Below are 43491 nucleotides of genomic sequence, written 5' to 3'. Positions count from 1 at the left end.
TGGACGAGTTTTGTTACAAGCTCAACAGAAGATACTTCGGTCAAAAACTCTTTGACAGACTCATCATTGCTTCGATTTAATCATACTGGCAAGATTGCGGATATACATATTAAATTTTTAAAAATTGCTTTAATTGCTATGTGATTTTTTTGAGTTGATTTCTTTAGATTTGATCAAAACGATTAATTCAATGAAGTTTAACAAAATTTTCTTTGGCATTTGGGCTCTGTTATTTGTTTTGTTTGCTTATTGGCAGATTAATGATCCAGATCCTGAGGTTTGGGTAAGTATTTATGCCGTGGCAGTGATTTTTTGCTTGCTTGGCGTAAGAGGTATTTTCCCAAAGATACCTCTCACCTTGGTGGTAATACTTTGTCTATTGGGTGCTATTTACTTTTTCCCCGGAGGTGTAGGGGACTGGGTTTCTCAGGAATGGGCTCAAAAAGATCTTACCATGAAAACCCAACAAATGGAAGAAAACCGAGAGACCTTTGGCCTATTGATTATCGCTGTCGTATTAAGCCCTGCGCTCTGGAAAGCATGGAAAGTATAAAGGGACCTTATCTTTCATTTGAGTTCAATAGTAAAATAAATACCTAAACTATCATCTTTCAAACCCAAAAAAAACATGAAAAAAATACTATCAAGTATATTTTTGCTCTTTCTGACACTTTCTGGTTTTGCGCAACAAAACTCTGATATGAAGTCCCGCTATTTTGAAGTACGGAAATACTACGCAAATGAAGGCAAGCTTCAGGATTTGTTGAATCGCTTTGAAAACCACACCATGAAGCTTTTTGAAAAGGCAGGAATGGAAAATATTGCCTATTTCGTTCCCGTGGATAACACCGATAATTCGATGACTTATATCTTGGGCTATCCTGATGAAAAGTCAAGAGATCAGATGTGGGAGTCTTTTATGAATGACCCAGAATGGAAAAAGGCTTACGAAGCATCTCGTGTAAATGGCCCACTAGTCAAAAGTATTGATCAGACTTTTATGGTACTTGCTCCTAATCTCAATGATAATCCCAAGCCTATGCCAAGTGGAGTGATTCAGATGCGGACTTATACTTTATTTGAGGGGAAAGTGCCAAATATCCAAGCTAGATTCCGAGATCATACTCAGGCCCTATTTGAAAAGCAAGGATTGAGAAATTATCCTTATTGGATGACTGTGCCGAAGGATGGTTCTCAACCAAAGTTGCTGTACCTTCTTGGAGCAAAAGATCAAGCAAGTTTTGATGCAGGATTTCAGGCCTTCCTAAAAGACCCAGAATGGATCAAAGCCCGCGATGCCTCTGAGGCCTCAGGTAAAATCGTAGAGAAAGTCGATGCAGTCATGTTTAAAACATTGCCATTTTCTCCTTTAAAGTAGGAATCGAAATTTCACCCTTCTTTGGGCTCAACAAAAAAAGGCCAATTCCAGATCTGGAATTGGCCTTTTTTGATTTTAATTAGCAGATATTACTTAGGCATGAAAGTAATTCCAACAAGGATAAATGTGCCAGGGTCGCCACCATTTTTAGTCTTACTGGTCACATATACAGTATGCAATTTACCATCTAAAGTTCCCGTCACCGGAAGTACAAATGGTTTTATTGAAGTGCCAGTACCATCTGGTTTGAACTCTCCTTGAACAAATGTTCCTTCAGCTACTTTTGGTCCTGTAGGACTATCGAGATGCACTTCAAAGATCATTTCTTCTGACATCACATCTCTAGTTCCAGTGATTAGCATAATTGAAGAGATATCAGTAAGATCGACATTCTTAATCGCAAAATGGGCTTCTGTTTTTGGAACCATCAAGAGATTTCTTCCACCAAAACTCATTGAAGTATAGTCCTTCAAATTGACCGCATTCCCTAAATCAACCGAATTGTTCATGAGGTACACACTTGTTGAGCCAGAAAGCGGCTTGATTCCTTCTCCACCTTGATCGGTGTATGAGGCTGTCAAGACCAGGGTTCCTGATGGTGATGGAGCTTTACCCATTGTTGGATTAATAGATCCAGATGCTGGTAGAGTAGGCTTGGCCACTGTCTGATCAAGAGAAAGAATGTAGCTGATAAGAGCACTTAGTTCTGATCCTTTTATGTTAGGATTAGCAGGCATCACTGTCTCTCCCCAAACTCCTCCGCCACCATTCATGATTTTAGTAGTTAGATAAGGGATGTCTTTTTCAGTGTATTTCTTAGCCACATCGGTATATGCTGGCCCAATGGAGGTCTCAGCTTCTTTATGGCAAGTCTTACAAGTCAATGAAGAGACTAAGGATTTACCAACCATAGCGTCTGTCATGATCTTATGTCCCATGTCCGCTTCAGCCATATCAACACCTTCACGGTAATCGGCGGAGACGTAAAGTGTACTCAGATCTTTTCCAGCATCTGGATGGTCCTCATCCGATACGGATATTTCGTATGCTACTTGCTTGCCAGGAAAATAGAATGATTTGTTTCCTTTGATTTCAATTGCAACTTCCGGAGCAACATTTCCTACATAAACGCTCTCTATTCCACTGGTTCCTGACAAACCTGCAGGATCTGCGGCAGTTACTTTTACTTCATATTCTCCGATTTGATCAAATGTGTAAGTCAGAGACGGCTCAGTTGTCGTTTCAGTTTTTCCATTTCCAAGATCCCAAGTGAATGACAAAGCGTCTTTTTCGGGGTCTGTTGCGGTTGCTTTGAAATTTACCTTCAATGGTGCTTTGCCTGAGGTTTTGTCAGCGACGATTTCTGTTACAGAGGGAGCACGGTTTCCACCATTAAAGTCTATTCGAGAAAGCCCGGAGTCAGGGTTTTTGCTAAACCAGCCATTACCATATTCGAGAATGTACATTCTACCATCAGGACCCATTTCCATATCGATGAGCGCATTGAATTTGGTGTTTGGCATAAATGGCTCCATCTTATCAAAGTCACCTGATTCGGTCATAGTCACTGCCTTGATCCAACCTCGAATCCAATCGTAGATGAAAACTTTTCCAGCGTAATAATCCGGGAATTTGGTGTCTGCAGTATAAAGATCAGGATAGTAAACCGGCCCTGCCATGGCATTCCGGCCCCCTGTTCCTACTGCAGGAAACTCTGGAGACTCAGCATACGGATACCAGATAAATGCAGGTTGAGCTGCTGGAAGTTCTTTTAAACCCGTATTGCTTGGAGAATTGTTAATTGGTTTTGCCGGATCGAAAGCCATTCCCGGTGTTCCGGTTTCAAAATCAAAATCGTGATAAGGATAATTATCTCCTACAAAATATGGCCAGCCAAAGTTACCTGCCTGACGAGCTTGATTAACTTCATCATAGCCTCTTGGACCACGAGTATCCATGCTGTCAAGGCGTGCATCAGGTCCTACTTCGCCCCAATAAACCCAGCCTTTTTTCTGATCTACAGAGATTCGATATGGATTTCTATTTCCCTGAACAAAGATTTCAGCTCGTGCTTTCTCTGTTCCTTTAGGATAGAGATTGCCTTCTGGGATATCGTAGCTACCGTCAGGATTTACTTTGATTCGAAGGATTTTACCTCGTAGATCATTTGAATTCCCTGAAGATCGTCTTGCATCCCACTGCTCTCTACCTGGTCTGCCATCCAATGGTGCGTAACCATTGAGTATGTATTTGGAATCATTTTGGTTGAAAGGAGTAGAGTTGTCACCAGTAGAAAGGAATAGATTTCCATCTTTGTCAAAAGCGATTGATCCACCTGTGTGGCAGCAAATATCCCGTTGAGAATCTACATCCAAGATGACTACTTCTGAAGCCATATCCCAAGTATTATTTTTGAAAGTAAAGCGAGAAAGTCGATTTACCCACTTGTCACCAGTTGGTGCATAATAAACGAAGACATAATTGTTTTCCGCGAAATTCGGATCTTTCTGGATTCCCATCAGACCCTCTTCAGCATTGACACCTTTAACTTCAGTCTTCCAATACACGTCAAGTTTGGCGACTTCTTTCAGTTCTTCTGTCTCGCTATCAAATAACAAAATCTCTCCTCTTCGCTGAGCAACCAAGATGTCAAGATTTGGGAGAATTGTCATTTCGGTAGGTTCGGTGAATTCACCTATTGTCAGTGCTGTCTTGGTAAATCGATTTTCTTCCGGGACATGCTTTGTTTTGGCTTTTGAGTAATCTAATTCGAGATTATCTCCAATTGCGTATTGAATTCCAGCCATCAAGTGCTTCAGAAATAATTCCTCTGTAAATGACTCATTGGTATGGCCACCACCAGTATAGAAGGCTCGACCTCCATCATAATCATGGTACCATGCGATAGGGTGTTCGCCCATATCCAATCCGCCTTTGTAGGAATTCTCATCCAAAGTCAATAAAACCTTGACCTCCGGATTCATTTTCTTGTAGCTGTACCACTCGTCTGTTCGGTCCCAAGGACTTGGAAGGAAGGATGTAGATGAATTGGATTTATCTACTACAGTGATGGAACCAGGTTGCACGTTTGGGTTAGGATCGTTGATGCCCGGGTGATCAGCAAAATAACCACCTACCAGACGATTGTACCATCCCCATTCGTATTCGGTATCTGCCGCGGCATGAATGCCAACAAATCCTCCGCCTGCCTGTATGTAGCGCTCAAATTCAGCTTCCTGATAATTGTTGAGTACATCTGCGGTAGTGCTTAGGAAAATCACTGCAGAGTATTGCTTTAGATTTTCTTCGTTAAATAGTTCTGAGTTTGTAGTAGTATCAACTGCAAATCCATTTTCTGCACCCAGTTTTTGGATGGCCGCGATTCCCGCAGGAATCGATTGGTGATAATATCCTGCTGTTTTGCTGAAAACCAAAACTTTTGGATCTCCAGAGCGCTTGTTTTGACAGCTCCAAAGTCCCGCTATGGTAATCAGAAGAAGCAGGGTTAAGCTTCTTAGGTTTTTTGGGAAATTCATAGGTTTAATATTTTTCGGAAAATAGGGAATTAAAAGAAACATCTTTCGAGTTAACTGAAATTCGGAGTAATTGATTGCTAAACGGTCAATTATTTCTTTTCGATACAATAGATTTTATTTTTAAAAAGAGGTTGAATCAGAGTGGATTACAGAGGCTCCGTCCGAAAGCTCGACTTCGATGAAATCCGGGATTATTCCAAATTGCTTTTGATAGCTATTTTGAATCTGGATTTTAAAGTCGACTAAGAATTTTTTATCTATAAGATTTAGAGTACAGCCACCGAAACCACCTCCCATCATTCGGGAACCTAAAATATAAGGCAAACTTTGGGCTTTAGCAGCCAAAAAGTCCAATTCTGCGCAACTTACCTCAAAATCCGTGGACAAGCTTTCATGAGAGGAGTTCATCAGTTGGCCGAAGTTCGCAAGATCTCCCTTAAGAAGGGATTCTGCTGCTTCAGATACGCGGTGATTTTCAGATATTACATGCTTGGCTTTGGGAAAAAGCTTTTGTGGAAGAATTTTTTCAATCTTTTCCAAATCAGAAATATCGATATCCCGGAGTGTCTTGATTTCAGGAAATTCACTCTTTAGAATATTGACACTATCCTCGCATGCCAATCCCCTTTTGTTGTAAGCAGAATCTGTCAAACTATGCTTGACCTTACTATTAACCAAAACCAATCCAAAATGACCTAAATTAATTGGAATTTCCTCATGTGAATTACTTCTGCAGTCGAGTAGGAGTGCATGTGACTTTTTGCCGAAGGCCGAAGCATAAGGATCCATGATTCCGCAATTGACTCCTGCATAGAGATGCTCCGATTTCTGGGCATATAGCACCAGTGATTTTTTAGATACTTGATAGTTAAATAAAGAAGTTATCGCGGTCCCTATTGCGATGGAAAGTGCGGCAGAAGAGGAAAGCCCAGCACCTACCGGAATAGTACCTCCGATGACCATATCAAAGCTTTGTGGTGCAAAGCCTGCCTGCTTCAATTGGCTCAACATTCCCATTACATAATTTACCCAATGACCTTTTTGGGGAGAAATCGAATCTAGAGAAAAAGTGTATTCCTCGTCAAAATCAAGGGAATATAGCCTACAGTACCCTTTTTGATTTCTACCAATTGCTACAAAAATCCCTTGTTCCACGGCTGCTGGAAAGACAAGTCCTTCTTGATAATCTGTGTGTTCTCCTATTAGATTGATTCTGCCCGGGGCGAAAGCGATCAATGGTCTTTGAGAAAAAAGATCTTGAAAAACCTCTAGAATCCGTTCTGTCATATCTAAAGTAAAGCTGTAGACTGACGCGGAACTAAAGTTGTTTCTAATACGATGGAGATGGGGTCGTCAGATGTCAAGCCATCCAACTGATCAAGCAAGTGACTTACAGCTAATTTACCCATTTCATAGCCAGGCTGGGACACTGTAGTTAAAGGTGGTTCTACTACAGCAGAAGTTGGGTTGTTGGTAAATCCTGCCAATGCCATGTCTTGAGGGATTTTAATCCCCTTACTTTTCCAATAGGTTAACACATCCACAGCTAGTGGGTCGATCATGCAGAACACGCCGTCTGGCCTTGGATTCATTTCAATGATTTCTTGAGCTACTTTCAAATTTCCTTCAAGAGTCAGATCAGTCACCTTGATTAATGCATCTTTTTCTTTGATTCCAAATTCAGCTAATGCTTTCAAATACCCTTCTTTGCGCTTTTTGGAAATGTATAAATCTTCGGGTCCTGAAATGTACATGATTCGCTTTCGGCCAGTTTCAAGAAGGTGTTTAGTTACCTGATAAGCTCCTCCAGTGTCATTGAATGTTATTTTTGAAACAGGCATTTCCTCATGCACCCGATCGAAAAGTACGAATGGAATCTCCCTGCTATATAATTCATCCAAATGCTCGAAATGATTGGTTTCCCGACTAAGGGAAATCAAAAGTGCATCTACTTGTGTGGCAACCAATGTTTTGATATTCGCCTTTTCTTGCTCAATGGATTCATTGGATTGGCAGATCATGACATTGTAGCCACGCTTATTTGCATAATCTTGTATTCCACTAATACAGGAGGCAAAAAAGTGTGAAGTGATTTCCGGTACGATTACACCAAGGGTTTTGGTCCGGCTGATTCGAAGACTTTGAGCAAGCAGGTTAGGCTGATAATTCATCTCCTTGGCCATCTCCACAATCCTCCTCTTAGTCTCCGGATGGAGTTCTGGAGAATCCTTTAATGCTCTGGAAATGGTTGAAACGGAAACTCCCAATTTCTTGGCTATTTCCTTCATCGTTATCTGATGCCCTTTTTTCATGATAGAATCATTTACAAATCGAGGGAATTATTGAATATTCAAAAACTGCAATCATATTCTATTGTTCAGATTGCAATAAACATTGAAAATTCTATTATTCCTGATAAATAGTAAATAAAACAGTTTCTCCCACCGCTTGCAAGGTTCGTCTGTCTATTACCTCCATATTATCTTGATGTGTATGGTGATAATGGCCAAATCCATAATCCGGAGAAAACTCAATAATATCAATCATTGGGATGCCTGCATTTGCATTCACGAAAACGTGATCGTCAAGAATTTCCGGAGAATCCCGATTGACAAAAAAATCTCCTTGGCCTATTTGTGCAGCATTATCCCAAACCTTTTTCAGAATGCCGGAAGCATATTGCCGGGAGTAACCTTCCCGAAAGAATCGAGCTCCTTTTGCACCCACTAAGTCCACCAAAATCCCATAATAAGCAGAATAATTTGGGACATGCTTGTTTTTGGACCAATATTGTGATCCCAAGCACCACCAGATTTGGGAATTGTCTCGAGTCGAAGCTTGCTCAGGCTCTCCATCATCTTCCCCATCAAAGAGAATAATATCAATGCCTACATCAGGCTTCAAGCCCTGCGATGCGATCGTTCGGGCGATTTCAAGTAATACACCGACACCAGACGCGCCATCATTTGCTCCATCGATAGGTTCATCTAACCGTTCGGTGTCTTTATCAGCAATTCTTCTACTGTCCCAATGGGCCGCCAACAGGATTCTCTTTGTTGCTTGAGGATTATAGGAAGCGATAATATTGCTGAGGTCCCAAGTCAGACCATCATATGTTTTTGATTCAAAATCTTGAGTTTGAACGCTAAAACTATATTCTTCTAATTTTTCGATAAGCCAAGCTTTGGTTGCGGCATGAGCTGGAGTTTCGGGAACTCTTGGCCCAAAGTCCACTTGTTTTTGGATAAAGGCATAAGCAGAATCCGGATTGAATTTCGGATACGGTTTGGCAACTGGGGGGTCAATTACCGACTCAGCTTTTTTCTCAGGCGAGCTACAAGCTATTGCCAAAAGCAAAAGCCCAAGGATCCAAATTCTATTCTTCATATGCCCAGTCAATTTTATCTTTCATGTCTTTGACTACAAATCCCAAGTCCTTTAATCCAGCTCGAATCTCATCTACTTTCGCATAATCACGAGCAGTTTTCGCCTCGCTGTAAAGTTTCAGCATCAGGCCAATCATGCCATTTTGCGAATCGGATTTTTCTTCTGTCAGTCCTAAAATATCTTCAACAAACTGGATATAGGTCCCTACTAACTTGTCGAAAACTTCCTTTCCGAAAACTCCGGCAGAAAGCTGTCCAGTATATATTGAATTTATTTTCTTTAGTAAATTGAATAAATGTCCAATCGCCTGAGCAGTATTGAAATCATCGTCCATGGCGCGAAAAGCTGCCACAATGCTGGTTTCTACTTGCTTCACTTGCTCCTCATCTTTCACTGCATCCGCTTCATCGAAAAAAAGCATTTTAGCGATTCGAAGTCCATTGATCAGTTTTTTATAACCTTTTTGCGCAGCTTGAAGTGCATCATTGGAAAAATCCAAGGTAGAGCGATAATGGGCCGTCAGAATAAAATAACGAATAGTCATTGGACTATAAGCCTGCTCCAACAATTTATGATTTCCGGTAAATAGCTCCTGCAAGGTGATGAAGTTACCCAATGATTTCCCCATCTTCTGACCATTGATGGTGATCATATTATTATGCATCCAATAGTTAGCTGGATCTTTATGATTGCAGGCATTACCCTGAGCAATCTCACATTCATGATGTGGAAACATCAAGTCCATTCCACCACCGTGAATATCGAATTGAGTTCCAAGGTATTTTGAACTCATAGCGGTACACTCCAAGTGCCAACCTGGAAAACCTACTCCCCAAGGGGAATTCCATTTCATCAGATGCTCCGGGGCCGCATTCTTCCAGAGGGCAAAATCCACAGGATTGCGCTTCTCGCTTTGACCGTCCAGATCACGACTTCCGCTCATCAACTCATCGATCACTCGACCGGAAAGTCTCCCATAAGGTGTGATCTCGTTGTATTTCAGCGTGTCGAAATACACCGAACCATTGACTACATAAGCCAAACCTTCCTTCAGAATAGCTTCCACCAATTCTATTTGCTCGGGAATGTGTCCTGTCGCACGAGGTTCAATATTTGGTTTCCAAGTATTCAATAATGCCATATCCCGATGGTAGGAATCGGTGTATTGCTGTGCAATCTCCATCGGTTCCAATTGCTCAAGCTTTGCTTTTTTTGCAATTTTATCTTCTCCTTCATCAGCATCTCCCTGCAAGTGACCTACATCGGTGATGTTTCGGACGTATCGAACTTTATAGCCCAAGTAAGTAAGGTAGCGGTTTACTGTGTCAAAAGTGATGGCAGGTCGTGCATGACCAAGGTGGGCATCTCCATAGACAGTAGGTCCGCAGACATACAGACCTACGAATGGCGGTTTGATAGCTTTAAAATCTTCTTTCGATCTGGAAAGAGTGTTGTATAGTTTGAGTTGGTGTGATTTCATAGGATGTATGAAGTACGAATACAGAAAATCAAGTACGAATTTTATCCGGATTTGATTCGGACTGCAAAATAGTGGATTCGAGCGGGTAAATGAAAGGTGAGTTTGGAAGAGCGGTGTTTTTTGAAAGAAACCACTATTCATTAAATGAAAAAAGGCCTTTGAGATTAATTAAATCACAAAGGCCTTACTTCTAAAAACCCATGGTTTGTCAAAGATTAATGTTTGAAATGACGAACTCCTGTCATTACCATCGCCATGCCATGCGCATCGCAATAGTCAATGCTGTCCTGATCTTTGATAGATCCGCCAGGCTGAACTACAGCTGTAATTCCTGCATCGCCTGCAATCTCCACACAATCCGGGAATGGGAAGAAGGCATCCGATGCCATTACTGCACCATTCAAATCAAAGCCAAAAGCCTTAGCTTTTTCGATTGCCTGGCGAAGTGCGTCCACTCTCGAAGTTTGACCTACTCCGCTAGAAAAAAGCTGATTGGAATTGGAAAGTATGATGGTATTTGATTTGGTGTGTTTGCAGATTTTTGCTGCGAAAACTAAAGCGTCTTGTTCTTCTTCAGTTGGTGCCTTTTTGGTCGCAACGGTGAAATCTGCTTTTGTTTCTGTTGCCAAATCCTTATCCTGCTCGATCACACCATTCAAAAGTGTTTTCATCATTTTGGTACCAGGAAGTTCCATTTTCTGCACCAAAAGGATTCGATTTTTCTTTTTCATCAATACTTCTAAAGCTTCATCCGTAAATGCCGGAGCGATCAAAACTTCAAAGAAAAGCGAATGCATTTCTTCAGCAGCATCTTTATCCACAGTCTGGTTGGTCACCAATACTCCTCCAAAAGCGGAAGTGGTATCAGCTGCGAAAGCTTTTTGATAAGCTTCTTTTACAGTAGGAGCTAATGCTACTCCACAAGCATTGGTATGTTTCAAGATTGCAAAGGCAGTTTCTCCTTTGAATTCTGCGATTAGATTAACGGCAGCATCCACATCGACCAAGTTGTTGTAAGAAAGTTCCTTGCCATTCAACTGATCAAAAAGTGCATCCATATCTCCATAGAAATGCGCTGATTGGTGTGGGTTTTCTCCATATCTCAACGCTTTTGCTTTGGTTTCAGACACTTTCAGGGCGGGGATATTTTCAGTTTGGTTGAAGTAATTGAAAATATGAGTGTCGTAATTTGAAGAAACCTGGAAAGCCTGAGCTGCAAAATACCTGCGATCTTCCAATGTAGTTTGGCCATCCTGGGCAGTTAGTTTTGCTTCCAATTCAGTGTATTGATCTTTGGAGGCAATAATAGTTACGTCTTTGAAATTCTTCGCTGCTGCTCGGATCAAAGAAATTCCTCCAATGTCAATTTTCTCAATAATATCTGCTTCAGAAGCTCCAGATGCAACGGTTTCTTCAAAAGGATACAAGTCCACGATGACCAAATCAATAGCTGGAATTTCAAACTCTGCAGCCTGTGCGAGATCGCCTTCATTTTCTCTTCGATATAAAATGCCTCCGAAAACTTTTGGATGTAGGGTCTTCACTCGACCGCCAAAAATTGAAGGGTAGCTTGTCAAGTCTTCGACACGGATTACCTCTGCACCTTGCTCCTCGATGAATTTCTGAGTGCCTCCAGTGGAATATATTTTAACACCATGCTTCTTAAGCAAGGCGATGATTGGTTCGAGATTGTCCTTGTAAAAGACCGAAATTAGGGCTGATTCTATTTTTTTGAGCGCCATTGGAGAATGGTTTGGTTTGAAAACTTAGGAAAGCGCAAAGGTAGGAAAAAACCTTGGAAGGGAACTCCCCAATCCTGGATGCAATTGATGAATTCAATAAATAAACAAGTTTCTGAAAAGTAGGGATTTCATCCATTTCCGAAAGAGATGTTCATTTCTCTATTGAGTTTTGTAATTCTGATTTAAACTCACTTGACACTAATTTTGGGGTAAAAGTAGAAGAGTGAATGATTGGGAGGTCTTTAGAGGCTTCGTTGGTAGATCAATAAAAAATAGTCAAATTCAAATTCGAAATCATGCGGCTTTAAGGTTCTAAAACTGCATTTTGGAATTTGAAAAGCTTGTCGCCAAACTTTAATAAATCGAATGATCACTATAGAATATTTGCCTTTTATCTTTTTCATTGTTGCATTGTTTTACAGTTCGGTGGGTTTTGGCGGAGGATCAAGTTATTTGGCAATTATGAGTTTGTTTTTGACCGATTTCTATGAAATACGTTCAACTGCTTTGGTTTTGAATATTTGTGTAGTCACGATTGGCACCCTGATTTTTGTGCGGAACAAAATATTTGACTTCAAGCTCTTTTGGCCATTTCTTGTTTCAAGTATTCCATTGGCTTATTTCGGAGCTCAGCTGAAGCTTTCACAAGAACTTTTCTTTATGATTTTAGGGGCATCATTGATTCTCTCTGGGATTACGATGATGCTCAGATATATTCAGGCGAAACTTGATTCCAAAGAATTTGGATTGGTTAAAAAACTGAGTTTAGGAGGGGGAGTTGGGTTTTTGGCTGGAGTTTCAGGTATTGGTGGGGGTATTTTTCTAAGTCCTACTTTGAATCTTTTGAATTGGGCTAATCCAAGAACTGTCGCTTCCTTAGCCTCTGTTTTTATTCTAGTCAACTCGATATCTGGGCTGGTAGGATTGGCAGTTGCCGATACACTTCAATTGGACTCGAATCTAATTTGGAAATTGATGCTGGCAGTGGTCTTAGGAGGAAGTATTGGATCTTATTTGTCCAGTAAGAAATTTAACCTGAGATTTCTAGGAGGGCTTACCGCCGTATTGGTGATTTATGTTGGACTGAGGTTAGTCCTCATGCATGGGTTTGGGATAAATATTTAGGTTTAGTTTTTTTAGACCAAACCAAGAATAGGAATTTAAAAGACCTTTAAGGAAAATACTCCAAGAAAGCCCTTTTTCACTAAAGCAAACTCTCAATCACTTCCGGAAAATAGCGATGCTCGAGTGCATGAACTTTGCTTGCAATATCGTCAGGAGTGTCAGACGTTTCTACAAAAGTCGCTGCTTGAAAGATGATTTTCCCTTCGTCGTAGTTTTCGTTGACAAGATGAATTGTTATTCCTGTTTCTTTGTCCCCAGCTGCCCTAACTGCTTCATGCACATGAGCTCCGTACATTCCCTTACCACCATATTTTGGAAGAAGTGCAGGGTGAATATTCACCATTCGATCTGGAAATGCTCTGATAAGTTCTGCGGGTATCTTTAAAAGGAATCCTGCCAAGATTACCCAATCTATCTTTTCAGCTTGGAGTTTTTCAAGCAAAAAACCTTCTTCCAGCTCTTTTTTAGAAAAAGTAAAAGTAGGAACCTCAAATTTCTTCGCTCGCTCCAACACAAATGCATCTGCCTTGTTGGAAGCGACTAAGGCAATTTGGGCTTTCGCAGAGTTTTGGAAATACTCCATGATTTTTTCTGCATTACTACCGCTTCCGGAGGCGAGGATGGCTAGACGTTTCAATTTGGGTGTTATTTATTTGAGTCTAAAATTAAACGATTCTAAAGGGGAGATCAAAAAAACGTTTATGATTTACGAGATTTTAAGTAGTCCAACAGATTGTTTTCTGATTTTGAAAGTTTTGAATTTAAGATTCTTTTCCTGGGATAGTGAAGCTTATAAAAGGTAAATTTTTAGCCTTCTTCATGAAAAAGAACTGATGAAAACCCAATTCTTTTTTAGCAAATTAAAGCCTAGGAATAAAGCTTTTCCTAAAAGCAATCTATTGCTTAAAGACTTCCATTATACCTAGGTTTTCAGATACGGTGCGTTTTAGCTACTATCTTGATCAGTATTTCAATTTTTCGTTCTTATCCCATACTCCCCAGAAAGCACCAACATCTCCTTCGTTGCCTACTTTCCAAGATTCGTCGAACGAAGAGAAATAAAACAGCTCAATGTTTTCCTCCTTGGACCATTGCTGGGCATTGATGAAATACTTGATAGCATTTTCAGTAGAGGGTTCTGCGCCGCGCAAATTCGATCCTTGGTCCGGCCAGCCTGTTTCGGTGATAATTACCTGCTTGCCTTTGCCCGCCTCTGTAGCGATTCTGAACATTTCTTTCATGTAGAGTAGGGAGTGCTCAAGTGGACAACCTTCCCAAAAAGGATAGCAATTGGCGAGAATTACATCACATGCATCGGCGACAGCGGGATGATCTTGAAATTCATAATAAGCATCTACATAGCCAACCGGTACATCCAGTTTGATTTTACTTTTTACTTCATGAATGTATTCAAGAAGTTCTGACTCGGTAAGATCTCCCCGGTATAATACTTCATTGCCTACAGCAGCAATATCAACTAGTCCTTGATTCACTAATTCAATCAAATTAGCGACTTCTTTACGGTTGGTCTCCGGATCATCCCCTAGCCAAGCACCGACCATGGTCTTGATACCTAGTTCTCTTGCGACTTTTGGAATGAGCTCATTCCCTTCGGTAGTAGAAAATGACCGAATCCATTTGGTATGGGGCTTCAAGACCTCCAATCTTTTCCGAATTTGTTCCTCGGTAAGCTGATCACCTGGTTTTTGGCCTTCCAAATATGGGCTAGCACAAAAACCATGGACACCACTGTTCAATTGTTGTTTTAAAGTTTCTTTCAAATCGGCTAAAGACTTTTCTGTTAAGTCTGAGGAAGCGAGTGAAAGAAGTCGCTCTTGTCTAAATGATGGCATGAAATAGTTTTTAATTAAGGGGCTTAAATTACAATTCGACTCGGCTCGCTACAAGTCATTTCTTTATCTTTTTTAATTGCTGTTAATTAGCTACTTGCACTGATGAGAATGGTTTGAATAGCTTGGGGACTTATGGAAATCAATTGTTTTTCTTCTCCAAGCTTCAATTCAAAGACTTTTTTTACCATGTCTTGGTTTAAAATAACCACTGCGATGGATTGGTCAGGGTTTTTAGCTGCGGTAACCAATAAGGAGTCGTTTTCTTTTTCTGCGCCAATTACTTTGGCTCCGGGTCTGATGTATTTGCTAAAATGGACTAAGGTATAGTAAATCGGGGTATAATAGACTTCATCCGAAGCAGGGTCTACGATTACTGGCGCGATACACCAGTTTTTAAACCAATTTGGTCCCCCTTGTCGATCCAGAACTAAATTCCAATCAATCCATCCATCCACCCAGTTATTTAAGCAGCCAATGATGTCTCTAGCATATCGGTAGGTAGGGACATATTTTGGGTGTAAATATTTTTGATCATCAGGAGCCCAATCCCATCCCCAGTCTGTAGCCTCTTTGCTCCAATACCAAGCATCGTCTTTCCACTTAGGGACTTCTGCATCTATACAGGCTTCGGTTTGGATCAGATATTTGTCAGGCGCTATTGCATGCGCATAGTTCAGAGCTTCTGGGAAAACCTCATAAGTACTCTCATACCAGTGAATAGCTGTTCCAGCAAAATATTTTGAGGATTCCTTGTTGGCAAACATGACTTCGACCCAATCTTTGAGACCAGCTCTATTTTGATCGTAGCCAAATATTTTCACTGATTCTTGACCGGATTTTTCGAGCATGGGGCCTAGATGATACTGTACAAATTCAGTCATCTCTTCGGGTGAATAATGCATGCTCTCCCAATTATTGCCATTACCATGGGGTTCATTTTCAACTGTTATTCCCCAGATTGAAATACCCTCAGCTAGGTAAGCAGCTAGGTATTTTGAGAAAAACAAAGCCCAAGTGGGATAGTATTCTTTTAGCAATTTTCCACCAACCCAATCTTGGTTATCCTTCATCCAAGGCGGAGCAGTCCAAGGCGAGGAAATGAGTTTAAATCCATCGCAGGAAATAGTCATAGCGTCCTTGATCAATGGAATGAGTATTTCTCGGTCCTTGTCAATTGAAAAATTCTCCAACTTGGTGTCTCCTGGTACTGGTGCATAGGAATACTGGCTCAAGGAGAAATCACAGGAATTGATATGCGTTCGCGTCAATGAATACTTGGCTCCAGAATCACCAAAATAGGCTTCAAGTATTTCTCTTCGCTTTTGTGTGCTTAATTGGCTTAAGACGTAAGCGGAAGATTCGGTAAATGATCCACCAAAACCTGTGATTGACTGAAACTCCTTGGAAGGATGGAGCTCTATCAAAGAACTTTCTCCACTAAGGTCAAAATCCTGTAGTTTCTGGAGTTTTTTTCCGTCAGCGGATGTTTCAATTATTTCAATCTTCAAGTGAATTGGTTTAGTAGTTGCTGCAGGTTTGCTAATCGAAATTAAAGTAAGAATGGAGAGCTAATTCTAAAATATTTCAAATTAGGTGATCGATTTCAAATGATGATTTGAGGGAGGAATCATCGCTTCTTTTAGGACTAGTTTCTCATTTCCATCATAGGATTTGGAAATTGGATTACCATCTCGAGTCAATCCTTCGAACATTCCTTGGTCTACTTTTTCCCAAAGGGCATACTTGGCTTTTCCTTCGACAGTGATTAATCCAAAGTGATTTTCTGATCCAACCGGATTTGATGCATCTTTCCAAGGCTCGTCAAACGCTTCAAAATAAAAGCAGGAAATACCATTTTCATTGGACCATTTCCGAATAGATTCATAGTAAAGTTTTTCTTTATACTCATCACAGGCTTTGGCGCCATCTGGTCCGTAAAACCCATCAGAAGTCGTTGCCCATCCTGTCTCCCCGATGTGAATAGGCTTCCCAGGTGCATTATGCTGGACATAAGCTTTGACTCGTTCATATTGATCGGTAGCAAAGCTAACTGCACGCTTCATGGCTAAGGAAAGTATTTCTTCTTTAGGTAATTTCTTTTCCTCAGGAGTAACACCCCAAAAGAAAGGATTGTAATGGGTGTTGTGCATCGGGTAGGTGTGCATCGATACAAAATCAACCGCCTGGATGAGTTGCTCTAGTTCCGGTACATGATACATTGGGTCACCACCACCCCAGGAAGAGAAATCATCCGATGAGGTAATCCAAAGTTCTTTTGGGAGCTCGTTTTTGGCTTTGAGTTTCTGGAGGTGCAAAACCCACTTGAGGATGACTCCAGGTTGTACATAATAGGATTCGGCCCACTTTACCATCGCTTCGTTACCGACGGCGATCACCTTGATTATTGTTGGAAACTCCTTTGCAAGGGCGATTGCACGATTGATTTCGGCTTCGTTTTGCTCACTTTCTTGGTGATGATCTGGAGTTAATCCCGTCCAAGCATTCTTGCAATCAATCCAGGCACCTAACATCACATACATTTCAAAATCAGGCTGCTCCCGTTTCAATTCTGAAATTGCCTTCACTACGTTGGGTGCATGGGGAAGTTGTACGTTATAGGTTCGTACTATCCGAATGCCCATGGCATAAAGAATTTTTAAATCCTCCTTAAGCTGAGCAATAGTTGGCTGGTTGTTTCTTGTGGTGTCTCGATAGCCTCCAAAAGAAATGGCGAGGTAATCAGAATTCCCTAAGATATCTTTAGCGGTCATGGTTTGATAGTTGGTTTAATGGCAGCTCTTACAATAATATTATAATTTTCTTTTTCCTGCTTGTGTTCCAGTAAGAATTCGACGGATGGCCACTAACCTTTGAGTAAATCCTTCTGTTGGAAACTCCAAGAAAGCCTAAGTATTTAATTATAATTTCTTGAGTCTTTTCCAAGATAAGTCAATTTCTCAAGCCTCTATACTAAGCTTCACAACTGAAGCTCTAGCCTCTCGGCTATTGCATAATATAGTTATTGTTCAAGTCCTATTTATCTGAGTTCGTTAAATGGGGAAAAAACTTGGGGATATGAAAGGTCAAGTCAAACTCTCAATTATTTCGGCGTATTATTGATATTCTAGATTATGTACATTAGCAGCAATATCTTCTTGATTGTCTGGTTCTTCATGGAAGTTGCCTTTTAAAAGATGAATTATAGGGATTGATTTCTTAGAAATTATTCTTTGTTTCTTGCTGTGCGGCCGCGCCGCTGAAAGAATAAATAGAATCTTCCGACATGGAAATTACTCAATCTTATTCGCCTCAAACTCCCTACTTTCTCACCTGACCATTTCCTCGAACGATCCATTTGTAGCTGGTAAGTTCTTTCAGCCCCATCGGACCTCGGGCATGTAGTTTTTGGGTACTGATTCCGATTTCTGCTCCTAGTCCAAACTGATTTCCATCGGTAAAAGCTGTCGAAGCATTGACATAGACTGCAGCAGCATCCACCTCCAAGAGAAATCGATCCATAGTTTCTGGGCTTTCAGTGACAATGGCTTCGGAATGTTGCGAGGAATATTTGCTAATGTGATCTAAGGCTTCGTCCAGATTAGCTACTGTTTTGATAGCTAATTTTAAACTGAGAAACTCCGTCCCAAAGTGGGTTTCATCTGCTTGTTTGATTTTTGGATTTTTGTTTAATGCCTTAAAGGCGAGTTCATCCGCAAAAATCTCGACTTGTAGTTCCAACAAAGGAGCGACTAATTTATTCAGATTTTTCAGTTGGCTCTTGTGAATAATCAGACAATCCAAAGAATTGCAGACGCTTGGTCTTCGAGTTTTCGAATTCAGAATTATTGCTTTTGCTTTCTCCACATCTGCGCTTTCATCCACATAAGTATGGACGATTCCCGCACCGGTTTCAATTACCGGTACTTTTGCATGTTCTCTAACGAAATTGATCAGCCGCTGCGAACCCCGTGGGATAATTACATCTACGAAACCAACTGCCTCAAGTAAGGCTTTGGTAGCGGATCGATCCGCAGGGAGGAGTTGAAAAGCTGATGTAGGAATTTCATGATTTTCCAAAACTTCATGAATCAAGCTCATAATGGCACGATTCGAAGAGTCTGCGTCTGAGCCGCCTTTCAGAATTAATCCATTTCCTGACTTGATGGCTATCGCAAATACATCAAAAGTGACATTGGGCCGGGATTCATAGATGATCCCAATTACCCCCAATGGTACCGAGATTTTTTGTATTGAAAGTCCATTTCCCAAAACCTGCTCTTCCAGAATATGTTGAAGCGGCGACGGTAAATTGCTTACCTGGATTAATTCAGATGAAATACTTTGGATTCGCTCTGAAGAAAGTAAAAGCCGATCGTACATTGGATTTTGCATATCCATCCGTGCAAGATCTTTTTTGTTTTCAGTGATCAAAAAATCACTTTTGGAGATAGTCAGAGCTGCCAAATCATTTAAGACAGCATTTATTTTGGAGTTAGAAAGCCCAATCAGCTTTCGGCTGGCTTTTTTTACGCCTTCAAAAATCTGTTGATACTCATTCATGATCGAAAAGATAGAGGTAATCGTAATGAATTAGTGCTTTTTGATTTTTTAGTCCCAATCGCTCTTGGGCGAGTTTTGAATTGTACTCTGCTCGACCTAATCCGATTTTGTTTCCATTTTCATCTTTAATCAATAAGATATCACCTTTGGAAAATTCGCCTTCCAAACTTGAAATTCCAATTGGAAGTAGACTCCGAATAACTTCTGAAGTAAGTGAAGCTTTCGCTCCAGCATTGACGGTAAGTTCGCCTTTGTAATAGGAAGCTCCGTGAGCCAGCCATTTTTTGGTGCTATGTGTTGATTTTTTGGCTTCAAATTGTGTGCATTTGATTTTACCTTCTGCAAATTCTTCCAAAATATTATCCCGTTTACCATTGGCGATGTAAACTTGAATCCCCAAATCTGCTGATTTTTTGGCCATTGCATATTTGGTCAGCATGCCGCCTCTACCAAATGAGGATTTCGATGCGGAAATGTATTTGGAGATTTCCGGCATGGAAGAAGAGACTTTTTCGATCAATTTCGATGCTGGGTCGGTAGGGTTTCCGGTATAGATCCCGTCCACATTGGTAAGCAAGATCAGTGTATCTGCATCGATCATGGCTGCAGTCAGGCCAGCCAGTTCATCGTTGTCGGTAAACATCAATTCGGTGATGGTAACGGTGTCATTTTCATTGATGATCGGGAGGATTCCCTGAGCTAGCAAAGCCTGCACACAATTTTTCATATTCAGGAAATGCTTTCGATCCCGAAAATCTTCCTTGGTGACTAAAATCTGAGCGATTTGGATTCCTTGCTTTTCAAAGCGCTGTTGGTATTCGTTGATTAATCGAATTTGTCCGGTGGAGGCCCAAATTTGTTTTTTGAAAACAGGGTTTAGCTTTTCTGGAAGTGGAATCGCCTGTCTCCCAAAAGCTACTGCACCGGAACTTACAAGGACTACTTTCTTTCCCTGACTCATTAGATTTTGGATCTGTAAGACCAATTTCTTAATCCTTATGAGATCGGGAAGTCCGTTTTCCTGTGTTAGTACATTAGAGCCGATTTTGATTACAATGACTTTTCTTTCTTGCATTCTTTAGAAAATTTGTATCAAAATACTCGTTTTATTGCGAATTTTGTCAAAAAATTAGGGATTACGATTAACGAGCTCCCCGAAGTTCTAGACACTTTTTCATTATTTTAAAGTCCCTTTTGATAAAAAGTCCAGTGCTTAAATTAGGACTTACAGTTCCTCTGGGTCTTGTAAATCGTCATTCATAAATCTTATATCACAAATCACAAAAATCCCATACTCATTGTCCCAACAAGCATAAGGATTTTAGCGAAAAGGCTTAATTGAGTGAAATGATCTTTTCTATCCGCCTCGTAGATCTTATACATGAAGTACATAAAAAATATGCCTAAACCTCCAAAATAGTAGAAAAGGTGTGGTTTGTTGATTTCAAAAGTGATAATGATGATCGCTGAAACAAAACAGATAGCGACTAGAAAAATGACATCTTTAGTTTTTCGGAAGCCAATCACAATCGGTAAAGTCCGACACCCATGTTTCCGATCGCCAGGACGATCTTCGATGTCTTTGATGATCTCACGAATTAAGTTTAAGAAAAAGGCGAAAATAGCATAAGTCAACACCAAAAGTTCTGATTTTTGATAATAAAAGACTACCAAATAAATTGCTAATCCTGTCAAAAATGCGACAGTTAGGTTACCAATAAAGGGTTCCCGCTTCAATCGGTTACTATATAGCCAAAGTAAAAATGCAGCAGCAAAATTGATCAAACCGATCCTAGGCGCTATTGCAAAGCCTAATCCAACTCCGGTGAAATTCAGAATAGAATGAAGAAAAATCACCATTCGACGTTTGATTCCTTTCCCTACTACTACTTCATGGGGGCGATTCACATAGTCGATTTTGACATCGTAGTAGTCATTAATCATATACCCTGCAGCAGTGATGATTATGGTCGAAAATACTAAGAGGTACAGCTTAGGGTCTTGAAAAACCGGAAGCCCCTGATTAGTTGTTCCTATCAAAAAATAAGCAGACATGAGCTGCGCAAAGCCTACCATCAACAAATTGATAGGCCTGCTGATTCGAAAAAGTCCCCGGAAAGAGATTATGCGTTCCATGCTTATTTTCAGAAACTCAAAAATAGCTCAAATGATTTGTAAAGCTGATTTTTTATCTATTTATCAATCAGAAAAATCGATTCCGTAATCCCTGGTACAAAAAAAAACAGAAATGCTTATCTTACTTCCATCAACCCAATAACCCTAAATTAATGGATAAGAATCAAATTAATTCCAGGCGCGATTTTATCGCAAAATCCGGATCTCTCCTTGCGGGATCATTTATGGTACACCCAATCGCTGAAGCGCTTACTTTTTGGGATAAACCGGATCAGAAAATGAGACTTGCTTTGATCGGAACAGGAGTGAGAGGCTGTTCTATGTTTGGGCGTGATGTGATGCGGGTTTATAAAGATCAAGTGGAATTTGTAGGCTTGAGTGATAAAAATGAGGGAAGATTGCGCTATGGAAAAGAATACATAGGTGCAGATTGTCCGCTGTTTGCTGATGCTGATGAAATGCTTGCCAAAACCAAACCAGATGTGTTGATAGTAACTACGATGGATTCTACACATCACGAGTTTATCATCAAAGGTTTGAACGCAGGAATCAATGTGATCTCAGAAAAGCCAATGACAACCGACGAATTCAAATGCCAGGCAATTTTGGATGCAGAACGTAAATCTGGAAAGCGGTTGATCGTGACTTTCAATTACCGTTATTCACCGCATCGTCAAAAACTATATGAATTACTTCGGGCAGGAGAAATAGGTGATTTAACTTCTGTTGATTTTCATTGGTACCTAGATACTTCTCATGGCGCTGATTACTTCCGAAGATGGCATGGCTACAAGGAAAAAGGAGGAACGCTTTTAGTCCACAAATCCACCCACCATTTCGATTTGTTGAATTGGTGGATCGATTCGGATCCCGAAGAGGTTTTTGCCTACGGGAAATTGGAATTTTATGGAAAAAATGGGTCTTTCCGTGGTACTACTTGTAGAGGATGTGTGCATGCTGATAAATGCGATTTTCACTGGGATATTACCAGGAGTGAGCATCTGATGAAGCTGTATGTGGAGAATGAGAAATACGATGGATACCATCGAGATGGCTGTGTCTTCCGTGAGGATATCAATATCTACGATAAGATGGCCGTTCAGATTAAATACAAAAATGATGTTCAGGTCAGTTATTCTCTGACGACATACTCTCCTTACGAGGGGTATAGAATTGCTTTTAACGGAACCAAAGGTAGGCTCGAGGCTTGGATTAAAGAGCGCCAGCCTTGGGATGAAAAAGCGGAGGATGAAATTCACTTAACCAAAAATTTTGGGGAAAGAGAAACAATCATTATTCCTCATGGTGGAGGCGGACATGGTGGCGGAGATACTAGGCTAAAAGATAAGCTTTTCAAGGATCCAACAATGGCTGATCCATGGCGTCAATCCGCCGGAAGTCGTGATGGCGCTATGTCAATCTTGGTAGGTATCGCGGCTCGAAATAGTATTGAGACTGGAAAACCAATCAAAGTTCAAGACTTGACCGATATTCCACTAAAGACGAGTGGGCGAGGGGCTTGAGATTTATGATTTAGGAAGTGAGACATAAAATTTAAGGCCGGTTTAAGTTAAACCCTTTGTTTTAGCTTTCCGGCTTTTACTTATATCTGACAGATGCCTGTCTTTCGCGGTTCACACTTAATTGCAACACATCAGGTCTTGAATAGTGTCCAACTGCATCAAAGTTTTGACGCTCCTCTAGGACACGGTTAAAGTCTAGTGTTTCAATCAAAAGTCCTTCATGATCAGCAACAGGTTCCAAAATCCACTTACCATCTGGTCCAGCAATACAGCTGCCTCCATTTGCTAAAATTTCCGGGCAGTTTTTTAAGATCACATCCAGATGAGGTGTATCTGATGGGAAATCACTTTTTCGCATCAAACTGGAAACTGAGATTGAAAATGATCTGCTTTCCTGGGCAATCATACGAGTGATGTTCTCAGTATTTCGAACAGCTCCCGGCCATACTGCGATATGGAGATTTTCCCCCAGGCCGTAGAGCGCAGTTCGCGCAAGTGGCATCCAGTTTTCCCAACAGTTCAACCCACCTACTGTAAATTCCTTGAGTGGGTGAACTTGAAGTCCATTTCCATCTCCTTGAGCCCAAGTCAGGCGTTCATCATAGGTTGGTTGGAGTTTGCGATGGACGGATTTTATTTCACCGGTATTGTCTATGTAGACGAGCGAACAATAAATGCTATGACCACCCCTGTCGATTGGACGCTCAATTATCCCAAGATAAATCGCAATCTGATTTGCCTTTGCCAATTCACATATTCGCTTTAAATCACCGGATTCTACGCTGATTGCATTCCGTAGGTAATGGGCATGAATTTCTTTTTGAATTGTATTGTCCCAATCTGATGCTTCGGTGATAGAAAGCCACCAAGGATAGCCCGGTACCAGTCCTTCTCCCAAAATGATTAATTCACAACCTTTAGAAGCTGCTTCTTCGATCGATGACGCTACTTTTTCAAGGGTTTTGACTTTATTCAGCCAAACTGGAGCTATTTGAGCTAGTGCGACTTTGAGGAGGTGATTGGGCATTTTGAAAGATTTTTTAATAAAGGAAAAGTAGGGTAAAATCAATTCTTATTCAAGAGTAAGTATCATGTCTGGAAACCGTATCCTTCAAACAAAAAAAAGCGAATCTGATGAGATTCGCATTTTCAGAAAACTAAACCAACTTGATAAACTAATTAATGATTGTTTCTGGCTCCAATTCTACCAACGCCACTGCGCCATGGATAGCAGTTTCATCCAATTCCGAAAGTAAGATTTCTAACCGATCTAAAACCGTAGCATAGCCAAATGTGGAAAGCGTTTGATTTAGAGATTTTTTAAAAAGGGGATAAGTTTTTCGAATAGACCCTCCCAATACTATAGCCTCCGGAGCCAATGCATATAATATATGTTTTATTAATTCTCCTAAATGGTGCCCATATTCATCGAATGCCCTAAGTGCTCTCTCATCTCCAGCTAAAGCTAACTTTGCTAGCGCCTTTGGTCTAGATTGGTAATATTTTGCAAAAAACTTTCCGCTGCAATAGTGCTCAAAGTCATAGTCTAGGTAAGGTGCGCTGCACCATTCGCCAGCCGCTGAATTCACTCCGCTATACACATGTCCATTGATCACAATTCCACCACCAACCCCTGTGCCAAGCGTAATCCCAACCAAATTTTTGAATTTTCTACCTACACCAAATTTGTGGACCCCTAAAGCGAAACAGTTTGCATCATTGTTAATGAAAATAGGTTTTTGATAGCGATTGGATAAGAATTTTTTGAGTTCCACATGCTGGAAAGCAGGAATGTTTGAAAGTCCTAAAACAATCCCTTCTTCTACATTCACTAGGCCAGGAATTCCTATTCCTATTCCCATGATCTCATAAGCGGAATATGAATCAATAAACTGTGCAATAGTCTCCAGTATATATTCCTTGCTTTCTTGAGCCGGAGTAGAAATAGACCGGATATCATGTAGATGTCCATTGACCAATACACCGCCTTTGATGCCGGTGCCTCCGATGTCTAATCCTAAAATGGCCTTTTCCATTTTTTACAATTTTGGGTTAATAGGTTAATCGAAAAATCAGAAGGTCGTCGATTTAGGGACAACCCTCTGATTCAAATGGTTAAAATTTCAGGGAATGTGTTTTAAAGCATTCCTTCTATTGATTTTTCAAGTTCTCTGGCTGTGGCCAAAAACTCTTCAACATTCATGTCCCGGAAGAAAATTAATCCGTGGCTTGATCTCACTTTTGCTCGCTCATGAAGGTAAAAGTAATTTTTACCTAGCAGGAGTTGAATTGCATCCAGTTGATTTACCCAAGTTCGCTTTGCAACAGTACTAAACTTTCCATTATGTGCATAGCTTGGGAAAGATGCATTTACTTGACTTAAATAACAATTAGCAAATGAGTCTTCCATCACTGACATGTCACCAAGAGAAACGGGAACGATCACATTGACTTCATGTGGCTCAAACTTAAACCACACGTTTCGATATCCAATGATCCGAAGTTTGCTAATATCCTTTTCCTCGCCCCACTTTTTTACTGCTGCGGCAGTGGCTTGAAGCACTTTATAATGGGTGTCCGGACCACTTCCCTCAGGATCGAGTGTTAAACTAATCTTTGTAGGGTTAACTTTTCTAAACATTTCCACGATCGGTTCCACATCACGGGTTTTGTCTGGCTGCTCAGTGAAAATATCTCCAGTGTAGAATCCTAGTCTTAAGTGATGGACATTCTTTACTTGCACTCCAAAGTGCGCCCAAACCAATTCTTCTTCAAACTCTCGGATCATTCCTTTCAGTTTTTGGATTTTGGATGGGTTTTTCTCTCCGTCGTAGCTATTTCTTAATACGCTGATCACTTCATTGATCGTCTCACGAAGTTGCGTTTTGTTTTTGATCTCATAGATGGTTACCAAAGCCCGAACTACACGGTGACAGAGACCTCGCTCTCTTTCGAAGGCATTTTCAGAAGCTACATTAGTGAGGAAATGGTAGACGTCCTTGTCTGTTTTCAAACTATATCCAACCTGGAAAAAATCTTCGAAGTGTACCATCTGGATTTTTCCTTCATCCAGAAGCTTTTTGGTGAATTGAAGTGTGTCAATCACAAAAGTATTGGTCACGGCAGTAAAGCCTGATGTCAATACTGAGAAATGAGCTTCATTGCTCGGTTCGTGGAGCTGATTGGTAATGTGCGGGAGGATCCCCAAAGAAATATCATCATGGTGAGGCCCTGTGTGTAGGAGTACCTCATCAGTTTCTTGCTCCAGCCCTTTTGCAAGCTTGTTTTCGATACTTTTCATCACCTGATTGACTGTGTCCTCTGACAAGTCAGGAATCAGACGGGTGTATTTGTCGGCTTTTAGGTCCGAAAGTTTCAGCCTATGGCCATATTTCTTGAGTTTTTTACATAGGTCGATTACAGATCGTTCGGTTTTCTCCCAGGTCCATTCCCCTCTTTCATAATAGGAATCCATGGAGTCAGTGAGTTTTACGCCGGCTCCTTTAGTAAGGTAGAATCTGCCATTTTTCAATTTTTGAAGAACTGTTGCTGGATAGACATTGGTCATCTTGGTCTCAAGAGAATCTTTGACGATACCCGCTTTTGCTTCTCCTGCGGCGATAATTATTCCAACCGCCTCTGGATTGTAAACAATTGTATCTAAACCGATCGTGATGACTAATCTATTGGCAGAAACTTCGATTCCTCCTAGATCTCCTGCAGCAACAGCTTGAGTTTCAAAGTTAGTTTCAGTTAACCTTGTTACTGAGAAAATATGGGAACCTCTCGTATTGAAAGCGATATGACCATCGGGACCTATTCCACCTAAAAAGAATCCGATTCCTCCAGCATCCCGAATCCGCTGCTCATAGTCTCCACACCATTGATCAATCAGGTAGATGGATTCTTGTTGAAGTTTTTCCAGTTCATTTTGTGGATCTCGAAACCGAAGCGAAAGATCGACCTTCAGATCAGGAAAGACCTTGCTGAAGTGTAACCCATTGGCTAAAGGAATCTCATCCGAATTAATAAGAATTGCTTTCTCTCTTGATAATCCGAATCCGTCGATGTAGAATTTATTAACGTAGTCGAAAAAACTATTTTTCTGTGAGGAAGAAATAGGGTAAAATTCATCTATCTGTACAAAAGTAAGTTCCTTTAATACAGGCTTCTTGGTATTACCCAATCCATATTTTTCTCTGACATCTTTCCCCTTCTTATTGTCCCAGTTTTCAAGTAAAAACTGAGTCCATTTAATGAAGAATTCAGGAGTTTTTCCAGTTGGTAAACTGATTACCCCTTCTGGATTGGCTGCAGCCCATTCCAAAAAACGACAGGCAGTTAGCAGACCTAATTTTGGAAAATTATCAACCTGTAAGTAAGGGATGAGTGTGCTGATTTTTTCTACACCTGATTCCTTGAGAAAACTCTTTTCTACTTCTGAAAGTGGATACTTGCTTAGCATAAGGGTCTTGAAAGATTATTTTCGGTTATGAGATATTTTATCCTAATCCAAATTCCAAATAAAATAAAGAGAGTAATCGATTTCTGTCCCCTATTAGAAGAAGTTTATTCAAAAAATATAAAATTAAATTCTGAATAAATACGATTTTTCCATTAATTATTTGATAGAACAAATTTAAAAAAAGTTTTTGAATAAAACATACTTTAATAAAAATTTTATAAAAGTATACTCTAGAAAGATGATAAACTTTCCTAGATCGCTCAAAAATTCAAAAAGGTTTCCAAATATATCTCCCAGTTTCTTATCGAATTCAGATGAATCAGAATATAGCCTTCCGTAATTTCAATCAGGTATTAAATCATTATTTTCCCTAAATTCCGAGATGATTATTATTGTCACAGGAGTCTCAGGAACTGGGAAAACTACGCTCGGAAAAGCTTTGGCAGCATATCTAAATCTGCCATTTTATGATGCTGATGAATTTCATCCAGCGGAAAATATTGAAAAAATGAGCAAAGGGGTTCCTTTGAATGATTTGGATAGAACTCCTTGGTTGAAATCTCTTGCAAAACTCTTAATCAAATCTAGTGCTCATGGAGGATCGGTCCTAGGGTGCTCAGCATTGAAAGAATCTTATAGAAAAGTGTTGCAAGTTAATTCGGATGTGAAGTGGATTCATTTAAAAGGGGATCGCGATTTGATTTGGGAACGAATGCTCGCACGAAAAAATCACTACATGAAAGCAAGTATGCTGGATTCTCAATTTGCGACTTGGGAAGAACCTAGTTATGGTATGCATCTTAATATTGACCAATCACCTGAAAAAATGCTTGAAGAAGCATTGGAGTTTCTTGGAGTTGGAATTCAAAAGATTTAGTGAGCTTTGTTATAAAGCCCATTTAGAATTTTAAACTATAAAATTATGAAAAAGAGACTTTGCTTCTGGATAGGAATACTATTCTTTATTGGTATTGGTGAATTCAGTTCTGTATTTGCTCAAGAAATGGTTTTGGGTAATGTTCATGTAGTAGACGTGGAATCTGGTAAAATACTTGAGGACCGTTTTCTAATTCTAAAAGACGGGATAATAATGAGGGTTTTGCCGATGAACAGGCTTCCGAATAACGGTGTAGGAATGAACATTACCGATGGAAAAGGAGCATATGTCTTTCCAGGTTTGGCAGAAATGCATGCACATTTGCCAGCAGCTATAAATGAGAATACCCAACTTCAAGAAGAAACACTTTGGCTATATCTCGCAAACGGGGTGCTTCGGATTAGAAGTATGTTGGGCCATGAGTCACATTTGGAGTTAAAACAAAAAGTAGTCAGTGGCGAGATTCCCGGGCCAAGGATGTTTATCTCTGGTCCTTCCTTGAATGGTACTTCGGTCGAATCTCCGCAAATGGGAGCGCAAATGGTAAGCTCGCAAAAAGCAGCCGGATATGATCATCTAAAGCTTCATCCAGGTCTCGATATGCCAAAATTTTTAGCAATAGCTGAAACAGCAAAAGCAGTTGGAATTCCCTACGGTGGACATGTGTCGCTTGGGGTAGGTCTGGAAACCTGCCTACAAAATGGCTATAAGTCTGTAGAGCATATGGATGGCTATCTGGAAGCTATGATTGAAGATAAATCAAGGCTTGATCCTACCATAGCAGAACCGTTTAGCATGCTGGTTGTAGGCGAGGCAGATCAAGACAAACTTCCTGATCTGATCAAATTGACCTTGAAAAATAAAACGTGGATAGCCCCAACGCTGACACTATTTGATCGATACTTTGGCTATGTGCCGGCTGATTCATTCCGATTGGCTCCAGAAATGAAATACCTTCCGGGACTGCAGATTCAGCAATGGGTAAGCCAAAAGAAGCTTTTGGAAAGCCAGGGTGTTTTAACCAAAGCGAATGTTCAGCCCTATTTAGAGTTTAGAAATCAGCTTTTTCTTTCCCTTCATGAGGCTGGAGTTCCGATGATAATGAGTTCCGACTCTCCTCAGGTGTTCAATGTTCCAGGTTTTTCTATACATCATGAGATAGAGATGATGTCTAAAGCTGGCATGTCCAATTTGGAAATCCTACGAACGGGAACTGTTAATCCAGCCTTGTATTTTGATCAGAAAGGTGAATGGGGAGTCATCAAAAAAGGGGCTTCGGCAGATTTTGTTTTGGTAGAGAAAAATCCTTTGGAAGATCTATCCACCATGAAGCGACCCATTACTGTGGTCATGGGAGGAAAATTCTATGATCGAGCAAGACTGGATGCAGAGCTGGCTAAAATCGAGATGAATCATCTTAGGAAATAGTATTAGAAAGTATATGTACCAAAAATCCTAATTTAGGATAACCTAGATTATGGTTAGAAAAACGTAAACCCCAACCTATGAAACTTTTCAAACCAATCCATTTTGTAGCAATCCTTCTGATTGCTTTCGCTTTCTCCTGTCAATCCAAACCTAAAAATTCAGAAACTCAACTCGAAACTGAAGAAATAAACCTTATGCTCAAAGTAGAAAAAGTCGCTCAAATCCAAGATCAAGAAATTTTCAAATACACTCTGGATAATGGTAACATGCAAGTGGAAATGAGTAATTACGGAGGATTGATCTCCAGAATTTCCGTTCCGGACAAGAATGGGAAGTTGGAAAATATCGCCTTGACTTTGGATAGCATTCCAGAGTTTTTGACCAAGCCCAATCCATTCTTTGGTGCCACTGCCGGTAGAGTCGCCAATCGGATCGGAGGAGCAAAATTTGAGCTGAATGGGAAAACCTACACACTCGCAAAGAATAACGGGGAAAATACACTACACGGAGGATTGGAAGGCTTTAATAAAAAAGTTTGGGATTCGGAGCCATATGCCAATGATTCAATAATTGGTGTAAAAATGACTTATCTCAGCGTGGATGGTGAAGAGGGATTTCCGGGTAATCTGACTACTACACTTTGGATGGAACTGACACTGGACGATGTATTGCGAATTCGATTTGAAGCAGAAACAGATCAGCCAACACTAGTCAATCTGACCAATCATACTTACTTTAATCTTAGTGGAATTTCCGGTCCGGTAACCGATCATGTATTCCAGTTTAATGCCGATGCCTATACTCCGGTGGATGAAGGACTAATTCCTACGGGTGAAATAAAAGATGTGACGGGAACGCCTTTTGACTTCCGAGAGCCTAAGATTCTTGGTAATCAGATTGCCGCAAATAATGGTGGCTTTGATCATAATATGGTGATGAAGCTGGAGAAAAGTCCTGAATTAATCCATTTTGTTAACATTGTTCATCCTACATCAGGAAGGACTATGGATATGTTTTCAGATAATGTGGGTGTACAATTTTATACAGCAAATTTTCTGGATGGCTTTGCCGGCGCTGAAGGCAAGACCTATGATAAGTATTGGGGATTCTGTCTGGAGTCACAGAACTGGCCTGATGCAATCAATAAAGCGAACTTTCCATCATCTATCCTTAATCCAGGTGAGAAATACGAACATCTGATTGAGTATAGATTTGGAATAGAAAAGTGATTTTCACTTCCCGAATCAAATCAAATATCATAATTTTTAAAGCAGCCGTGGTGACACGGCTGTTGGCTTTTTGAAGAAGTGTTTTTTGAATCTTGACTCAGTTAGAACCTGTTTTTAATTTAATTCTTAAAAACATAAACTCGGCCGGTCGAACCAAAGCCATTCCTATTTCTACAATCAAATTATTATCTAAAATATCTTGGCTTGTCATAGTTTCACCCAGTCCCACTTTTACAAAAAAAGCTTCCTCGGGTTTGGCACCAACAAATCCACCACTCCGCCAAATTCCAAATAGAAAATTAGTACACTCAGATTTTACTCTAATCCATGTTTTTGGTTCATTTGGTTCGAATACCACATACTGTAGCCCATTTCGAATGGAATGTTCAATCATGCTGACTGTTCTTCTCACTGGAACGTATCGCCATTCCGGATCATTGCCTGCAAGAGTTCGAGCACCCCAGACCAAAACTCCCTTTCCCGGAAATTCCCGAATGGCATTGATTGATTTTCCGGAGGGGTGAATGTTTAAATCCTCTTGGATTGAATTTGAAATGGAAAACGAAGTGTTCTTAACGGAATTCAAGGAAATATTCGCGGGAGCTTTCCATACTCCTCTTGAATTATCCACTAAGGCATAGGCACCAGCCAAAAATCCAGAAGGAGGGAGAAGCCCCAATTTTTCTTGAATTACCCTAAGAAGTTCATGGTAAGTTGGACTTAAGCTTTTCAGGGCTTGGTGTAGGTATTCACCGGAAGGGGAAGGACTAGAACTTAAAAATGTCTTTGCAAATTCTTCGGGTAAGATTTCCTGCAGATCGTGTAGCGGAATATGATTCAGGATTTCAAAATCCCGACCTTGACTTAAATTGGAATTAAGCCAGGGATAATAAGCAGCTCCATAGGCAAGGTTCTGATTTCCTATTTTGACCCGAAAGTTTGAAATACAATCATCACCTGAAGTATTTACAGGCAAAAAGCCATTGGGGATATCAAGTATCGCAAATCGAAACCTGCTTTTAGCTTGAGCAAGCATTGCTTGATAAACTTCAAAAGCTTCATCCTCCAATAAAACTGCATCGGGAATTGCTAAAACCGAAGGTGTTTCCTCACTTTCCAAAACTGAAAGTCCATTGAGTAAATCAGATTTATTAAATTGAAGGTTAGCCTGCCCCCCATAACTTCCAACCGATACGATGTAACAAGAGCTGCCTCCATTGGAAAAAAAGGCTTTGACACTGTAATAAAGGAAGGCTTGTTGATTGGGTAAAAATAAAAGAGACTTCATCTGTCCATCGATATTGACAGGAACATGATCGGATGGAACTGCCGGTACTATTTCGAATTTGGATGGAAAAGCTCTTCCAAAATACTCCTCAAATTCTATCATAGAACTGATTCGAGTGGGGATATTTAATAGCGAAGTGCTGTCTCGAAGTGCTATTTCAGTATATCCTATAAATGCTGGAATAGCAGTCTCAACTTGTGCAATGGATTTGGGAAACATTGAGATTTCCTCCACATAAACTCCCGGGGTCCTGTATCTTTTTTTCATAACCTTCAAAAAATCTGTCACTTGTAAGATAAGGAAATGATTGAAAAAATCCTTTTAAGCAGCATTCAATTAAGGTTAATCTAGAAACCTCCAAAAGGGCAGGAAAAGCAAAAATCCCAGACTGGATTTATCAATAAGAATTCTAAAATAGATTTTGAGTATGCGGGTTTTAGTTGGAAAATAACTTTAGAGCTTCTATCTGAACTTCCTCAAAAGTTTGGTAGCAACAAATTACTGCCTCACATTTTCCTAGACTTTCAAAATTCGGCAAAGCCAATGGGTTACCGAAATGCACCAGAATACATCGTTTTGAATCCATTATATCCTTGATTTCTGCGATGGATTTTGGGTCCATCCCGAATTGATTCAGTGGTTTGTGACTTGGAACAAAGACGGCTAGGATTACTTTTTCCGCTTGATCGAATGAAGTAAAAGGTAAGTCTAGTTGCTGGGCAAAGTGACTTTTCTCGGAAGTGAAAAACTCTCGATATCCTAGTTTTTCCGCCTTAATAAGTTCTTGGATTTGACTTGGATTTATTTTTCCGGAAATGACCGAAAGATAATTCTTTGCCAACTTACTCTGCAAACGAGAATGACTTTCCCAATCGAAAACCGGAACTTCTATTGGTTTAAAATCCAATACCCCCAAGACTGTTTTCAAAGCTTTTATCTTTTCAAAAACAAGCTCAATCTCATCATCTGAGCTTTGTGCTACGATTTTCTCAATTCCTTCTTTGACATGATCAGAGAAGCAAAGCAGGTCATTACCAGCCTTGAATGCTTCCAGCTCCAATTGTCCCGGTTCGGGAAAATGTTTTGCCACCGCTTTCATATTCAACGCGTCAGAAATAACCAATCCCTTAAAGCCCATTTCTTTTTTGAGCAAATCTGTGATGATTTCCTTCGAAATACTTGCGGGAATATCCTTACCATTTGTAAGTGATGGAACTGCCAAATGACCTACCATGATCATTTCTACACCATGATCTATTCCATATTGGAAAGGAAGTAATTCTTCGGCTTGAAGTTCCGTTTTGCTTTTCCGTAAAACCGGCAAACCCAAATGGGAATCCACTTCGGTGTCTCCGTGACCCGGGAAATGCTTCAGACAAGCTCCGATCCCAGCTCGTTTCATTCCTTTATAATTGGCAAGGGCAAGGATGGCTACTTTCTCTGGATCTGTTCCGAAAGAACGATAACCTATCACAGGGTTGTTTGGGTTGGTATTCACATCAGCACAAGGTGCAAGGTTCAGATGGATTCCGGCTTTCTTCATATCCAATCCCATCCGATACCCTACTTCTTCTACCAGATTTTCGGCATCATTTTGCATGGCTCCGAGCGAAATGGCAAAGGGATATTGTGGTGTTTTCTCAATGCGCATCGCTAATCCATATTCACCATCGATGCTGATCAAAAGAGGGATTTTGGAAGCAGCTTGGTAGCGATTGATCAGACTGATCATTTTTTCTAAAGTTCCGCTTACATCCAATACTTCTGTTCGCTTTTCAAAATTTGCAGCGGCCGAGTGTCTGCTATGAAAAAAAGTCAATCCACCGATTCCTTCTTCCCGGATTAGATTTTCCATGGCCTGGTAATTCTCTTCTGAGTCATGGACAAATGCTGCTGGCAGAAAAAACTGCGCTACTTTTTGGGATTTGGATAGTGAGGGATTCAAAAGTTGTAAAGTTTAAATGTTGTTAGTTTTTTGTTCCTGATTGGGTTCGTGATACCTGCACCTTTCGCCGATCTTGTAAATCGCACTCCGAAAATACACATCTGAATTCCAACTATTTTTCCGTTTTCTTCCCAAAACCCCTCGGATACTTTACGCTCGCAGCTATCACTAAAGCAGGAATCATCGCTATCCCAACCCAAATAAAGAATCCGGTGTATCCTAGCCATTCCTGAATATAACCTGAAAGCATTCCAGGAAACATCATTCCCATCGCCATAAATCCAGTAGCTATAGCGTAATGGGAAGTTTTGAAAATCCCTTCTGCCAGATAAATCAGGAAAACCATGTATGCGGCAAACCCAAATCCATAGCCTAGCTGTTCTATGATTACTACGCCTCCGGCAAATAGCAAATTGTCAGGTTGGAAATATGCCAATGCGATATAGAGTAAGTTTGGAAGATTCAGGGATAGCGCCATCGGAATCATCCATTTACCTAATCCATCCCGTGAAATTGTGATTCCACCAAGAATCCCTCCCAATAGTAAAGCGATAACGCCAACAGTACCGTAAATCAATCCATAATCTGAAGTACTGATTGCGAGTCCTCCATCTGCTTTTTCATCCAAGAGAAAGGGTGAAGCCATTTTGACCAATTGAGATTCCCCCAGTCTATAGATCAATACAAAAGTCAGGGATAATGCTATGTTTTTCTTGGTAAAAAACGTTTCAAATACCTTGAAAAAATTCGCTCGCTCCTCTGCCCGGCTAAGTTTTTCAGCTGGGACTTCTTCGTTTTCTTCGACAACGGGTGTGGTGAAATAGTTGATTGCTGTCAGTATTAACATCATTCCAGCTACAATTATCATCGTCCAGGACCAAGCCTGTGTATTGTCTCCGAGTGAGGTCTCCAGATAACCGGCAATAATGACTATCAAACCTTGTCCGGTAATCATTCCGATTCGGTAAAAGGTACCTCGCAGGCCCACGAAGAAGCTTTGCTGCTCCGGTTTCAAAGCGATCAAGTACATTCCGTCCGAAGCTATGTCGTTTGTTGCGGAGGCGAATGCTCCCATCCAGAAAAAGGCCAATGTCAGAAAGAAAAAATTACTTGCAGGAGTGGTCAATCCAGCTCCCAGAAAAACCAATGCCAGAATAAATTGCATGCTGAGAAACCATTTCCGTTTGGTACCGACTAAGTCGATAATCGGACTCCAGATTGGTTTGATCACCCAAGGTAAATACAGCAAACTGGTGTAAAGGCCGATATCTGCATTGGAGACACCGAGCTTTTTGTACATTACCACGGAGACTACGATGATCAGAATATAAGGGATACCTTCAGTAAGATAAAGCGAGGGAACCCAAAGCCAAGGGGATTTAACAGGTTTTTGGGTCATGGTTTGCGGATTAGATTTTTATAAATACTTTCTTCAGAGCCTTCGATGATTTTTGCGCCTACTGTTTTTTCATAGAATTCTGCCGGACCTACTCCTCCAATAATTGCATAAGCATAGCCCATTTCTCGCAGGGATTCTAAAGATTTGATTAGGAGGATTTTCCCAATTCCTTTCCCTCTTTCGGATTCTAATGTTCCAGTTGGTCCAAAGAAATTACGTACGGTGGATTCATAGCAAGCAAACCCTAAAATATTATTTCCTCTTTGCGCCAGCCAAACTGAAACTGGCTGCCTGCTGAATGCCACTTCTACTTCTGATTTCCAATAAGCTCCAAATTTCTCCATGACCCAATCTGCCACCAAATGCTTCTCTGGTGCAATTGCTCTCCGAAAAACGATTTTCTCTTTCTTGAGAAGAGACGATTCAAGTTCTAAGCAATCTGGAAGCCCGATAAGTCGAACAAGCATGTCTTTCATGGCTTGGAATTTATGGAATTTGATAGACTTGTGTTTGTACGATTCGCCCAAAATGGTCAATCCAACGGATGGAAATAAAACGAGTATTTAAACTCGAAACTTCCAAAGTCCGAGCACGGCTTCCACCTACCCAAACGGTATGGATTTTGGCATCAGCAAGCTGATTCAGTTCGTTTGAACCTTGGATCATACTATAGCGAATGGCTGGATCCAGCGGCTTTTCGAGATTAATTTGGGTGACTTGATCATTTGCCTTCACCTCCAAAACTTTTGGTGTGTCAATGATTGAAGCGGTTTTTGGTTGGAAAGCCGGCGGCAAAGTCGGTTCATTGTAAAGCTCCGATTTCAAGAGCTGCGCGACATCCTGATTTTTTACCATCATAGATTTTGAGGAGAAAAAAGCATTTCCTTGAATCTGAGGCAAAGTACGTGTGTATGAAACTTGAGTATTGATCTCTTTTGGGTTTTTCCAAGCTTCGTCCGCATCCTCACGGATTTTGTAAGGACCATTTCCTACGTATATGTTGGTCCGATTGGCATTGTTTGACCACCAATCATTCAGCTTCCGGTGCGAGGCTAATGGAAACTCCATGCTCCAATAGAGTTGCGGAATTAAGTAGTCGATCCAGCCATTTTTCATCCAAAGCAAAACATCTGCATAGAGGTCATCATAGTTGGTCTGACCTGCCTGAGTGGGTGAGCCTTTCGGGTCTTTATCCTGATTTCTCCATACGCCAAAAGGAGATATTCCAAATTGCACCCAAGGTTTACTGGTTTTGATGGTTTGATTCAGGGCAAAAATTAATTCATTGACATTTTGTCTCCGCCAGTCATCTTGAGATTGTCCCGGTTTCTTGAATTTATTGTAGCTCGCCTTATCAGGAAATTCCTCTTTTGGTACTTTATAGGGATAGAAATAGTCATCAAAATGGATGGCATCGATATCGTAATTATCCACAATTTCTTTAATCACAGCCAATAAATGCGCTTTTACCTCAGGCAGTCCGGGATCGTAATACCATTTTGAAGCGTATTTCAGCATCCAATTTCGATGGGTATTGAAATCATGATTTGGGCTAAGTTCTTCCGTCTTTAAATCCATGGTCGCCCGATAAGGATTGAGCCATGCGTGAAATTCCAAACCGCGGGCATGGGACTCTTTAATCATCCAAGTGAGCGGGTTTTCATTGGTACTGGGAGCTTTGCCTTGTTTTCCAGTCAAATATTTAGACCAAGGAGCAAGGTTGCTTGGGTAGAAAGCATCACCGGCAGTTCGGATCTGTACGATCACGGCGTTGAAATTCAGATCTTTGTAATAATCCAAAATACCCAAGAAATCCTTCTTTTGCTTCTCGTAGGAATCTGTACCTGAAATCGGCCAATCTATATTTGCAACAGTTGCAATCCAAACCCCACGAAATTCACGCGGCATTTCCGGCATCTGGTAAGAGAGTGGCTGAAGTGAAACAGCCACTTTAGGAAGTGGGGTAGAGGGAAGTGGCTGAGCAGGTTTAGGACTTTGACCCGAGAGTGGAGGAGTTTTGGTTTGTGAACTTTGGCTATTCGGTTTTTGGGTTTTACAGGCACTGAATAGTAAAATGAAAATCAGGAAAAGAGAAAAATGTGAATTTGCTTTTTTCATAAAAGAGCGGTGCAGGATCATTGGTTGGGTAAAGGTTGTAGTCCAAGATCAGCTAAGTTTTTGCGAAGTTTCTCCATAAATTGATCTCCTGGATCGGTTTTTACTGTGCGGTAATCCGGATCCGCTTCTTTCCAGAGATCTGTACTTTGGAATTTTTGATATTCATGATGACCGATCACATATTCAATCGGGTATTTTTTCTTTAGGTATCTGATTAGAATTTCATTCGCTTTTAATTGGGCTTTGGTCAATGGATCGTCTGGACCTCCAACATTTTCAATGCCAATGGCTAAATAATTCAACCCAATAACATGCCTGGCAAAAGTTGTATCAGGCAAAAGCCTGAAAATGGTACCATCGCGATCGATCAAAAACTGAGAGGATACATTAAGGTTGCTGGCAGTAGTCAAATCGGCTCTACCACCTAGAGTTGGTGGATTAAAAACATCAAAGGTCACTTCGATATTATCAATAGCTGTCCAATGGACGACCACCATCTGCGGGGAAATAGTAGCAGATTTTTGATCAAGACCATGTCGGTTTTTTAAATATTGCAAGGAGAGCTGCTCTCGCTCGGCATTCCAAGTGATCGGTTTTTCAATTATCCGAAAGGTAGGTTTGGGGCTGCAGGCGAGTAGAAAAAACAGTATCAAAATCAGCCCAGATTTAGAAATTCCTAGAAATAAGTCTTTGAAATTCATCTGTATTGGGGTTATTTATTCAGGAGAGAACAAAAATTCTTGTTTGAATCTTCAGCTAAACTAGCTAGAAAATATCAAGTTAAGGAATGATCTGAAGCAATTTTTTGCCATAAATCTTTAGGTTTTTTAGGTTTTTGCAAGTTCTTGCTGTTTTTGCTAGTTTCACCTAGTTTAAGAATTCTGAAAATGCTAAAAGAGGAAAGACATAAATACATTTTAGATCAGGTTCATCTTCATCATCGAATTTTGCTGAATGATCTATCTGATGCATTGAATGTGTCTATTGATACGATAAGACGGGATGTAAAGGAGCTCCATCATGAGAAAAAATTGAAAAAAGTCCATGGTGGCGCTACCTCATTCGGTTTTATGACTTTCTCCAAAGATGATGGGAATATCTATCTCCAATCCAAGAAAATTCAAATTGCCGAAAAGACGGTTTCTTTACTATCAGAAGGTCAAGTCATCCTGATGAGTGGAGGAACGACCAATATGGAAGTGGCAAAACTGATCCCTAAAAAACTATCTCTAACAGTTTTTACCCCTAGCCTTCATGTAGCAATGGCTCTTTTGGATCACAAAGACGTGGAGGTTATTTTTTTAGGAGGAAAATTACTTCATGATGCAAAATTTGCGGTTGGAGGGACAGTGGTTAATGCTCTTTCACAGTTGCGGGTGGATCTTTGTATCCTTGGGACAGGATATTTGGATGCAAATCATGGATTGACGGAGTTTGACTGGGAGGTGATTCAAGTGAAGAAGGCAATGATTCGCGCTTCGAAAAAAACTATAATTTTATCGGTTTCAGATAAACTTCATTCTGTACAAAAATATAAAACATGCGATTTGACTGCTGTTCATACACTTGTCACCGAATTGGATCCCCAAGACCCATTATTGGATGCATTTCGTGAATTTGATTTGAAGTTAGTGTAGGGGGGGAATAATCCATTTCCAAATTATTTCTATTTCTCCTTTCCCGGACTATAAACCCGCTTTGCATTTTTCAAAACCTCCGTCTTATCCAAGGTCATCGGCTTCAACTTTTGATCCAAAAAAAGCTGCATCTGATCGTCAAAATGAGGGCTTTCAGGATCATTGCTTGCTCCATAGACATTGATGGTTTCGATCTTTGGAAGTCCTTCTCCAAACTTCACCATCATTATATAAGATTCGCCTTGAACCCCTTTTCGCATTCCGTTTTCCCAAGGCAATGAGCGCATGGCCGTAATCACATCGTCAATCCCTTGCAAGGGTAGCGCTTTATCGCCTCTTACCAGTTTTTGATATTCCCCTAAAGTCACCAATTCTTTTCCAAAATAAGTTTCGAAATGAATCTTGGCGGCCTCCAGACTTTCTACTGATTCTTCTTCGGTAAGTGTAGTTTCCCAGCTTCTCCCTGTTTCAGCAAATTTATCCCACCAGTAGAAGTACACAAAAGAAAAAATAGCAGCGCCTTCGCTCTCGATTCCGGAGCCTTTGTCCCAGTTCTTGAGGACCTCGATCTGCTTGGCGATTTTCGGGTACTTTTCTGGATTTAGGTTGAAAAGGGACTCCATATTCGTACGGAATGCCATTTTCTCAGGCAATTGCCCATCGTATTTGATTTCCTTGAATCGCTCGTAGGAAATTCTACCTGTGTCTAGCATCAATTCCCGGAACCGTGTAGATCGATTGTTGTCCCTAAGCAGGTAATTCATCGACTTCGGGAAATTTTCAGGATCAAGATTATCTGTCATTCCACTCGCTTTGAAAGGAGAATGGTTGGTGTTGAATAAATATCCGGAACTTGGGTTGTATTGTTGTGGCAAATCCTTGAAGTCATGGTAGCTCGACCACAAGGCTTTTTTGGTGTTTCCTGAGACGGTTCCGGTAAAATCTATAGATGGATCTCTGACTGGGATCAATCCATTACTCACATAATAGATCGTATCATACTTATCTGCATAGACGGTATTGAAACTTGTCAATTCCATGCGACTCATTGCTTCACTAAACTCCTTAAAGTTCTTCGCTTTATTCATTCTCCACCATTGCTCCGGTGCTCCGATTCGCTCCAAGGCGCCTAATCGAATCGAAAATGTTCCTTGATCAGTGACTAATGTAGGGCCATAGATACTTTTCCAGATTTTCTTCGGAAAAGGAATCGTGAATAAGTCTAAAATTTTAACATCCAGCCAAACAGTCTCTTCTTCCAACTCTAGCCATTCTCCATCGACCTGGTATTGATCCTCATTTTCAGGATTGATTTCCAGTTGATACAAATCCAAAAGGTCAGGAAAGTTCACCGTGTGTGCCCAACCCAGATTTTCATTGACCCCGTGAAAAATCATGGCTCCCCCAGGGAAAAGTCCTCCTAGAATATTCCAACCTTCCTCAGAATGAAGATGTGCTTCATACCAAGCTACCGGTCCATCTAGAGGTTGATGGGAATTGATTGCCAAGAAATTCTCACCGGAGTCAGTTCTGGAAGAGTGGAAGGCAATTGCATTGGAGCCTTTTGGATTAGCGTCGAAAGGAATAGCATCTACTTTTCCGGAGACAATTTGCTGAACTGCCCGATCAGCTCCTGACATTTGTGCCAGAGAAAGAATATATGCAGCAGTCATTTCTTTGGTAGTAACAGGGAATGCTTCAGAGAGTAAAACTTCCTCCGGATGGGCTAGGGCAAAATCATTCATTCCTGCAGCATAGCCTTCTAAAACTCGTTTGAATTCTTCTGAATATGCCGATTCATAATTGACATCTGCGATTTCAGCGGTCTGTAATAAATGCCCAAAGAAATCTACGGCAGCACCATCTTGTCCATAGACTCGTCCCACCATCCGCTTTCCAGCAAGTAGCGTTTTCTGTATCGTTTCAAAATCATCCTCGGCATGCGCCCAGGCTAATCCGTAAGCAACATCAGCATCGGTTTTCCCAAAAATATGAGGAACGCCAAATTCATCGCGGGCGATTTGAACTTGCGAAGTATCCCAGCCTGAAGAATTATAGGAGGTTTCGCAGGAAAAAATCAAAAATGGAAAGAGTAAGAAAAGTCCGGCTCGGAGGATTTTCATAGGGTTAATTTTCGTGATTAGAATTGTCTGCAAAATGCGTTTTTCTTGTAAACAAAAAAACTGGCCATTTGGCCAGTTTTCGGGGGGTGAATCGAAACTTTTCTACACTTAAATCAAAACTCTCTTTATCTGAATTGGTAATCTACTCCGGTCACTTGCGTTAGTAGAGTCTCAGGAGCATCTAAGGCAACGGCTGATTTTGGTGGAATAGGAGTCACTGGGGAATTAGCTCCCAAATAACTTCTCATGGCTTGATGAAGGGTATAAGGAGTGTTCTCGGTTTCTTTTACCCCTTTGAATCGGCAAAGCATATCATCAGGATCACCATCACGCTCACATGCGCATATTTTATATACTCGATTCGGATCCAGTGGCTGTCCATGAACCAAGGCAGATTGTACTCGCTTACCTTCTTCTCCAAAGGCATTGAATTCAACTTCCATTCCTTTGAACTTGATTACCCATCCTCCAAATCGCTTGGAAGCGTCTGCAGCAAAAACGTTGTTAAGTTCGCGCTCCAGCCATTCGCTGATTTGCTCACCTGTTACTTGTCCCGTACGAATTTGCGAGTTAACAGGAAGCATATCGAAAATGAAACCATTGGTGATCGGGATATTACCTGTCTGATCAGGAGTAGATCTTGGTGGGCAGAATCTGAATCCATTCGAAAGTACGATGTCTACATCTGGAATCTGCCAGCTGATGGCATCCAAAATCATCGTATCAATTGTGTTTTCGATCACAAAATATCTGTAAAGTGGAATAGTGCTGTAGCCCACTACTTTTTGGATGTTTTCCAAGTAAGGCCCCTCATATTGAGAGATTACTTTTTCCATAACAGGAGATGCAGGGTATTTTTCTGCGTCCACTTCCATCAGCTCATAGCTATCATTGACCACTTTTCCGTTTTCAATAGTAAGTTCAAGCTTGCCTACAAAGGATCCAAAAGCACCTGGTTCGACAACTTTAGCATATTTAGCTTGAATCGGCTTTCTCACTCGCTCATGGGTGTCTCCGCCGAGAATGTAGTCAACTCCTTCACAGGCAGGGATATTAGCTAAGTGGATTTGCTGCGAAAGGCCAAGGTGTGCGACGATAGCTACGAAGGCACATTTTTCTTGATTTCGAAGGACGTCCACATAATGGGCTAGATTTTCTTCCGGCTTCGTATAGAGAATTCCTTTACTGTAATTTGGGGACTGGCGGATTGGCACTAAATGGTCTGTATAGCCTAAGAAGCCTATTTTCACACCGTTAACTGTCCAGATATGGTAGGGGGGGAATATAAGCTCACCTCTTTTGCCTTCACCCAAATCATGATACATATTGGCACAGACCTTAGGAGCAGTCAAAGAGCCCAAAAGGTGCTGCATCGTTTTTTTGTAATAAATAACTTCCCAATTACCAGGTAAGTAGAGATCATACCCTATTGAATTCAAAATCGGAAGCATAGCTTCTCCAGTTGTTTTCACTGAAAGTTCAGATCCTTGAAACATGTCCCCAGTATCGATCAGAAAGCTATGTTCAGATTTCTTTCGCTCTTGATCTACAAAAGTTTTTAGATGAGAATAGCCACCGGTTTTTCGAAATACCTTTTCGCCATTTTCCCAGAATAACTCATCATGAGCATGGATTTGGCAGTGTACATCAGTGGTTTGAAATATCGATACCGTGAATTTTTCTGGGTTTGATTTGGGAGTATCGGCCTTAGCTTTAGAGGTAGTGAGTCCCAAAAGACCAGTGCTCGCGCCTAAAGCACCAATTTGGGACATAAACTTTCTTCTTGACTTCTTCATTCGGTTTGCTTTGGGTTTTTGATTAGGTAAGGCCTTTCAAGAATAAAAATTCTAAAATGAGATTACCCTAAATTCGGATTCAAGTAGCACATCTAAAATTTATATTTCAGTGACAAGCATCACATTGCAAGAAAAACTTTCGCCAGATCCCCAAAAAAAATAAAAAAAGCCTTCACTAAACAGGCTAGTGAAGGCGGACTATTTGCGGAATGAAATTGAATTTACTCTCCAGGTGGAGAGAATTTTACTACCTGATTTGATATAGGTTCCACGGTTTTTAAGTAGGCATAAATCGCTTTCAAGTCTGATTCCTTCATTCCTCCATACATGGTCCAAGGCATAATAGTATTATAGAGGTGTCCGCTTAACATCATATCATATTTGAGATATACATTTTATCTGCTTTTACCATTCTGATGATTAGATTATTGAAGATGGTGTCTTTGTTCTGGGAGCGATTAATTCG

The 43491-nt window shown here is 40.7% G+C and carries 32 protein-coding genes and 2 pseudogenes; 8 read left to right on the top strand and 26 right to left on the bottom strand.

Annotation, left to right across the window (positions count from 1 at the left end):
* Nucleotides 1–190: 190 nt before the first annotated feature.
* Nucleotides 191–553, top strand: coding sequence for a transmembrane 220 family protein (locus P8O16_RS11425; protein ID WP_300314801.1), 363 nt, complete (start codon nucleotides 191–193; stop codon nucleotides 551–553).
* A gap of 75 nt (nucleotides 554–628) precedes the next feature.
* Complete coding sequence (locus P8O16_RS11420) at nucleotides 629–1378, top strand: NIPSNAP family protein (RefSeq protein ID WP_300314798.1); 750 nt, start codon at nucleotides 629–631, stop codon at nucleotides 1376–1378.
* An 89-nt stretch (nucleotides 1379–1467) separates the two neighbouring features.
* Here the strand turns inward: P8O16_RS11420 and P8O16_RS11415 are convergent, their stop codons facing one another.
* The 6 genes from P8O16_RS11415 to purH form a co-directional block, all read right to left on the bottom strand.
* Complete coding sequence (locus tag P8O16_RS11415) at nucleotides 1468–4914, bottom strand: ThuA domain-containing protein (RefSeq protein WP_300314795.1); 3447 nt, start codon at nucleotides 4912–4914, stop codon at nucleotides 1468–1470.
* A gap of 120 nt (nucleotides 4915–5034) precedes the next feature.
* On the bottom strand, nucleotides 5035–6201 hold the full coding sequence (galK, locus tag P8O16_RS11410) for a galactokinase (RefSeq protein ID WP_300314792.1): 1167 nt from the start codon (nucleotides 6199–6201) through the stop codon (nucleotides 5035–5037).
* 2 nt (nucleotides 6202–6203) lie between these two features.
* Entirely contained in the window at nucleotides 6204–7226 is a 1023-nt protein-coding gene (locus tag P8O16_RS11405; RefSeq protein ID WP_300314789.1) for a LacI family DNA-binding transcriptional regulator, read from the bottom strand.
* 94 nt (nucleotides 7227–7320) lie between these two features.
* Nucleotides 7321–8301 (bottom strand): M28 family peptidase, encoded by a 981-nt coding sequence (locus tag P8O16_RS11400; RefSeq protein WP_300314786.1) that lies wholly within the window; start codon nucleotides 8299–8301, stop codon nucleotides 7321–7323.
* Nucleotides 8291–9781 (bottom strand): cysteine--tRNA ligase, encoded by a 1491-nt coding sequence (gene cysS, locus P8O16_RS11395; protein ID WP_300314783.1) that lies wholly within the window; start codon nucleotides 9779–9781, stop codon nucleotides 8291–8293. Before cysS ends, P8O16_RS11400 begins: the two co-directional genes overlap by 11 nt.
* Nucleotides 9782–9996: 215 nt before the next feature.
* Nucleotides 9997–11523, bottom strand: a complete 1527-nt coding sequence (purH, locus tag P8O16_RS11390) for a bifunctional phosphoribosylaminoimidazolecarboxamide formyltransferase/IMP cyclohydrolase (RefSeq protein ID WP_300314780.1) — start codon at nucleotides 11521–11523, stop codon at nucleotides 9997–9999.
* A 366-nt stretch (nucleotides 11524–11889) separates the two neighbouring features.
* Between purH and P8O16_RS11385 the strand changes: the two genes are divergently transcribed.
* Nucleotides 11890–12648, top strand: coding sequence for a sulfite exporter TauE/SafE family protein (locus tag P8O16_RS11385; RefSeq protein WP_300314777.1), 759 nt, complete (start codon nucleotides 11890–11892; stop codon nucleotides 12646–12648).
* A 79-nt stretch (nucleotides 12649–12727) separates the two neighbouring features.
* Here the strand turns inward: P8O16_RS11385 and purN are convergent, their stop codons facing one another.
* From purN to P8O16_RS11350, 7 genes are all read right to left on the bottom strand, one after another.
* Nucleotides 12728–13285, bottom strand: coding sequence for a phosphoribosylglycinamide formyltransferase (gene purN, locus P8O16_RS11380; RefSeq protein ID WP_300314774.1), 558 nt, complete (start codon nucleotides 13283–13285; stop codon nucleotides 12728–12730).
* 325 nt (nucleotides 13286–13610) lie between these two features.
* Nucleotides 13611–14501 (bottom strand): glycosyl hydrolase family 17 protein, encoded by an 891-nt coding sequence (locus P8O16_RS11375; protein WP_300314771.1) that lies wholly within the window; start codon nucleotides 14499–14501, stop codon nucleotides 13611–13613.
* Between the two features lie 86 nt (nucleotides 14502–14587).
* Nucleotides 14588–16009 carry a glycoside hydrolase family 30 protein gene (locus tag P8O16_RS11370; RefSeq protein ID WP_300314768.1) on the bottom strand — a complete coding sequence of 474 codons (1422 nt, stop codon included), beginning with the start codon at nucleotides 16007–16009 and terminating at the stop codon, nucleotides 14588–14590.
* An 81-nt stretch (nucleotides 16010–16090) separates the two neighbouring features.
* Nucleotides 16091–17272: a glycosyl hydrolase family 17 gene (locus tag P8O16_RS11365; RefSeq protein ID WP_300314765.1), complete on the bottom strand. Its 1182-nt coding sequence runs from the start codon at nucleotides 17270–17272 to the stop codon at nucleotides 16091–16093.
* A gap of 547 nt (nucleotides 17273–17819) precedes the next feature.
* Nucleotides 17820–19061 carry a glutamate-5-semialdehyde dehydrogenase gene (locus P8O16_RS11360; protein WP_300314761.1) on the bottom strand — a complete coding sequence of 414 codons (1242 nt, stop codon included), beginning with the start codon at nucleotides 19059–19061 and terminating at the stop codon, nucleotides 17820–17822.
* Nucleotides 19054–20136, bottom strand: coding sequence for a glutamate 5-kinase (proB, locus tag P8O16_RS11355; protein WP_300314758.1), 1083 nt, complete (start codon nucleotides 20134–20136; stop codon nucleotides 19054–19056). The genes P8O16_RS11360 and proB overlap by 8 nt, the downstream gene beginning before the upstream one ends.
* Nucleotides 20137–20339: 203 nt before the next feature.
* A complete protein-coding gene (locus P8O16_RS11350; RefSeq protein WP_300314755.1) occupies nucleotides 20340–21197 on the bottom strand; it encodes a geranylgeranylglycerol-phosphate geranylgeranyltransferase in 858 nt (285 codons plus the stop codon).
* A gap of 152 nt (nucleotides 21198–21349) precedes the next feature.
* Here P8O16_RS11350 and P8O16_RS11345 point away from each other — a divergent pair, with 152 nt between their 5' ends.
* The gene (locus P8O16_RS11345) at nucleotides 21350–22720 is read left to right on the top strand and encodes a Gfo/Idh/MocA family oxidoreductase (protein WP_300314752.1); all 1371 of its coding nucleotides are present in this window, start codon (nucleotides 21350–21352) and stop codon (nucleotides 22718–22720) included.
* A 76-nt stretch (nucleotides 22721–22796) separates the two neighbouring features.
* Here the strand turns inward: P8O16_RS11345 and P8O16_RS11340 are convergent, their stop codons facing one another.
* The 3 genes from P8O16_RS11340 to P8O16_RS11330 form a co-directional block, all read right to left on the bottom strand.
* Nucleotides 22797–23747, bottom strand: coding sequence for a carbon-nitrogen hydrolase family protein (locus P8O16_RS11340; RefSeq protein WP_300314749.1), 951 nt, complete (start codon nucleotides 23745–23747; stop codon nucleotides 22797–22799).
* 148 nt (nucleotides 23748–23895) lie between these two features.
* Entirely contained in the window at nucleotides 23896–24756 is an 861-nt protein-coding gene (locus tag P8O16_RS11335) for an ROK family protein (protein WP_300314747.1), read from the bottom strand.
* A gap of 101 nt (nucleotides 24757–24857) precedes the next feature.
* A complete protein-coding gene (locus P8O16_RS11330; protein ID WP_300314744.1) occupies nucleotides 24858–27185 on the bottom strand; it encodes a glucosamine-6-phosphate isomerase in 2328 nt (775 codons plus the stop codon).
* A gap of 382 nt (nucleotides 27186–27567) precedes the next feature.
* On the opposite strand from P8O16_RS11330, the gene P8O16_RS11325 reads away from it, so the two are divergent.
* From P8O16_RS11325 to P8O16_RS11315, 3 genes are all read left to right on the top strand, one after another.
* Entirely contained in the window at nucleotides 27568–28062 is a 495-nt protein-coding gene (locus P8O16_RS11325) for a gluconokinase (RefSeq protein WP_300314741.1), read from the top strand.
* 45 nt (nucleotides 28063–28107) lie between these two features.
* The gene (locus P8O16_RS11320; RefSeq protein WP_300314738.1) at nucleotides 28108–29490 is read left to right on the top strand and encodes an amidohydrolase family protein; all 1383 of its coding nucleotides are present in this window, start codon (nucleotides 28108–28110) and stop codon (nucleotides 29488–29490) included.
* Nucleotides 29491–29567: 77 nt separating this feature from the next.
* Entirely contained in the window at nucleotides 29568–30719 is a 1152-nt protein-coding gene (locus tag P8O16_RS11315) for an aldose epimerase family protein (protein WP_300314735.1), read from the top strand.
* Nucleotides 30720–30816: 97 nt separating this feature from the next.
* On the opposite strand, the gene P8O16_RS11310 is transcribed toward P8O16_RS11315, so the two are convergent.
* The 6 genes from P8O16_RS11310 to P8O16_RS11285 all read right to left on the bottom strand — a co-directional run bounded on the left by P8O16_RS11310 (nucleotide 30817) and on the right by P8O16_RS11285 (nucleotide 38170).
* Complete coding sequence (locus P8O16_RS11310; RefSeq protein WP_300314732.1) at nucleotides 30817–32274, bottom strand: phage tail sheath C-terminal domain-containing protein; 1458 nt, start codon at nucleotides 32272–32274, stop codon at nucleotides 30817–30819.
* A gap of 169 nt (nucleotides 32275–32443) precedes the next feature.
* Complete coding sequence (locus tag P8O16_RS11305) at nucleotides 32444–33952, bottom strand: glycoside hydrolase family 3 protein (protein WP_300314729.1); 1509 nt, start codon at nucleotides 33950–33952, stop codon at nucleotides 32444–32446.
* A 112-nt stretch (nucleotides 33953–34064) separates the two neighbouring features.
* A complete protein-coding gene (locus P8O16_RS11300) occupies nucleotides 34065–35351 on the bottom strand; it encodes an MFS transporter (RefSeq protein WP_300314727.1) in 1287 nt (428 codons plus the stop codon).
* Nucleotides 35348–35827 carry a GNAT family N-acetyltransferase gene (locus P8O16_RS11295; RefSeq protein WP_300314724.1) on the bottom strand — a complete coding sequence of 160 codons (480 nt, stop codon included), beginning with the start codon at nucleotides 35825–35827 and terminating at the stop codon, nucleotides 35348–35350. Before P8O16_RS11295 ends, P8O16_RS11300 begins: the two co-directional genes overlap by 4 nt.
* Before the next feature lie 10 nt (nucleotides 35828–35837).
* Nucleotides 35838–37469 (bottom strand): family 10 glycosylhydrolase, encoded by a 1632-nt coding sequence (locus P8O16_RS11290; RefSeq protein WP_300314721.1) that lies wholly within the window; start codon nucleotides 37467–37469, stop codon nucleotides 35838–35840.
* Between the two features lie 17 nt (nucleotides 37470–37486).
* Complete coding sequence (locus P8O16_RS11285; protein ID WP_300314718.1) at nucleotides 37487–38170, bottom strand: peptidoglycan recognition family protein; 684 nt, start codon at nucleotides 38168–38170, stop codon at nucleotides 37487–37489.
* A gap of 186 nt (nucleotides 38171–38356) precedes the next feature.
* Here P8O16_RS11285 and P8O16_RS11280 point away from each other — a divergent pair, with 186 nt between their 5' ends.
* On the top strand, nucleotides 38357–39106 hold the full coding sequence (locus P8O16_RS11280) for a DeoR/GlpR family DNA-binding transcription regulator (RefSeq protein WP_300314715.1): 750 nt from the start codon (nucleotides 38357–38359) through the stop codon (nucleotides 39104–39106).
* A gap of 29 nt (nucleotides 39107–39135) precedes the next feature.
* Here P8O16_RS11280 and P8O16_RS11275 read toward each other — a convergent pair whose 3' ends face one another.
* From P8O16_RS11275 to P8O16_RS11260, 4 genes and pseudogenes are all read right to left on the bottom strand, one after another.
* Nucleotides 39136–41229: a penicillin acylase family protein gene (locus P8O16_RS11275; protein ID WP_300314712.1), complete on the bottom strand. Its 2094-nt coding sequence runs from the start codon at nucleotides 41227–41229 to the stop codon at nucleotides 39136–39138.
* A 125-nt stretch (nucleotides 41230–41354) separates the two neighbouring features.
* Nucleotides 41355–43025 carry a bifunctional metallophosphatase/5'-nucleotidase gene (locus tag P8O16_RS11270; RefSeq protein WP_300314709.1) on the bottom strand — a complete coding sequence of 557 codons (1671 nt, stop codon included), beginning with the start codon at nucleotides 43023–43025 and terminating at the stop codon, nucleotides 41355–41357.
* 221 nt (nucleotides 43026–43246) lie between these two features.
* Nucleotides 43247–43378, bottom strand: a pseudogene (locus P8O16_RS11265) (cytochrome C); the annotation flags it as partial.
* Between the two features lie 17 nt (nucleotides 43379–43395).
* Nucleotides 43396–43491 (bottom strand): annotated as a pseudogene (locus tag P8O16_RS11260) (IS1595 family transposase); the annotation flags it as partial.

The organism is Algoriphagus sp. (assembly GCF_029254265.1).
Taxonomy (GTDB): domain Bacteria; phylum Bacteroidota; class Bacteroidia; order Cytophagales; family Cyclobacteriaceae; genus Algoriphagus.
Note: the sequence above shows the minus strand (reverse complement) of the source record. Positions and strands in the feature narration are given on the sequence as shown.

Excerpts from the sequence above, each read along its gene's own strand:
- P8O16_RS11290 (WP_300314721.1), bottom strand. The coding sequence starts at position 37,469 with ATGAAAAAAGCAAATTCACATTTTTCTCTTTTCCTGATTTTCATTTTA.
- P8O16_RS11360 (WP_300314761.1), bottom strand. The coding sequence starts at position 19,061 with ATGAATGAGTATCAACAGATTTTTGAAGGCGTAAAAAAAGCCAGCCGA.
- P8O16_RS11375 (WP_300314771.1), bottom strand. The coding sequence starts at position 14,501 with ATGCCATCATTTAGACAAGAGCGACTTCTTTCACTCGCTTCCTCAGAC.
- P8O16_RS11400 (WP_300314786.1), bottom strand. The coding sequence starts at position 8,301 with ATGAAGAATAGAATTTGGATCCTTGGGCTTTTGCTTTTGGCAATAGCT.
- P8O16_RS11330 (WP_300314744.1), bottom strand. The coding sequence starts at position 27,185 with ATGCTAAGCAAGTATCCACTTTCAGAAGTAGAAAAGAGTTTTCTCAAG.
- P8O16_RS11320 (WP_300314738.1), top strand. The coding sequence starts at position 28,108 with ATGAAAAAGAGACTTTGCTTCTGGATAGGAATACTATTCTTTATTGGT.
- P8O16_RS11325 (WP_300314741.1), top strand. The coding sequence starts at position 27,568 with ATGATTATTATTGTCACAGGAGTCTCAGGAACTGGGAAAACTACGCTC.
- P8O16_RS11350 (WP_300314755.1), bottom strand. The coding sequence starts at position 21,197 with ATGGAACGCATAATCTCTTTCCGGGGACTTTTTCGAATCAGCAGGCCT.
- P8O16_RS11310 (WP_300314732.1), bottom strand. The coding sequence starts at position 32,274 with ATGAAAAAAAGATACAGGACCCCGGGAGTTTATGTGGAGGAAATCTCA.
- purH (WP_300314780.1), bottom strand. The coding sequence starts at position 11,523 with ATGGCGCTCAAAAAAATAGAATCAGCCCTAATTTCGGTCTTTTACAAG.
- P8O16_RS11405 (WP_300314789.1), bottom strand. The coding sequence starts at position 7,226 with ATGAAAAAAGGGCATCAGATAACGATGAAGGAAATAGCCAAGAAATTG.
- P8O16_RS11340 (WP_300314749.1), bottom strand. The coding sequence starts at position 23,747 with ATGCCCAATCACCTCCTCAAAGTCGCACTAGCTCAAATAGCTCCAGTT.
- proB (WP_300314758.1), bottom strand. The coding sequence starts at position 20,136 with ATGCAAGAAAGAAAAGTCATTGTAATCAAAATCGGCTCTAATGTACTA.
- P8O16_RS11420 (WP_300314798.1), top strand. The coding sequence starts at position 629 with ATGAAAAAAATACTATCAAGTATATTTTTGCTCTTTCTGACACTTTCT.
- cysS (WP_300314783.1), bottom strand. The coding sequence starts at position 9,781 with ATGAAATCACACCAACTCAAACTATACAACACTCTTTCCAGATCGAAA.
- P8O16_RS11285 (WP_300314718.1), bottom strand. The coding sequence starts at position 38,170 with ATGAATTTCAAAGACTTATTTCTAGGAATTTCTAAATCTGGGCTGATT.
- P8O16_RS11365 (WP_300314765.1), bottom strand. The coding sequence starts at position 17,272 with ATGACCGCTAAAGATATCTTAGGGAATTCTGATTACCTCGCCATTTCT.
- P8O16_RS11415 (WP_300314795.1), bottom strand. The coding sequence starts at position 4,914 with ATGAATTTCCCAAAAAACCTAAGAAGCTTAACCCTGCTTCTTCTGATT.
- P8O16_RS11335 (WP_300314747.1), bottom strand. The coding sequence starts at position 24,756 with ATGGAAAAGGCCATTTTAGGATTAGACATCGGAGGCACCGGCATCAAA.
- P8O16_RS11280 (WP_300314715.1), top strand. The coding sequence starts at position 38,357 with ATGCTAAAAGAGGAAAGACATAAATACATTTTAGATCAGGTTCATCTT.
- P8O16_RS11385 (WP_300314777.1), top strand. The coding sequence starts at position 11,890 with ATGATCACTATAGAATATTTGCCTTTTATCTTTTTCATTGTTGCATTG.
- P8O16_RS11275 (WP_300314712.1), bottom strand. The coding sequence starts at position 41,229 with ATGAAAATCCTCCGAGCCGGACTTTTCTTACTCTTTCCATTTTTGATT.
- P8O16_RS11300 (WP_300314727.1), bottom strand. The coding sequence starts at position 35,351 with ATGACCCAAAAACCTGTTAAATCCCCTTGGCTTTGGGTTCCCTCGCTT.
- P8O16_RS11270 (WP_300314709.1), bottom strand. The coding sequence starts at position 43,025 with ATGAAGAAGTCAAGAAGAAAGTTTATGTCCCAAATTGGTGCTTTAGGC.
- P8O16_RS11425 (WP_300314801.1), top strand. The coding sequence starts at position 191 with ATGAAGTTTAACAAAATTTTCTTTGGCATTTGGGCTCTGTTATTTGTT.
- P8O16_RS11295 (WP_300314724.1), bottom strand. The coding sequence starts at position 35,827 with ATGAAAGACATGCTTGTTCGACTTATCGGGCTTCCAGATTGCTTAGAA.
- P8O16_RS11345 (WP_300314752.1), top strand. The coding sequence starts at position 21,350 with ATGGATAAGAATCAAATTAATTCCAGGCGCGATTTTATCGCAAAATCC.
- P8O16_RS11315 (WP_300314735.1), top strand. The coding sequence starts at position 29,568 with ATGAAACTTTTCAAACCAATCCATTTTGTAGCAATCCTTCTGATTGCT.
- galK (WP_300314792.1), bottom strand. The coding sequence starts at position 6,201 with ATGACAGAACGGATTCTAGAGGTTTTTCAAGATCTTTTTTCTCAAAGA.